Origin of the sequence: Campylobacter concisus, assembly GCF_003048675.2 — a bacterium.
Taxonomy (GTDB): Bacteria; Campylobacterota; Campylobacteria; order Campylobacterales; family Campylobacteraceae; genus Campylobacter_A; species Campylobacter_A concisus_F.
In genome coordinates this window covers 1,960,833-2,018,503 of record NZ_CP060707.1, presented here as the reverse complement: position 1 = coordinate 2,018,503, position 57,671 = coordinate 1,960,833, and the positions used below count along the sequence as shown (strand labels likewise).

Genomic DNA, 57,671 nt, shown 5'->3' with positions numbered 1-57,671 from the left:
AGCTCATTTGAAGAGGCTAAGAAGAGCAAAGAAAATCTTGAAAGAACCTGTCTATATATAAATGAGGTCTCAAGCGATGTTTTGGGGCTTAGCAAAAATGTAGATGAGGCTGCAAATAGCGAAATTTCACTTGCTAGCTCTATGAAAAGCCTAGCTGATCAAGCTAAAAATGTAAAAGATGTCTTAAATATCATCGATGACATCGCTGATCAGACAAATTTACTTGCTCTAAATGCCGCCATAGAAGCAGCGCGTGCAGGAGAGCATGGACGTGGCTTCGCAGTTGTGGCTGATGAGGTTAGACAACTAGCTGAACGCACGCAAAATAGCCTAAGCGAGATAAATGCAACTATAAATTTAATCGTTGAAGCGATCTCAAGCTCAAGCCATACCATCGGCGATAATGCTAAAAAAGCTGGTGAGCTTTGCAAAAAATCAGCCCAGATAAATGAAAAAATAGAAAATATGAATCTGCTAATGAACGAGACTGTTAGCTTAAATGAGACCTCTACGAGGGATTATATAGAGACTGGAAATAAGGTCGAAGAGCTGATAAAAGGCATCGTAAATATCGATGAAATTTCAAAACAAAACTCAAAAAGCATGGATGAAATCTCACTTGCAGCTGCTCATCTTTCAAAGATGACTGATAATCTAAACACTAGCCTTTCAAAATTTAGAACCTGATAAATTTAGCCAAATCTTTGGCTAAATTTAACTTTATCTTTTAACTTCTTTGCTTAAGTAGCAAGCCGATTTTTTACTTTAAGCTTACGATCATGATGTAAATTTATGAAATAATTTTTATTTTGTGTTATTTAAGTCGGCATTTTGGCTTAAGAGATGAGATGACGCATGCAAGAGTATGATATTTTAGACGTTTTATCAAACAAAAAGGTCCTTTGCTTAGAGGATGAAGAGGCGATATTAAAAAACATTTGCGCCTCGCTGGAGCTATTTTTCGCAGAAGTAAAAGGCGTCACAGATGGCTTTGATGCGCTTGAGCTTGCTATGAGCGGGGCGTATGACGTGTTAGTGCTTGATATCAGCGTGCCAAATATCGATGGTCTTGAGATCGCTAAAAAAGTAAGAGCTATCAATCAAAAAATTCCTATCGTGATCTTATCAAGCCACGTCGAGCAAGAGTATCTGTGGCGCGCGGTTGAGCTAAAGATCACAAGATATCTTGCAAAACCATACGATAAAAAATCTTTTGTTAAAGCGCTTGAAGATGTGGCTTTTGAGCTAGTTGGACGCACACCAACTATCAGGCTAAATGACGAGCTTGAGTATGATTTTGGTAAAAAAGCGCTTTATGTAAATGGCGAAATTTCTCATCTAAGCAAGAGCGAGAGCAAGCTTTTGGAGTACTTTTTAAACAACAAAAACCAAACTATCACTTATGAGCAAATTTTTGACTACATCTGGGACTACGAGCAGCCCACAAAAGAGGCAATAAAGACGATCGTAAAGGAGCTTAGAAGAAAGCTAGGCAAAGATGTGATCAAAAATTTATACGGCGTGGGCTATCTTTGTGAGATATAAATTTCAGCTAATTGTCGGTGCTTTTATCTTTGTCTATCTGCTAGTCTCAGCACTTGTTTTAAATTTTTACAACGATCTTGCGATGAAAGACGCCAAAAAAGAGGCGTATTATGTTTTGGAGGGCATAAATTCAGTAAGAGAGTATATCGCTGGAGTTCAGCGCCCGCTAATCGAGCAGTTAAAAGAGCAGGGCATCTTAAAAGAGGACTTTTTTGACGAGAGACTTCTATCGTCATCATATATAAGCCGTGAAATTTACAACATCCAAAAGAAAAAATACAACCTTGAATTTGACTACAAGCTAGTTGCTATCGCTCCGCTAAATAAAGCCCACGAGCCAAATGAATTTGAAGCTGGCGTCTTGCACGGCTTTAAAGAGAATAAATTTCAAGAATTTGTAAAGATAATAAAAGATGAAAATGGATCACAGCTCTTTGTGGGTCTGCCTATAAAAAACCAAAGTCCAAGCTGTCTAGCCTGTCATAGCAGTGCAAATGCCCCACAACAAATGCTAGAAAAATACGGCATGGAGGGCATAGAGATCCCAGACGTGAACGAAACGGTCGCGATGATCTCGTTTAAGATACCAATCCGCGCCATTTTTACCTACCACTTGCAAGAGGTCATCGTCATAATGAGCGCCATAACGCTTATCTTTGGGCTATTTTTGCTACTTGTTTATAAGATGCATAAGCGTGGCGAAGAGAGCAAAAAGCAGACTGAGCAGCTGATGATACATCAAAGCCGCCTAGCCTCGATGGGCGAGATGATAGGCAATATCTCGCATCAGTGGAAGCAGCCGCTTGCTCAGATAAGCTCAGCTTTGATAAATTTAGAACTCTATCAAGAGAGAAAAAAGCTTGATGAGGCGAAAATTTATGAGTTTATAGAAGAGACCAGCAAGCAGATAAATTTCATGTCAGAAACCGTTGATGACTTTAAAAATTTCTTTAGTCCAAATACCTTGAGAAAAGAGTTTAAAGTGCTTGAAGTGATAAATCAAACGATAAAAATTTTAAACGCAACGCTTAAAAAGTATCAGATCGAAGTGCAGCTTGACGTGAGAGAAAATTTTGAGATATTTGCAAATTTCAATGAGATAATCCAAATTTTAATAAACATCATAAACAACGCAAAAGACGCATTTAAGCAGAGCTACACAAAGCCAAGAGTGATAAAGATAAGCGCCTTTTTAAAAGATGATCGCAAGAATTTATGCGTGCAAAATAACGCAGGGGCGATAAAAAATTCATTTTTAAAGGTCATCTTTGAGCCACACTTTAGCACAAAAGAGAGCGGTAGCGGGCTTGGGCTATATATGAGCCGTCTTATCGCTCGCAAAAACAACGCCCTAATCTTTGCTAAAAATGTGGATGAAAACCACGTTGCATTTACAATTAGTTTCGAAAATTTATAATTTGTTAATTTTCCCCCTTTTCTGCCCTTTTTTGGTGTTAAGATTATCAGTATGAAATCATTTTGATTTTAGGATAAAAATTCAAAGGAGGAGACGTGAGAAACTTACACAAAGCCTTAGCAGGCTTACTCATGGGTGTTAGTATCTTTGCTTCACAAGCCTGTTGCGAAGAGCATAATATGCAGATGTCCGATAAAGCACGTGATGTTATCGCAAATCCTAAAGGCACACTGCAAAGTAGAGGTGTTGTCTCCTTGCAAGACTACGTCGTAGAAGAGCAAGAGATGTATAACTGGCTATTTAAAAACCACCCTATTTTTACAAAGTATGGTGGCAAAACCGTCGGCAAAATGGTCGTTCATGACCGCGGCTTAGAGTGGCTTGCCGAGGGACATGGCTTTGATATGTCAAAGCTTAGTAAAAGAGATGGCGGTAAGGGCTATAGTTCTATGATGTATAGAATTCCAGCCACCTCATCACTTCAGTTTCCTAATAAATTTGTAGGTCCAGAAAAGTGCGGTGAGTGTCACCCAGCTCAGTATGAGGTCTGGAGCAGATCTCGCCACGCAACTACTATGCGCTTCCCTGGCGAGCACCCAGAGGTCAATAACAACCTAACTGAGCCAGTATTTGACAAAGATACCGCTTCTATCCTTCCAAAAGGTATCACTCCAGATGTCATCTACGCAACCGTTGGTCACTTAAGAACTAAGATGGGCTACGTCGATGCATGGCTACTTCGTGGTACTTACTATGTTGAGGGCGGTTTGCTAAGAGATGGCACAGGTCAGATCGTAGCTGGTGGTAACCAATGGCAAAGAACATGGGCGTTAAATTTAGACGACGCAACTGTTAAAAAGATAAAAGAGCTTGTCCCAGAATTTCCTGGCACTCTTGAAGAGTATGGCGATAATGGCGGATATGTCAGAGGTCTTGCCTCATACGCCGCAAAACATAAAAAGTCGATGTTTTTCCAAGCAAACTCATCATATTGTGAGGTTTGCCACCCAGTTAAATTTGACTTTAAGTCAAAAGCAGAATTTTACGCAGCACTTGGTAATGCCAAAGAGCTTCAAAAACACACTATCTCAAAAGGCGTAAGCTGTGAGGAGTGCCACGGAGCTGGCGGTCACCTTGATGGAGCTACAAATTTCAGAACATCAAACTGCGAACGCTGTCACCAAAGATTTAACTTTAGCCCAGATCTAATGCGTGCTAACCCACTTAACAACGGCAAGCTTGACCTATCATTAAGCTCTAAATTTAAATCAATGGGACCAGGATGTGGCTCAGAAGGCTCTCAATCATACTTTACCGCTCACTACGATAAAGGCATGAGATGCGTCACTTGCCACGATCCACACGACAACACAGGTAACGTCGTAGGCGATAAGAGCGTAACTGGCATGAACTACAACCCAGATCAAGGCTATCTAAGTGCGTTCTACACTAAACCAAAGATCAAAAAAGATTGTAAAGATTGTCACGAGACTCAAGCATATATCGCATCAAAAGCAGATACTCACAAAAACAACACTTGTGCATCTTGTCACATGCCATTTATGATGAGCTGTGAGAATTTCTACGCTGTTCAGTTCCAAGACAACGCTGGCTTTGATACTCAAAGACGCTCTCACATCTGGAAGATCATGGTCGATCCAAAAGAGAAATCTCTTGTCCCAGGCGACGCTGCTAAAGGTCCAAGAGATGCTAAAGATTGGCACTTTGAGAGAGATAAAAATGGCCACAACTATGTTGATTTGATGTGGGCATGCGCTAGAACATCTTGGGCTGATAAAGATATGAAAGATAATAAAGGCTGCCATAGCCCAGTGCTATCTGAGCTAAAACCAACACTTCATTTTAAAAACCAAAAACAAGTTTATGATGAGGTTATGGGATGGCAAACTCCAGTTAAGAATGAATTCTCAGAGGTCAAAATAGGTATCGAGGGAATTTACTCACTACTAGAGACTAAAAAGCTAGATCCAAGCGATAAAGCAAGAGTTTATGAGCTTGTCCAAAACGCTCAAGAGATCATCGATATGGTCGAAAAAGATGGTTCGTGGGGTATGCACGGATTTAAATTTACTAAACAAAGACTAGATGCATCTAAAGAGTATATAAAAGAAGCTCAGAGAATTCTAAACAAAAATTTATAGCATTTAGGGGCTAGTTTTAGCCCCTTTAATCTTAAGGGTTTGAAATGAAAAATGGGTTTTTAAAATGTTCGCTACTTCTTAGCCTAAGCGTGGCTAGCCTCTTAGCAAATGTTGATACAAACGACTCTTATGCCATAGGCGCAACAAGTGGCGGATATGTTTTAAAAGGACTGCTAGATCAAAAACAACTAGGTGTTGGCTATGACGCTGATGCAGTCATAAAAGGCTTTAGCGATGCGCTAAAGAGTGAGCTAAAACTAAGTGATGATGAGATAGCAAAGCTACTAAACAAAAGGGCTGAAAGCTTAGAGAAGATAGTAAAAGAAAAAGAGGCTACCAAGCTAAAAGAGAATTTAGCCCAAGGCAAAGCCTATATGGAAAAAAATGCAAAAAACAAAAATGTAAAAACAACAAAATCAAATTTACAATATGAGATCATAAAAAGTAGCTCAAAAGGGGCTACACCAAAGCCTGAGAGCATCATCATAGTAAATTATAAAGCAAGCTTTATTGGTGGCAAGGTCTTTGATGAGACAAAAGAGGCTCCAGCTCATCTTTCGATGCTAAATTTGATCCCTGGACTTGAAGAGGGACTTATGCTTATGAAAGAGGGCGAGAAGTTTAAATTTGTCATCCCACCTGAGCTTGCATACGGCGATAGCGGCATGGAGGCGATACCTGGAGGCGAGACTATCGTTTTTGAGATAGAGCTTATTAAGGTCTTAAAGCCTGGCGAACTAGCTGAGGCGGCAAGAAAAATTCATGAAAAAGAGCAAAATGAGGGCATTAAAAAGCCTCATTAAGGCATAAATGGAGTTAAAAATGCAAAATCAAAATAGCAGAAGAGCCTTCTTTAAACGCATGGCAGTTGTGGCTGCTGGTGCTAGCGTGGCAAGTAGTGGTTTTGCTTTTAAGAGTGAAGAGAGTGCGAAAAAACCACATTTTGGCATGATATTTGACCAAAACAAATGCGTTGGCTGCACGGACTGTGAAGTGGCATGCAAAAAGGTAAATTTAGTTCCAAAAGGACAAATGAGACTTTTTGTAGAGGATAAGACTGATCCAAAAAATTTGCTTGATAAAAGATATGTAAGAGTATCTTGTCAGCAGTGTGAGGATGCACCTTGTGTGGCTGTTTGCCCAACAAAAGCCTGTCACAAGGACATAAAAACTGGCATCCAAACTACAAACATAGATGACTGCATCGCCTGTAAATACTGCATCGTAGCCTGTCCTTACGACGTGAGATATATCGATAAGTTTAGTCACTCAGCCCAAAGCTGTAACTTCTGCATAGATACAAATTTAAAGGATAAAAAAGATCCAGCCTGCGTTGAGGCGTGCAGATATGAGGCTTTGGTATTTGGCGATTTAAACGATGAGAGCTCGCACATTAGCCAGCTTTTAGCTGTCAAAGATAGCATAAGGCTAAGAGCAGAACTTGGCACAAAACCAAGCCTTAGATATATTCCTAAAGTAAAAGCGGGGGTGTAAGATGGATGGTGCATTAAATTTCACTGCGACATTTTCGCACGCAGTTGAGTGGGGCTGGCCGATCGCTGTTTATCTTCTGCTAGCTGGTATGAGTGGCGGAGCGCTAATAGCTGCCATACTTCTAAAGCGCTACAAAAGACAAGAGAGCTTTAGTCCATTTTTCAAGGCTGCTTCGCTTTTAGCATTTGTTAGCATCATGCTTGGTATGGTTTGCTTGATAGCTGACCTTGAAAAGCCACTTTTGTTTTGGAAAATTTTGATTAATTACAACTTCACATCAGTTATGTCTATCGGTGTAGCTGGACTTTGCGTATTTATACCGCTTAGCTTTTTGATGTGTCTATACGCCTTTGGCGCGGAGTTAAAGTCATTTTGTGGCTTTTTTGATGGCGTGATGAAAATTTTATCGCCACTTTATCCGCTCTTAAGTGCGCTTTGCTTGCTTTTTGCGGTTATCATTTGCGCATATACAGGCTTTTTGATCTCGGTGCTTATTAGATTTCCACTTTTAAACACCGCCGTTTTACCAGCGCTTTTCATAGCTTCAGGACTAAGTGCTGGCATAAGTGGTAGCAGCTTGATAGCGGCACTATTTTTCAAAGAAGATCCACACTCAAGCGACCTTGGCTCGCTTCATGGCGTGGAGTTTTACGTATTATGCGCTGAAATTTTACTCATTTTAATGCTTTTTGTCTCACTTTTGCTTGGTTCAAGCTATCAGCAAGGCGCGGCAGTTGCATTTTATAGTGGCGTTTGGGCAAATTTCTTTTGGCTTGGGGTTGTTTTAGTTGGCTTTGTCTTACCTCTTGTTTTAAATTTCGCACTTGGCAAGATGAAATTTAGCTTCTACCTTGGCTCATTTGCAGCAGTCGTTGGCGTTTTATTGCTTAGGGTTTTTATACTTTATGCAGGACAGACTTATAGCATTTAAGGCTTAAGGGCAGGTGATGAAAATTTTAAACATTTATCGCTTGTCTTTAATATTATTATTTATCCTTGCTTTTGGTGCAGGGGCGGCGACCTTTTTGGAAAATTTTTATGACACACAGACGGCTAGAGTGCTTGTTTATGAAGCGCTCTGGTACGAGTGCGTCATGGCAGCTTGCGTTATTTGCTTAGCCATTAGCATCGTAAAAACCAAGATGTATAAGAAATTTGGTGCATTTTTGATACATCTTGCTTTTATTCTGATCTTCATCGGTGCTGCGCTTACAAGATACTTTGGCGAAGAGGGCGTGCTACATTTAAGGGTTGGCGAGAGCGGCAACTACATGCAAAGCACAAAGCCATATTTGAGAGTGCAAATTTCAAATGAAAGCTTTGAATATCCACTAAAACTTAGCCTGCTTGGTAAAAACGACTTTGGCTTCAAAAAAGATATAAATGGAAAAGAATTTGAGATAAAGATAACTGGCTACAAAAAGGATGAGAAAAACGCTCCAGCCACGCTTAGCATAGAGGCTGGCTTTGCTAATGAAAAGAGCAAGAGCGCCAAGCTAAAAGGTGGCGCTGGATACGATCTTGAGCCAAGCATTTTAAGCTTTGATGGGCAAGAGACTAAATTTTACTTTAGCTCACGAGCGATAAATTTACCATTTACAATAAGGCTTGATAAATTTATCCTAGAGCGCTACGCAGGGCTAAATAGCCCATCATCTTACACGAGCAAAGTAAGCATCGCAGAGGGCGAGCATGAAATTTCACTAAATCACCCACTTACGCTGGACGGGTATAAAATTTTTCAATCATCATACGACGCTGACGAGCTTGGAAGCGCCTTTGAGATCAGCTTTGATCCTGGTAAAGTGCCAACTTACATCGGATATTTTCTGCTTTGCCTTGGCTTTTTGGGAAATTTATTTAGCAAAAAGAGCCGATTTTTTAGACTTTGTAACTTCATAAAAGGCACTCAGTTTGCATTTTTAGCCTTGCTTTTACTAAATGCCACGCCAAATTTCGCAAGTGATGAAGCTATAAATTTTAAAGCTCATGCAGATAAATTTGCCAAAATTTTAGTTCAAACTGATAGTAGGATCGCCCCAGCTAGCTCTTACACAAGGGCAGTAATAAGCAAAATTTCAACCAAAACGACGCTATTTGGGCTTAGTAGCGATGAGCTCATGCTCTCTTTTGCCATCTCGCCGCAAGAGTGGATGGATAAAAGGATGGTAAAGATCACAAGCGATCGTGTGGGCGAGCTTCTTGGAGTTAGTGAGAAATTTGCTAGCTTTAATGACGTTTTTAGCGAAAATGGCGAGTATAAGCTGGCTAAATTTGTAGAGGCTGCAAATGAAAAATCCGCCTCAAAAAGAGATAAATTTGATAACGATGTCATTAAATTTGACGAGAGGCTAAATGTCTTATACCTTGCGCTAAAGGGCGAAATTTTAAAATTTATCCCTGCTAAAGATGGTGAAGCGATCACGTGGCTAGGCGTAAATGAAGCCTTTAGCAAAGATGAAATTTCAAACGAGTTTAAAAGCGTTTTAGGCGCTTACATAGAAAATTTAAGCCTTTGCGTAAAAAGTGGCGAGTGCGCGGATGCTGATAAGAGTTTGGAGCAAATTTCAAGCTATCAAAGAAGCACTCTAGGCTCTCTTGCGCCAAGCGAGACAAAGGCCAGCATTGAAGTGCTTTACAATCAAATGGAGATATTTAAATTTCTTATCTATTTTTACATGATCCTAGCTCTTGCTTCGCTCGCCCTTGGCTTTTACAGGATATTTTTTGGGAGGAAATTTAGATTTGAAAGAGCGCTTAGCCTTGCGTTTTTCACTGCCTTTGCGGTGCATGCTCTAAATTTAGCCCTACGCGCTTACATCTCAGGTCACGCACCTTGGAGTGATGCTTATGAGAGTTTAGTCTATATCTCGCTTATAAGCGTGCTAGCTGGAGTGCTGTTTTTCAAGCATCAAAGCTTCGCACTAGGCGCTGCTTCGCTCTTTGCAAGTGTTAGCTTGCTCGTTGCTCATCTAAATTTTATAAACCCACAGATAACAAATTTAGTCCCAGTTTTAAAGTCATTTTGGCTTAGCGTGCATGTAAGCGTTATCACCGCAAGCTACGGCTTTTTGGGCTTTGGCTTTGTGCTAGGGCTTGTGGGACTTATATTAATGGCTCTAAAAAATGACAAAAACGAGCAAAAACTTAGCGAGCAGATAAGATACCTTGCCGCCACCGACGAGCTAAGCCTTATTATTGGACTTAGCTTGCTAACTATCGGAAATTTCTTAGGTGGCGTCTGGGCGAATGAGAGCTGGGGCAGATACTGGGGCTGGGACAGCAAAGAGAGCTGGTCATACATCACGATCATCGTCTATGCCATAGTGCTTCATCTAAGATTTATACCAAAACTAAGGGGCGTTTTTACCTTTTTAACGGCTAGCGTGCTATCATTTGCTTCGGTGCTTTTTACATATTTTGGAGTAAATTTCTACCTTAGCGGGCTTCACTCATACGCAAATGGCGAGAGCTTTGGCGTTTCTGGGCTAATATACTTGATCTTGGCGGCTCTTGCCTTGCTGATCGCCCTAGCCTACCGCGGCAGAGATATAAAAGTAGTTTAGGAGATATGATGAAGAAGAGTTTGGTTTTATTGGCTGCTAGTTTGTGCGTTTTAAATGCTGGCTACATCAAAGAGGCTTTAAGCGCAAAAGATGATCACAACAAACTAGCGCAAATTTATGAAGATGCTTGCGATAAAGAGAAAAAGGCATCAGGCTGCTACAACCTAGCTGTGCTTTACAGCAGGGGTGATGGCAACGTCAAAAAGGACGAGGCAAAGGCGGCTATGCTTTATGAAAAGGCTTGCGATCAAAATTTCTCTATGGCTTGCAGCAACCTTGGCTATGTATATGAAAAGGGCAAAGGCGTAGAAAAAGACCTAACAAAAGCGGTCAAACTATATGAAAAGGCATGCAGCGACAACGAGGGCTGCACCGAGCTTGGCTTGCTTTATGCAAACGGCACTGGCGTGGAAAAAGACCTAAAAAAGGCAAAAGAGCTCTATGAAAAGGCTTGCAAAGCAGGTGATGGCATAGGATGTAGCAACCTTGGCTACTTGTATGCTCAAGGCGAAGGCGCCGAGAAAGACTACGCAAAAGCCAAAACATACTACGAGATGGCCTGCGCAAACGAAGCTGGCATAGGATGTGATAATCTTGGCTTTTTATATGTTTATGGGCAAGGCGTTGATCAAAACCTTACAAAAGCGACAAAACTTTACGAGCAAGCGTGTATATACGCCTATGAAAAGGGCTGCAACAACTACGCTATTATGCTAGCTGAGGGCAAAGGCGTGAAAGAGGACGTGGAAAAAGCACGTGAAATTTTCACTAAAAGCTGCAAAAATGGCTTAAAAGAGGCGTGCGAGAATTTAGAAATTTTAGGAAAGAATTGATGAGTTTTAAAAACTGGGGCAATAAAGAGGCAAGCCTAGAGGCGCTATATGCGCTTGATAGTGCTTTTTTGGAGCCAGATGAAGAGTATCTACGGCTCATTTCAAAAAGAGAGGATGAAAATAGCCTAAGATACGTGGTAGATAACGGGCAGGGCGATCTACTCGATGTGATATTTACGCGTGAGGCGGTGCTTGTTAGAGGGTTTGATCATGAAAATGAGTTAAATTCGCTTAGCATGGCAGACAAAAGCGTGATAGAGCAAATTTATGGTGGCGAAGCTGCTAAATTTCGCTCTTACTTCTTGCCAGATGAGATAGAGCAAACGACCTTTTTTATCTGGTATGACGGGACGGAGCATCAAAATTTAGTCGGTGGCAATAACGGTGGACGCTGGCTGCTTGGGTATGCCTTTGATGAGTTTGATAAATTTAGCGAGTTTGTAAAGGGCTACTACGAGATAGACTTTGATGATGAGATGTTAAAAAAGCTCTATGAAAAGGGCGAGTTAGAAAAAGAGAAACTAAAGGAGATAAGATGAAATTTATAGCTTTGTTGCTTAGTGCGGTTTTTGCCTTGTGGGCTGGAAATTTGACGAGTGAGGCAAACATAAACGCCTATAAAGGGGCAAAAGAGCGCATCGAGCTACCAAAGGATGCAAGATGTGCGGTGTGTGGCATGCCTATAAAAAACAAGCAGTGGGCGACGCTTATCAAAGCTGGTGGCAAGGACTATTACTTTGACGGCGTAAAAGATATGGCGCACTTTTACTTTGCTGATGAGATGGCAAAAGAGGCCTATGTGAGTGATTATTACACGCTTGAAAAGCTTGATGCAAAAGAGGCGTTTTACGTTCATGGCTCAAACGTTTTTGGACCGATGGGCGAGGAGTTTATCCCGTTTAAAGACGAAGCAAAGGCAAATAGCTTTATGAAAGATCACGCTGGCAAAGGTGTCATAAAATTTGACGAGATAAAGACATTTATCGGTAAATAAAGTGAAATTTCTAGCATTTTTGGCGTTATTTTTTGGGCTCTCTTACACGCTTTTAGCGGCGCACTACCTTAGCTTTGACCACAAAGCAAAGCAAGATGAGCTAAGAGAAATTTCAAAGATAACAAGGGCAAATTTAGCTTCTAGCTTTAGCCTAAAAGAGCAAAAGGGCTTTGTCTATGATAAGTAGAAATTTCATAAACTACGCCGTGATCTTGCTTTTTAAAGACAAAAAGGATCATCTCTTTAGCTTTTGCCTCTTTGCGCTCATTATCTTTGTGCTAAGCTCGGTGCTTTTCATCTCTGGCTCGATCCAGCATGATCTCATAAGATTAGTAAAAGATAGATCAAGTATCGTAGTTAGTGCCTTTCGTGCTGGTAAAAACGACCTCATGCACCCTGGCTACATATACGACATCTCAAAGATCGATGGCGTGGCTGATGTTAGAGGCGTGGCGGATGGAGAGTACTACTTCGTGCAAAAGCGCGTCTGGTTTCATCTATATGAGGATGATAGCTTGAAAGAAGATGAGATGATCGTTGGCGAGGGCGTAAAAGCTGCTATGAACGAGCTTTACTACGACGAGAGCTTTAACTTCTTAACAGAAGAGCGCATGATACCAGTAAAGATAGTAAAAACCATGCCAAAACAAAGCGCTCTTATCTCAAATAACGCGATATTTTTGCACCCAAAAACGCTAAGGGCTATCTTAAATTTAAAAGATGAAGAATACACAAAGCTCTATGTCGATGTGCCAAATAGCGAAGAGATCAGCCAAGTGGCCTTAAAGATAGAGAATTTATATCCAAACTCATTTGCCATTAGCGTAGAAGACGAGGTGGCAAACATTAGGCATCTTTACTACTATAAGGGCGGAATTTTTATGAGCATTTATGTTAGCGTTATGCTCATTTTTTTCGTGCTGCTTAAAAACCAAATTTCACTTGCTTACGGCAGTAAAAAGCGTGAGATAGCCATTTTACGAAGCATCGGCTTTAGTATAAAAGAGATCATTTTTTTAAAATTTATACAAAATTTCATCGTTAGCGTTAGCGCCTTTTTGCTTGGCGTTATGTTAGCTTATATCTTTGTGTTTGTTTTAAATGCTCCCTTTTTAAAGGGGATATTTTTAGGCGATGAGCTTTTAAATTTTACAAATTTCACGCCTATTTTGGAGTTTGATAAGCTCTTTTTGATCTTTGTCTTTGGCGTCATACCATTTTTGGCATTTGTCCTTATCCCATCGTGGCGTGTGGCGTGTGGCGACATAAATGAGGGGCTAAAATGATAAATGTAAGAGGCGTTAGCCTAGTCTATAACCAAGGCAAACAAAACGAGTTTTGCGCTCTAAAAAATATAAATTTAGACGTTAATAACGGCGAGTTAGTGATACTAAAAGGCGTTAGCGGAAGTGGTAAAAGCACCCTACTCTCGCTCATCGCCCTACTTCAAAAGCCAACTAGCGGAGAAATTTTGATAGACGGCACTAACATCGCAAAGCTGCCTGACGCATTTTGCTCTGAGTTTAGACACAAAAGGCTTGGGCTTGTCTTTCAAAATTTTAACCTCATCGAGGGCTTAAGCGTCTATGAAAATTTGTTAGCTCCGTTTGCTCTAACAAATTTCAAGGCAAACGTGCGTGAAGAGATGATAAAAAAGGCTATTGAGCTTGCAAATATCTCTCACAAAAGAGATGAAAATGTATCAAATTTAAGCGGCGGCGAGCGCCAAAGATGTGCGGTAGCTAGGGCTTTGTCAATGGATGCGGATATCATTTTGGCTGATGAGCCAACGGCAAATTTAGATAGGCAAAATGCGCGTGCATTTTTAAGTTTGCTAGAGTCTTTTAAAGCGCTTAAAAAAAGCGTCATAGTCGCGACTCACGATAGCATTTTTGACGAGTTAAGCGCTACAGATAGAGTTGTCAGCTTACAAAACGGAGAGATAGTATGAGCGTATTTTTATCAAACGCCGTTATCGCCTTTTTGTTAGCGGAGTTTGTGCTGTTAGTTTTGATGGGCATTTCGCTATTTTACGTCGTTAGGATCGTGAGGTCGTGGGACTATAACGCGCTAACATCGCTTCAATACTCACTTGAAAAGCAAAACTATCTTGTAAATACGATCTTGCTCTTTAGCGTCTGCACAAAGATCGTTTTGTTTATATTTTTCGCACTTTGTCTAAACGAGCTCTCTGACATAGTGCCAGGGGCTATGTGCTCGGCTGGCGTGATCGGCTCAAATAAATTTGGCGGCATCTTGATGCTCACTAAAATTTTGCTCATCTTTGGGCTTGGTATCTGGCTGGTTATAAATAGGCTTGACTTGCAGGCACTAAATTTCCCATATATAAAGAAAAAATATGCCATTTTCATCTGCCTTTTTGTGATGATACTAATAGAGCTTGGCATAGAAATTTCGTTTTTTTATAACATCCCGCTAAAAGTGCCAGTCTTTTGCTGCTCTGTCACTTTTCAAGCTCCAAAGCTGCCATTTGGCTATACAAATTTTGGCTTAGTAAGCGCCTTTTTCGTGCTATTTTTTGTCATTTTGGCTCTAAATTTCTTAAAGCAAAGCATGGCAAGCTTTGTGGCAAATTTGCTATTTTTGGTGCTTAGCTACTACGCTATCACCTATTTTTTTGGCCTTTATGTCTATGAGCAGCCAAATCACAAGTGCCCATACTGCATGCTAAGAAGCGACTATTTTTACGTTGGCTACCTTATCTGGGGCAGTTTATTTTTGGGCGTTTTTTACGGCCTCATGCCATATCTTGTGGAGATCATCACAAAGACAAACTACTCGCACAAGCTCAAATTTTCATCGATCTGGCTAAGTATTTGCGTGCTGATCTGCTCGCTTTACGTGCTTAAATACTATTTGTTAAGAGGATTTTTATTTTGATAAAGCAAATTTTTTCTCTTTGTTTGTTAGCTCTAGTCTTAGCCGTGCTAGCCTATAATGCCGACATAAGCGATGATAAAATTTTAGTCCTAAATAACGGCAAATTTGAGCCCATAGAGCAGCTTACGCCAAATAAATTTATATGTTATGAGAGCAGAACGCTCATCGCTGATAACAACGACACAGCTCAGGCGATCATGCCAAATGGCGACATCTACTTTTTCAACGACATCACAAATTCTTTCATCTGGTATATGGCGCAAAAGAGCAAAGATAAGATCAAGTTATATGTCTATTCAAGAGATACAAACCGCTACATCCCAGCGCAAGATGCCTGGTACTCGAGGGTCGATATCACGCCGATGGGATACGGTATAGGGGCGTATGAATTTCACACTTACGGCATAAACGACAACTACTTTAAAGAGGTCTTGCTCTACGCAGCACGCGGCGAAACGCTGCTAAATCCATACATAAACATCCTACTTTCAGAAAATAAGATATAAATTTAGAGGAGTTCTAAAATTTGTTAGAGCTCGCTAGGTTGTTTTTTGGGTATTAAAAGCCTTTTTCATTTAGTTTTTTGTAAAAATCACATCCTGGTTGAAGACCTAAATCACAAGCCTTCCTAAATAACTCTTTTGCCATATGGTAATCTCGCCCTACCCCTTGTCCTTTTTCATATAAAATACCTAGATTATAACAGCTCAAATCATCTCTACTATCACAACCTTTTTCCCACAACTGAGCTGCCTTGTAGTAGTCTTGTTTTACGCCTTGACCCTTATTGTATAAAGTCCCTAAGTTGTAACAACTCATGCTAAATTTGTCCCGCAACCTTTTTGCCATAATTGAGCTGCTTTATAATAGTTTTTCTCTACACCTTGACCATTTTCGTATAAAACTCCTAAATTAGAGCAACTATCATTAAATCCATCATCACAAGCTTGTTTATATAGTTTGGCAGCTTTGATGTAGTCTTGCTCTACCCCTTGTCCTCTTTCATAAAGAACGCCTAGATTATGGCAACCAGTAGTATCTCCACTATCACAAGTGTGTTTATATAGGTCGGCTGCTTTGTGATAGTCTTGTTTTACACCTTGAGCATCCTCGTATAAAAATCCTAAGTTATGACAGGCTCGAGCAACATTATCGTCGCAAGCTTTTTGCCATTGTTTGGCGGCTTTATCAAACTCGCCTTTATTATAAGCTTCAAGCCCAAGCTTAAAAAGGTCCTCACAAAAGCCAGTAGTTAGTAAGATCACGGATAAAAGAATAATCTTTTTCATCTCTTCTTCATTTTTGTAAATTTAGTTTGCCTCTTTGTTATAGAAACAAGCCTAATGTTAGTATCTAACGTTATTAACTTTTAAAAAGTCTCTTAGGTCTTCGTATTCGCTATTTTCGAAGTAGCGCCATTTGCCAGGCTTTAGCATATCAAGGCTAACACGCCCAAAGCTAACACGTTTTAGGTCCATCACTTCAAGATCAAAGTAGCCAAAGAAGCGACGAAGCTCCCTATTTTGACCCTCATTGATGATGACCTTTAGTTTTGTATAGCCACCGCTTGAGCCAAAGACTTTGTAGGCTAGAAATGGCTTAAATTCCATTGATTTTATAGTAGTTTTTGCGTGAGCGCCTTTGGTGGCGTCCTTGGCAAAAAAGCCATTTGTCATCGCCTCTATCACCTCTTTTGTTACCTCGCCTTTTACTTTTAGGTAGTATTCGCGCTCTAAGTCGCTATTCATTAGCGCTGTGGCGATCGCTGGGGCATCAGTTAGTAAAAGTAGCCCCTCGCTTGCGTAGTCTAAACGCCCTACGCTAACAAATTTGGCAAATTTCTTATCTAACGTGTCATATATCGTCTTTCGTCCGCGGTCATCTTTTTTGCTAACTAGCTCGCCCTTTTGTTTGTGATAAACGATAACAGTAAATTCTTTTTTTAGCTTTATCAAACGGCCGTTTATGCGCACTTTGTCATCTTCATCCACGCTTGTAGCAAGGTCGCTAACCACACGTCCTGCTATGCTAACCTTGCCAGCTTTTATCAGCTCATCTGCCTCACGGCGTGAGTAGTTTGTGTTATGTGAGATAAATTTATTTAGTCTTGTTTTTTCCATTTTATAGTCCTAAATTTGCAAGGTCGTGGATGTGTAAAACGCCTACAGGCACGCCATTTTCTACGACGGCTAGAAGCTGAATTTTATACTTTTCTATGAGGGCTAACGCATCTACTGCTAACATCTCTTTGTTATCTATCTCTTTTGGATGCAGTGTTGCAAATTTCATCGCTGGTTCGTCTAAGTCAAAGTCCTCTCTCATAAGCGCACGCCTAAGGTCGCCGTCACTTAAAAGGGCGTCTAACACGCCATCTTTATCAACGATAAGAACTGTGCCAAGCTTGCCATGCGTCATCGTATCGATCGCACTTTTTAGGCTTGCATTCCAGCGAACTATCGGTAAATTTTCGCTTCTCATCACGTCTTTTACCTTTAAAAATAGCCTCTTGCCAAGGCTGCCACCTGGATGAAAATTTGCAAAGTCCTCTTTTTTAAAGCCGCGCTTTTGCATCAAACAAACAGCTAACGCATCGCCAAGAGCTAACGTTAGCGTGGTTGATGCTGTTGGGGCAGCATTTAGCGGGCAGGCCTCTTTCTCTACATTTATATCTATAAAAGCATCGCTAAATTTACCAAGTGAGCTTGTCTTGCACCTTGCCATGGCGACGATTTTCACGCCAAAGCGTTTTACATGAGGCAAAATTTTGATAAGCTCATCGCTCTCGCCACTAAAGCTAATGGCCAACAAAACATCGTCCTTTTCTATCATGCCAAGGTCGCCGTGCATAGCCTCTGTTGGGTGTAAGAAAAAGCTTGGCGTGCCAGTGCTTGCAAGCGTGGCAGCGATCTTTGCACCTACATGACCGCTCTTGCCTACGCCTGTGACTATGACTTTTCCCTTTGCGTTATATATCAAATTTACAGCATCTTCTAACTCTACGCTTTTAGCATGTCTTAAAAGCTCATTTGCTTCTATCTCTAGGACTTCAGCGGCGATTTGATTGGCTTTTTGCATAAATTTTCCTTACATTAGATAGATGATCGGCACGATAGTTGGGTACTTTTTGACCTTTCTAAATATGTGCTTTCTGATCACTTGGCGCACTTGTGACTCGAGTAGTCTGCTATCTTTCAAAAGCTCCTCTTTGACGTTGCTTAGATATTGCTCCAGCACGCCCTCCATCTCTTTTCTAAACTCAGCGTCTTGCTTGTCGCCCACAAGGCCGTAGCTGATAACGCGAGGTTTGTTGATGAGTTTTGCGCCGTGACGTGAAATTTGAGCGATTATCATGACGACGCCTGCTTCAGCTAGGTTTTGTCTGTCGATCACGACGTCGTCTGCGATTTGTTTATTTATTTGATTATCTATGAAGACTTTGCCAGTTTTTACAGTTTTTACACGTTTTAGGTATTTTTGACAAACCTCCATCTGATCACCGTCGCTCATTAGATAGATATTTCGCTCATCCACACCACAGCTAATGGCTGTCTCTTTGTGCTTTGCGATGTGGTTATACTCACCATGCACTGGCAAGAAAAATTTTGGTTTTATGAGGCGAAGCATCAGCTTTTGCTCTTCTTGTGCTGCGTGGCCGCTGACGTGGATCTCGCTAAAGTCTTGGTAAGCGACGCTCGCACCTGATTTTAGTAAGAAATTTAGCACCGTTGAGACGCTGTTTTCATTACCTGGGATCGCTTTTGAGCTGATGATTATCTGATCGCTTGGTTTTATCTTTATATATTTGTGCTCGTCTGTCGCCATGCGGTAAAGCGCGCTCATAGTCTCGCCCTGGCTGCCAGTAGTGACGATAAGTACCTCATCATCTTTAAATTTACCAACCTCGTTTGCGTCGATAAAAATTTTCTTATCAAGTTTGATGTAGCCTAGCTCCATCGCAGTGTATAAATTTCGCTCCATTGATCTGCCGATGACACAGACTTTGCGGTTGTATTTTAAGCCCCATTCGATCGCTTGATAGACGCGGTGGATATTTGAGCTAAATGTGCTCATTATGACGCGGCCTTTTGCTTTTGAAAATATCGCGTCAAAGGTCTTGCCAACGCTACTTTCACTCTTTGTAAAGCCCTCTTTGTAGCTGTTTGTGCTATCGCTTAATAGGCAAAGCACGCCACGCTCGCCATAATACGCTAGTCTGCCAAGGTCTGTTGGATAGCCATCTATCGGTGTGTGGTCGATTTTAAAGTCGCCTGTGTGGATGATCGTGCCAGCCTTTGTCGTGATCGCAAGTGCAGAAGCATCGATGATAGAGTGGGTGATGTGTATCCACTCGACCTCAAAGTCGCCTATGAGATATGGCTTTCTCTTCTCGACCGAGCGAAAGAGTGAACGCTCTTGTTTTAATCCGTGCTCTTCAAATTTATTATTTATCATGCCAAGTGGAAGCGGTGTGGCGTAGATAGGAAATTTAAACTCTTTATAAAAGTAAGGCACCGCGCCGATGTGATCCTCGTGTGCGTGAGTGATGATGACGCCTTTTATCTTATCTTTTATCTTGCGAACGTAGTCAAAGTCTGGTATGAGGATATCCACGCCGTGCATGCTCTCGCTTGGAAAGCTCATACCGATGTCGACGATGATGGCGCTGGTTTCTGTTTCAAATATCGTCATATTGCCGCCGATCTCGCCAAGACCGCCAAGTGGAGTTATGCGAATTTTATGCTCGCTTGAATTTAGATATTTTAGTGGCTCAAGTCTTAGCTCGTGAGTGGCTTTGTTTGCCTCCATCGCGCTTGCGATGTCTTGCTGCCATTGCTCGTTGCCATTTAGCTTTGCGGGTAAATTTTTCTTTGGTTTTTTAGCCTTTTTTGGCTTCTCTTTTTGCTCTTTTGCCTCGCTTTTGACTTCAGTTTTTGGCTCTTGCTTTGGCTTTTCTTTTTGCTGTTTTTGCTCTTTTGGCTTATTGTTTTCGCCATTTTTGTTTTGATTTTTATTGTTTCTTGGCTTTTTTGGGCGAGGATTTTGACTCTTTGGCTCGGCATGCGCTTCATTTTCAGCTTGCTCTGCTGCAAAGAAGTTATCTATCACTCTTTTGCTTGCTAGTGAGGTTTGCTCAGTAGTTTCGCCCTCTTGTTTTGGCTTATTTTTTGGTCTAAATCTTCGTCTTTTGTTGTTTTTGCTTTGGTTAGTTACAACTTTCTCTTCGTTTTTGTCGTTCATTATCTTCCTTTAATCTTTCAAATACTTTTAGATAAGAATCGACATCTAGCTCGTGTGGACGTAAATTTTGAGCTAAGCCTAGGTTTTCAAAAATTTCTTCTAACGCCTTTTTGTCAAAATTTGTGGATAAATTTTTCAAAAGCGTCTTTCTTGGCGAAGCAAACGCAGCTCTTAAAAATGCTTTAAAAGCCTCGTATTGTTTTGCATCTTTGAAAATCCCGTCTTTGCCAAAAATCTTTTTTGTTTTTTGTAGTTTGATGACCGAAGATGTGACCTTTGGAGGAGGATTAAAAAGCTTTGCATCCACGTCAAACAAAAGCTCACACCTGCCTTGAAGTGAAGCGAGGATCGATAAAGCACTAAATTCTTTATCCTTGCTCTTTGCACTAAATTTAAGAGCAACCTCTTTTTGTATCATCACAATAAGCCCAAGGCATTTTTCGTCATCTATCGCATTTAGTATCATCTTCGTAGCAACGTAATAGGGCAAATTTGCGACCAAAAAGTAGTTCTGGCTACTTAGTCCGCCCTCTTGCTGCCACTGCTCTAAAGCATCTTTACAAAAAAGTTTTAATTGTCCATTTTGGATATCATTTGCAAATTTGACCTTTAAAATTTGAAACAGCTCACAATCTATCTCAAAAGAGGTCGTCTTGTAAATTTGCAAAAGTCTAAATGTCAAATCACCTAAGCCAGGCCCAATCTCAACGACGTTTTCTACGTCCTTGGGTATCGCTTGGATGATCTTATCTAGTGTCGCTTTGTCTTGTAAAAAATTCTGTCCAAAGTGCTTTTTTGCCTTTATCATAGCCGCGATATTAGCCAAAAATTACTTATACAATGATTACAAGTTTAGTTTAATCATATATAAAATGGACTATAATCACTAAATAACAACAAAATAAGGCGCAAATTTGAGTAGGGCAAATACCTTAAAATACTTTTTATTATCACAATATTTAGAGCCAAAAACCTTAGACGAACCAAAAAAGACAAATAGCAAATTTAAAAAATCAATGGACCTTGAGATCGCAAATTTCGATGAGAAATTTATGCAAATTTTAAGAGCGTTTGATAGGTCGCTTTTAAAAAATGGTGTGGAAATTTCGATTTATGGTGGCATTTTTGAGACTGACTTGCTTGCCCTTGCGATATCAAAGCTAGCAAATGTGAAATTTGAAAAAGAGCAAATTTTAGATGAGTTGCGCTCTGAGCAAACTAGCTTTGAAAAGGCATTTTGTTATAAGCTTAAGCTCTCTGGCGATCTAGCGTTTTGCAAAAATGAGCAAAGTTTTGCTTTAAAAGATGCAAATTTAGATGATGAGCTAAGCCCATTTTTCACGCCAAACTCAACAAATGAGCTCTTTATCCCAACGGCTCCATGGGCGATGATGCGCCTAAACCACCTAAAAGAGATCAGCCAAAGCGACTTTAACAAAGAGTGCGAGCACATCAAGGATAAAATTTCTATCCACAAAGAGAAAATGAGGCTTAGCAACTATGTAAAAGCGGTGCACGAGGAGATAAAAAGCTCGCTAAAGACACCGTTTTGTAAAGATGTAATCAGGCTTGAAGTAAGGATCGCTGATCCAAATTTTAAAGAGAACGACGCCCTTTTAAATAGCTTTTTTATAGATGATATAAATTTGCTTATCAAATTTTACGAGTCAGGCAGGACGCATGAGCTAACGGATCAGTTTTTAGACGAGGGCGGTGAGAATAAATTTGAGCGCCTTGACGTTAGAGACGAGCTAAATCAAAGGGCAGTTAGGGACTTTTTTAAGGCTGAGCGCTACCCAAGATCGGCCTTTGCAAGTGACTTTGCCTTAAATTTCTCACAGCAAATGGCGCTAAACAACATCATAGAGAAATTTAAAGATGGAAATGGTGGAATTTACAGCGTAAATGGCGCTCCAGGCACTGGAAAAACAACGCTTTTAAAGGACGTGATGGCTGAAGTGGTGACGCTTAGGGCGATGAAGCTCGCGCAAATGAGCAGGCACGATATTTTTAAGCCAGTCTATGACAGCGACGAAAAGGCACTTTATTTTAGGCTAAATGACGAGCTGCAGGGCTACGAGATGGTCGTTAGCTCTTGCAATAACGGCGCGGTTGAAATTTTGAGTAAGGAGCTAAGCCAGTTAAAAAGCATAGGGGATTATAAGGACGAGATTGATTATTTTAAATTTATAGCCACAAGGCTACTCTCGGCTGATGAAAAGAGCAAATATGGAGAGAAGTCCTTTATCTCAAAGCCAGCTTGGGGGCTATTTTGCGTGGCGCTTGGCTCAAAGCAAAACAAGTCAAATTTTGTTTTTAATGCAATTAATGGCGTAAAGATCGAGGCTACTCACAGCCAGTATGACAAGATCGCAAGCGAATACGGCGAGTTTTTGGAGCAAGATGGCTTTTTGATGGGGTTTGGTAAGTACCTTGCAGTTGGCGAAGGGGTTGATGATTTTGACGAGGCAAAGGAGAAATTTAACCTTGCGCTTCACGAGGTAAATTTACTTTTTAGTGAGATCAGGATCAAAGAAGAGGAGCTAAAGAGCCTAAAAAGTGAGCTAGCTGATGTCGATAGGAGGCTTGAGAGCTATAACTCAGCTAAGCAGATAGAGGAGCTTTTATCTCCGCTTGAGAGTGAATTTGTTAGCGTTAGTGACGAGCTTGAATATAAAAAGGCTGAATTTAGCGAGCTAACAAGAGTTGTTAGTCAAAATGAAGCGTTGCAGGAGTATCTAAGCACACCAGAAAAGCCACCATTTTTTCTTTTTCAGCAGATTTTTAAGACAGAGGCCTTTGAAAAGTATAACGACGAGGCGCTAAAGGTTGGTGAGATAAACCGCCAGATAGCCGAGCAGAATTTAAAAGCTAGCAAGCAAAATGGCGAGAGCAAAGAGAAAAACGAGGCAAGGCTAAATGAGCTAAAAAGCGAGATAGCAGAGCTTGAGAGTAGGGCAGCAGAGCTTGGCACTAAGATAAATCTCTACAAAAGGCTACAAAGTGACTTTGCTAGACGCCAAAAGATACTTGGCAGGAGCGAGGAGCTAGATATCTTTCTAAACGGCAGCTTTAGCGAGAGCAACGAAGAGATGCAAAAGAGTATGCCATTTATGATGGAATTTGGCATAGACCAGAAATTTCACAAGACAAAGCTTTTTAAGGCTAGGATAGAGCTTTTTAAAGAGGCGCTAAATTTGCACAAAGCTGCCATTTTTGCCTGCAAAAAGGCTGTTAGGACAAATTTACGTGCCCTTAGCGTTATCTTTAACGATGAAAAGATGGCTGAGAAAAACGGCTTAGAGGCAAAGCATAGACGTGAGATCATTAAAGGGCTCTTCTTGCTAACGCCTGTTGTTAGCTCGACTTTTGCTTCGTTTAATAACACCTTTAAAGACTTTTTAAATGGCGATATAGGCATGCTTTTGATAGACGAAGCAGGGCAGGCAAATTTAACTAACGCGTTAGGTGTCTTACTCCGCTCAAAGATGGCTGTGGTGGTTGGCGACCCGCTTCAGCTTGAGCCTGTCGTAACGCTACCAGTTAGTTTAAATAATGCGATCCTTAGCTACTGCGAGGCAAAAGAGGAATTTAACCTGCTTAAGTCCTCTGTGCAACTAAGGGCAGACAAGGCGCAGAATATCGGCACATATATAAAAGGTAGCGGCGAGAGTATCTGGGTCGGCTCGCCACTGATCGTGCATAGAAGGTGCGCTAACCCTATGTTTGATATCTCAAACGAGACCACATACGACGATATGATGATACTTGGCAGAAGCGCGGCTAGTAAATTTGCAAACACTAACGTGCAAACAAAGTGGATAGACGTTAGAAGTGAAGAGTGGATAGGCAACTACAACAAAGTCGAGGGCGAGGTGGTTAAAGAGCTCTTAGCAGGCGAGCTAGCTGATGAGAAAAATAACATTAGGATAATAACGCCATTTAAGGATGTTTGTAGAAATTTAAAAGGTGCTGGCACTATCCATACTATGCAGGGCAAAGAGGCTGATGTTATCGTCTTTGTGTTAGGTGGCGCGACAAAGGGCGCTAGAGCGTGGGCTGCTAGTAAGCCAAACCTGCTAAACGTGGCGCTAACAAGGGCAAAAGAGGTTATTTATATAGTTGGAAACCGAGAAAATTGGGCGAGTTTGCCCTACTTTGAGGTGGCAGCTAGAAAGATAGACAAAGGATAAATTTGAATCATTTTGCAAAACGCATAATCCCATGCCTCGACGTAAAAGACGGCAGGGTCGTAAAAGGTGTAAATTTCGTAGGACTTGTCGATGCTGGAGACCCAGTCGAGATAGCTAAAAGATACAATGACGAAGGCGCTGACGAGCTTTGCTTTTTGGATATCACAGCTTCTCACCTTGGCCGTGATACGATAGTTGATGTGGTAAAAAAGGTCGCAAGCAAGCTTTTTATACCGCTAACCGTTGGCGGTGGCATACGCACGATCGACGACATCTCTCGCCTTTTAAATGCAGGCTGCGACAAGGTGAGTCTAAACTCATCGGCGATAAAAGATCCAAATTTGATCGACGAAGCGGCTAAGAAATTTGGCTCGCAGTGCGTCGTCGTAGCGATCGACGCCAAAAAGATCGAAAATGGTTATAGTGTTTTTATAAATGGCGGCAGGATCGATACGAAAAAAGATGCCTTTGCTTGGGCAAAAGAGGTCGAGTCGCGCGGAGCAGGGGAAATTTTGCTAACGTCTATGGATAATGACGGCGTCAAACAGGGCTTTAGCTTGGAGCTAACAAAGATCTTTAGTGCGCTTTCTATACCGACTATCGCAAGTGGGGGTGCAGGGAAAATGGAGCATTTTAAAGATGCTTTTGAGGCCGGGGCTGATGCGTGCCTTGCTGCTTCGATATTTCACTTTGGCGAGATCGAGATAAAAAAGCTAAAAGAGTATCTTAAGACAAACGGCGTTGAGGTTAGACTTTGATGTTAGTTATCTCAGCTGGTAAAAATGAAATTTTTGACTTTGCCTTGCCGATGGGGGTGGGGCTAGTCGATATGGCGATAAATTTGACAAAGTTTTTGCAAAAAAGATCATGTGTGGGAGCAGATGAAAAGAGTATAAATTTAAAGAATATTGACCCACATTATCTTGCAAAGATCGAGGCTAAATTTGCAAACTCATCAAACCCAGAGCTGCAAAATTTATGCCAAAATTTATCAAAAAATCCTGAGCCAAATTTATATCAGATGCCAGAAAAGATAGTTTTTGTTGGTTCAGCTGGTCTATATAAAGATGGTGAAATTTTGCAAATTTATGAAAGCTCGGTTGGGGCAAATATTGAAATTTCTAGTATAAAAAATAGATCTTATTCGCCTATCGAGTGTGAAATTTCTTCTATCGTTTCACGTGGAACTATCAAAACAAATTCATCAAATTTCATAACGACAGACAAAAATTTGGCTCATAAGATGTTTGAAAAGGGTTATTTTTTAGAAAATATGGAGTTTTTTTCTATTCTAAAAGTGGCTCAAATTTTTAAAATTCCAGCTTATGGAATTTTCGTAGCGACAAATTTTTGCGATGAAAATGCGCATGCTGATTTTATAAAAAATCACGCAAAAGCCAAAGAGCTACTAACAAAATATGTAAAGGAAAATATGTGAAAAATTTGCTTGATCTTAGCATTGAAGAGTTAAAAGAGCTGGTCTCTCCCTCTTTTAGAGCGACGCAAATTTATGAGTGGGTTTACAAAAAAAATGCTACGGAATTTAGCCAAATGCTAAATTTGCCAAAAGATATGCGCCATGATTTGGCCGAGAAATTTTACCTCGATCCTCTAAAATGTGTGAAATTTGAGCAGAGTAGCGATGGCTCGATCAAGTATCTTTTCGAGTTAAAAGACGGGCTAAAGATAGAGAGCGTTTTGCTGCCGATGAAAGAGGAGATCAGCGACGAAGATGGCAAGATCAGTCGCCATGCTCGTTACACTGTTTGTGTTAGTTCGCAGGTTGGCTGTAAAATGGGCTGTGCTTTTTGCCTAACAGCAAAGGGCGGACTTGTTAGAAATTTGACTGCTGGCGAGATCGTAGGGCAAATTTTATGGATAAAAAGAGAGAATAACATACCATACGAGAGGCGCATAAATGTCGTTTATATGGGTATGGGTGAGCCGCTTGATAACCTTGCTAACGTTAGTAAAGCGATCAAAATTTTAGCACTTAATGAGGGTCTAGCTATATCACCACGCCGTCAAACCGTTTCAACTAGCGGCCTTGGTAGTCAGATAAAAAAGCTTGGCGAGATGGACCTTGGGGTCTTACTGGCTATATCGCTACATGCTGTTACTAATGAGCTTAGAAGTCGTCTGATGCCGATAAATAAGGCTTATAATATCGAGGCAGTTATGGATGCTGTTAGAGGATTTCCTATCGATATGCGAAAGCGTGTGATGTTTGAATACCTTGTTATAAAAGACCTAAACGATAGTGTTAGCGATGCGAAAAAGCTGGTTAAACTGCTTCACGGTATCAAGGCTAAGGTAAATTTGATCTACTTTAACCCGCATGAAGGTAGTGAATTTGGACGACCTGAGCTTTCTAGCATGCTAAAATTTCAAGAATACCTAAGAGATCATGGCATCACTTGTACGATCAGACAGAGTAAAGGGCTTGATATAAGTGCGGCTTGCGGACAACTAAAACAACGAAATGAAAATCCTAAATTTAAAGCTAACGTTAGCGATAATAGTGCAACTAAAGTACATGAAAACTTTGCTAACGATGAAACTAACGTGAGTAAAAAATGACAGCTCTTGATATCGCTGAGATAGTTTTTATAGTAATAGTTGCTGGTGTTGGACTTGGGTTGATTATAAAAGTTTTGAAAGAGGAAAATAAAGCCTCAAAATAATATCTAAGAAATTTGGCATGAAATTTTGTGGGTGAAAAACAAAAATACAAAGTTGATTACTAAAATTTAATTCTATCTTTTAACAGAAACTCTATTTCAAATTTAAAAGCAAAATTATGAAAAATTTTATAAATTATTTTTACTAGAAAGACTTTTTAAAATTTAAATGTTTTATTATTTGCTTCTTTTGCAAATTTATAAAACTCATTTTCGGCGTCAAATTTGCTTTTTATGGTGTAAAAAATTTCATCAAATTTAAATGAAATTTCGTCTGAGTGAAGTAAAAGCCTTTTTGCTCCAGTTAAATTTATCCGTTCACGCTCGCTCATCTCTTTGTCTAAAATTTTCTCGATCTGCGGACGAGACAAACCATAAAGTGGTTCGCCAAGGATCTTGTGTTTCACATGAAACAAATGCAACCGAATTTGATGCTGCCTGCCAGTGAGCGGGATAGCTCGAATTAAAGTCGTATCGATATCGTCAAAATATCTGATCGGCAAAATTTTAGTCACTGCGCTCTTGCCATTTTCACAAATTTGCATTCGCATTTTCACATCGTCGTAGTTGTTCGCTAGATCCATCTTAGCATCGATCGTAAATTCTCGCTCGATCTTGCCTTGCACCATCGCGACGTAGCTTTTAAAAACCTCTCTGTTTTCAAAGATTTTCTTTAGCTTTATCGTAGAATTTCTATCTTTTCCCACGACTATCACGCCACTTGTTTCGCAGTCCAGCCTATGTGCCACGCTCGCATCTCGCCCAAAAAGTGTGTAAATTTCATCATTTAGCGAGTAGTCGCAGTGTCTGCCATTTGGGTGGCTTAGCACGCCGCTTGGCTTGTCAAATACCGCAAAGCTCTCGCACTCAAAGATCGGCTTTAGTCCCTTTGGTTTGGCCTCATAGTCGATCAAAAAGACATCGCCACACAAAACGGCATTTTTCTCGCTCACGACACTGCTGCCACAGATCAGCCTGCCTTTATCGATGAGACGCTGGGTTTGGCTCATGTTAAAGCCATTTTGCAGTAAAATTTCATAAGCTTTTTGGTGATCTGCAGTAATGATAAATTTATTTACGTAGGGCAAAAATGATCCTTTTGAAAAACGAGTGAGCTATCTTAAGCCCAAATTTATAAGCGTATAACCGACATTTCAGCCCGGATTTTATATAATCAAAACTTAAATTTAGAGAAATTGCACGACGTGATTTCTGGCTCAAAAAGCCAAATTTATACTTTCAGGACAAAAGCAAACTAACACAAAAGGTTCAACAATGGTCGAAAGATACTCACGCAAAGAGATGGCTGAAAAGTGGAGCATACAAGCAAAATACGACGCTTGGCTCAAGGTAGAAAAAGCTGCCGTTAAAGCTTGGAATAAGCTTGGCTTCATAAGCGACAGTGACTGCGAGAAAATTTGCAAAAATGCTAAATTTGAAGTGGCTCGCATCGACGAGATAGAAAAGACGACAAAGCACGACGTTATCGCCTTTTTAACAAGCGTCAGCGAGAGCCTTGGCGAGGAGAGCAGGTTCGTACACTACGGCATGACCTCAAGCGACTGTATCGACACAGCCGTCGCACTTCAGATGAAAGAGAGCCTAGAACTCATCATCAGCGACGTTGAGGAGTTTATGCAGGCGGTCAAAAACAGAGCGAACGAGCACAAGCACACGCTCATGGTCGGCAGAAGCCACGGCATCCACGGCGAGCCGATAACTTTTGGCCTTGTGCTTGCCATCTGGTACGACGAGATCGCAAGGGCGCTAAAGCTCATCAAAGACGCAAAAGATACGATCAGCTATGGCAAACTCTCAGGCGCTATGGGAAATTTAGCCCACGCTCCGATGGAATTTGAAGAGCTAACATGCGAGGAGCTAGGCCTAAAAGCTGCCCCAGCGTCAAATCAAGTGATCCAGCGCGACCGCTACGCCCATGTGGTGAGTGCCATGGCTATCTTGGCTTCTACTTGCGAGAAGATCGCAGTTGCCATTAGGCACTACCAAAGAACTGAGGTTTATGAGGCGGAGGAGTACTTTAGCCCAGGACAAAAGGGCTCAAGCGCTATGCCACATAAACGCAATCCAGTGCTTAGCGAAAATATCACCGGCCTTTGCAGGGTGCTACGCTCATACGTCACGCCTTCTCTTGAAAACGTCGCACTTTGGCACGAGCGCGACATCAGCCACAGCTCGGTTGAGAGATTTATCCTGCCAGATATGTTTATCACGGCTGATTTTATGCTGGTTCGCATCAAAAATTTGATAGCAAATTTAGTCGTATATCCAGAAAATATGATGAAAAATTTAAATTTAACAGGCGGTCTAGTCTTTTCACAGCGCGTGCTTTTACAGCTGCCACAGCGTGGAATTTCTAGAGAGGACGCCTATAAGATCGTTCAGCGCAATGCTATGAAGGTCTGGGCGGACTTGCAAGAGGGCAAAAAAGCGATAGACGAGCAAGGTCACAGCTTATTTTTACAAAATTTACTAGCCGACGAGGACCTAACTAAGAGCCTTAGCAAAGATGAGATCAAAGAGTGCTTTGACTACAACTACTACACCAAAAATGTAGATAGAATTTTCGCCAGAGTTTTTGGCAAATAAATTTAAACGCAAGGGGTAAATTTAGCCCCTTGCAACTACCCTAATCACAAACAGCTTTAGCGTATCCATCGCAGCCGTCACGAGTAAATTTAACAACTTTGCCCCAGTCACAAATCAACCGCTACCCTTTTAAATTTATTTATCAAATTTAGCAGCAACGGCGGCCGTTTAACTGGGTCATCACACTTGGCATTTTTGCACTGTTTGTTTTCATATATGAGAGCTTTGGCTAAAGCACTTGATAAGCTCTATTTTTATCATTTTTTATTTATTTAGCAAAGAGAGTTTTTATATCTTTTTGGATAAAATCTCAAATTAAAATTTAAAACGGAGAGATATTTTTGAAAGTTATAAAACGTAACGGCAGAACAGAAGAGCTTGATATCAGCAAGATCAAAAAATATACAAACGAAGCGGTTCTAGGGCTTAGCAATGTAAGTCTTAGTGAGCTTGAGGTAGATGCGAAAATTCAGTTTAGAGATATGATAACGACTGAGGAAATTCAGCAAACTCTTATAAAAACAGCAGTTGATAAGATCGACATTGACCGCCCAAACTGGACATTTGTCGCTGCAAGACTATTTTTATTCGACCTTTATCACAAAGTGACTGGCTTTAACGGCTACAACCACCTAAAAGACTACCTTGCAAAGGGCGAAAAGGTAGGCCGCATCATCCCTGGACTAAAAGAGAAGTACGACTTAGAGGATTTAAACGCATACATCAAGCCTGAGCGCGACCTTCAGTTTGCATATCTTGGTATCAAAACGCTTTATGATCGCTACCTCATCAAAGACAAGAGCGGTATGCCTATCGAGCTGCCACAGCATATGTTTATGGCGATAGCGATGTTTCTTGCGCAAAACGAGCTAGACAGCCAAGGCTGGGCTAAGAAATTTTACGATCTTATCTCTAAATTTGAAGTGATGCTAGCTACCCCAACGCTCTCAAACGCAAGGACTACACGCCACCAGCTAAGCAGCTGTTACGTAGGCAGTACGCCTGATAATATCGAGGGCATTTTTGATAGCTACAAAGAGATGGCGCTACTTTCAAAATTTGGCGGCGGTATAGGCTGGGACTGGAGCAAGGTGCGTGCGATGGGCGGCAGTATCGACGGACACAAAAACGCAGCTGGCGGTATCATCCCATTTTTAAAAGTGACAAACGACATCGCAGTAGCGGTCGATCAGCTAGGTACTAGAAAGGGCGCGATCGCTGTTTATATCGAGCCTTGGCACATGGACGTGAGCGATTTTCTCGATCTTCGTAAAAACTCAGGTGAAGAGAGACGCCGCGCGCACGAGCTTTTCCCTGCGCTTTGGATAAACGACCTATTTATGAAGCGTGTCAAAGAAAATGGCCGCTGGAGCCTCTTTGACCCAGCTCAAGTAAGCGACCTTTGCGACCTTTACGGCGAGGAGTTTGAGAAGAGATATTTAGAGTATGAAAACGATGAAAATATCCAGAAAAACACCATCCTTGCAAAAGAGCTTTGGAAGAAAATTTTAACTAGCTATTTTGAAACGGGCATGCCATTTTTATGCTTTAAAGACAATGCCAACAAAGCAAATCCAAACGACCACGAGGGCATCATCAGAAGCTCAAATTTATGCACCGAAATTTTCCAAAACACAGCGCCAAACTACTATAAGATCAAGATCACTTATGAAGATGGCGGCGAGGAGCTATTTGACGAAGAAGAAGACATCACGGTCGATAGTGGCATAACTAAAAAAGCCAAAAAGCTTAGCGCGCTTGATAGCCTAAAAGGCAAGCAAATTTTCATCGTAGAAAAAGAGAGCATCGAGGGCAAAACGGCAGTTTGCAACCTTGCAAGTATAAATTTAAGCAAGATAAACAGCAAAGAGGACATCGAGCGTGTCGTGCCGATAGCTATCAGGATGCTTGATAACGTGATAGATCTAAATTTCTATCCACACAAAAAGGTAAAACACACAAACCTAGCCTCTCGCTCGATCGGCCTTGGCGTCATGGGCGAAGCGCAAATGCTAGCTGAGAAAAATGTAAAATGGGGCAGTTATGAGCATTTGGCGCTCATTGATAGCATAATGGAAAACATAAGCTACAACGCCATCTATGCTAGCTCAAATTTAGCCGTAGAAAAGGGCGTCTATCCAAAATTTGAAGGCTCAAAATGGAGCAAAGGCATCATGCCGATAGACACCGCAAACGAGAACGCAAAAGCCCTTTTAAACGATAAAGGCGGGCTATTTGACGAAAATGTCTGCGACTGGGACAAGCTAAGAGAAAAGGTCAAGCGCGATGGCATGAGAAATGGCTACCTAATGGCGATCGCTCCAACTAGCTCGATCTCGATCCTTGTTGGCACTACTCAGACCATCGAGCCAGTCTATAAACGCAAGTGGTTTGAGCACAACCTAAGTGGCATGATCCCAAATGTCGTGCCAAATTTAAGCCCTGATACGTGGCAGTTTTACACGCCAGCTTACGAGCTTGATCAAAGGATTCTCATAAAAGCAGGCGCGATCCGCCAAAAATGGATCGATCAAGGTCAAAGCTTAAATATCTTCATGAGCTTAGACAAAGCAAGCGGCGGATACCTAAGTGAAATTTACACGCTTGCATGGGAGCTCGGACTAAAATCAACCTACTATCTACGCTCTGAAAGTCCAGACAGCGAAAAGCTAAACGACGTAGCAGACCGCTCGATCGAGTGTGAGGGATGTCAGTAGTTAAATTTAAGAGAGAAATTTCTCTCTTAAATTTTTAAATTGTCTATTAAATTTATAAATTTACGGAAGTGTCACAAAACTTAATTTTATACCAAGCTCATCTGCTAGCTTGCTTAGCTTCTCGCTCTTTTCTATTCCTGCTGATATACAAAACTGCATACCATTTACGTTACGCTCTTTTAGTCTCGTAAAGATATTTGTCATGAGCGATTCTGTTTTCATCCCACTTTCGCCGTAGATGACAAAGGCATCCACACCTTCTTGTATTTTATCCGTTAGATTGTTGTAAAAACCTCCGTCGTTGTTTGAAACACTAGTTGTTGCGCTAGCTATTGCGTCAGCAAGAAAGCCACGACTTGGTACTAGCATAATGACTGTACTATCTGATTTTAGGGCGCATTTTGCAAAGCTTTTCATCATGCCATCTTCGGGTGATTTTACACCGTTGGATGATGCACAGCCAGCCAAAAGTAGACCTAGGGCGAGCATTGTGATTTTTTTCATTGAAACTCCTTTTTTTGAAAATCGACTAATATTAACATAAATTAAATAAAGATCTATATGGAAGAAAAATTTAAATCTATTATTTTAAAAAGTAAAACTAAAATAATTATTTAAGTAAAATAATTAAATTTTATTTTAAAATACTTAAAATACGTAAAAATATACTTAAGAAAACTCTCTAAAATTTTATATTTTTTGATAAATATTATTAAACAAAATAAAATAGTTATCTATCTTTTAAGCTTTCTTGTCCTATACTTTTAAACTCCATATCAAAAAAAACAATCAGAAAAGAGCAAGTGATGCGTGAAATTTTAAAACGAGATGGCACAAGGCAAGAATTTGTAGCATACAAGATAGTAGATGCGATAAAAAAGGCATTTGCAAGCGAAAATAAAGCTTATGACGAGCAAGTTTTTACAAACGTAGTCCAAGATATCTTTCAAAAATCAAGCGCGATAACAGTCGAAGACATCCAAGATGCGATCGAAAAAGAGCTATTTGACGGCGGACATTTTGAAGTTTTAAAGAGCTTCATGCTCTACCGCCACACGCACAAGCTCCAACGCGAACAAATTTTAGGCCTAAACGAAGATACGACCTATATAAACTCAACCCAGACGATAAATGAATATATAAACGGCACCGACTGGAGAATTTCTGCAAATTCAAACACGAGCTACTCAAACGCAGGCCTTATCAACAACACCGCTGGCAAAGTCATAGCAAACTACTGGCTAGACGCTGTTTATAACAAAGAGGAGGGGCTAGCTCACAGAAACGGCGACTACCACATCCACGATCTAGACTGCCTTACAGGATACTGCGCTGGCTGGAGCCTGCGAGCCTTGCTAAATGAGGGCTTTAACGGCGTTCGTGGCAGGGTCGAGAGCAGAGCGCCAAAGCACTTTAGAGAAGCACTCTATCAGATGGCAAATTTCTTAGGCATTTTGCAAAGCGAGTGGGCGGGCGCTCAGGCGTTTTCTAGCTTTGACACCTACCTTGCGCCTTATGTTTTTAAAGACGATCTAAGCGACGCCGAGATCAAAAAGGCGATAACTAGCTTTATTTTCAACTTAAACGTCCCTGCACGCTGGGGACAAAGCCCATTTACAAACGTAACCATAGACATCACTTGCCCAAGCGACCTAAGGGATCAGATACCAACGAGCGATGATATACACCTTTTTACAAATGTAAAAGATGAGAAAATTTTGAAAAAAGCAAACGAGCGTGGCAGAAAAAATTTGATCGATATGACCTACAAGGACTTCGAGCCTGAGATGGCGCGCATAGACAAAGCATTTTACGAGGTCTTAACAGCTGGCGACAAGTGCTCGCAGCCTTTTACATTTCCTATACCAACGGTAAATATCACAGAGGATTTTAACTGGAATAGCGAAGTAGCCGACGTGCTCTTTGAAAACACCGCAAAAATGGGCTCAAGCTACTTTCAAAATTTCATCGGCTCACAATACACTTACGACGAAAATGGCAACAAGATAGAAAACGAAAACGCCTACAAACCAGGCCACGTGCGCTCTATGTGCTGCCGCTTGCAGCTTGATCTAAGAGAGCTTTTAAAGCGCGGTGGAGGTCTTTTTGGAAGTGCTGAGATGACTGGCTCGATCGGAGTTGTGACTATAAATTTAGCCCGCCTAGGCTATAACTTCAAAGGCGATAAGGTCGCGCTTTACAACAGACTAAGCTACCTTTTAGAGCTAGCTAAATCAACCCTAGAGAAGAAGCGTAAATTTATACAAGAGATGTATGACAGAGGGCTTTATCCTTACACAGCTAGGTATCTAAAGCACTTTAACAACCACTTTAGCACGATCGGCATAAATGGCATGAATGAGCTACTTAGAAATTTCACTGGCGACAAAGAGAACATCTCAACTAAATTTGGACGTGAATTTGCCCTTGAGATGGTTGGCTTTTTACGTGATAAGATAAGGACATTTCAAGAAGAGAGCGGAAATTTATACAACCTTGAGGCCACACCAGCTGAGGGCACTACCTACCGCTTTGCCAAAGAGGATAAGAAGCGCTATCCAGACATTATCCAAGCAGGCGAGGGGGATAATATCTACTACACAAACTCAACCCAGCTACCTGCAAATTTCACAGACGACGCTTACGAAGCGCTTGATCTGCAAGATGAGCTACAAAGCGCCTATACTGGCGGCACCGTCTTTCACCTATATATGAAAGAGCGCATCAGCTCGGCTAAAGCTTGCAAAGAGCTTGTAAAGAGTATAATCTCAAACTACAAACTCCCATACATCACGATAACGCCGGTATTTAGCGTCTGCGCAAAGCATGGCTACATAGCTGGCGAGCATGAGTTTTGCCCACTTTGTGATGCAGAGCTTATAGAAAATGAAAAGAAAAAATCCAAATAAGGAGAGAAGATGACAGAAAAAGAAATCTTAGAAAAAGTGCAAGACAAACGCACAAGATGCGTGGTCTATACTCGTGTTATGGGCTATCACAGACCAGTTGAGAGCTTTAATCTCGGTAAAAAAGGCGAGCACAAAGAGCGTGTTAAATTTGACGAATACGCAAGTTGCTGCAAAAGATAAATTTCTTGCCTAAAAACAATAATAAATTTAAAAAAATCAATTAAAATGCAAACCAAAGGCACGCCCCTGTGCCTTTTAGTTTAAAAAAGGGTCAAAACTTGCAAAAAGTCTTTAGTATAACGCCATTTACGACGCTTGACTATCCTGATAAAGTGGCAGCTGTCATTTGGTTTGCAGGGTGTAATATGCGCTGTGGATACTGCTACAACATCGAGGTCGTAAAGTCAAATGGCACTATAAGTTTTAGCGAAGTTTGCGACTTTTTAGACCGCAGGGTCGGCAAGCTAAATGGCATCGTCTTTAGCGGTGGCGAATGCACAGCACACCCTCTTTTTTTAAGGCTAGCACGTGAGGTAAAGGCGCGTGGCTTTAGCTTAAAAGTAGATACTAACGGCTCGTATCGTGACGTCTTGAAAGAGGCGATAGATGAGGGGCTGATTGATTACATCGCGCTTGATTTTAAAGCTCCAAAAGAGAAATTTATAGGCATCACTGGCTCAAATTTATATGAGAAATTTGCCGCCACGCTTAGATACCTGCTTGAGATAAATTTTAAATTTGAAGTTAGAACGACCGTGCATGCGGACTTGCTAAGCGAAAAGGATATCTCTGAGATGTCCGAGCTGCTTTACGAGCTTGGGTATAGAGGGGATTATTTCTTACAAAAATTCTTTAACACTGGCGAAAATTTTGGAGGTTTAGGCGATCCAAAAAACAGCTTCGATCCAGATAAGATCACATCAAAACTACCTATCAGACTAAGAAATTTCTAAATTTAGCAAAGACTAAAAATAGCTAAAAATAAGAAAATTTAACTAAAATTTACACCAAATCACAAAAGCAAACAAGGAGAAAACTATGCAAAATTTCAGCTTTTTAAACCCAACTAAAATAGAATTTGGCAAAGACAAAGAGCAAAACATCGGCAAATATATGAAAGAATTTGGCGCAAAAAAGACACTCATCATCTATGGTAGCGATAGGATCATACAAAACGGACTTTTTGACATCGCCACAAAGAGCCTAAGCGCAAATGGCATCGAGTTTTGCAAGATAGGCGGCGTGAAGTCAAACCCAGTGCTAAGCAAGGTAAATGAGGCTATAAATTTAGCTAAAAAGCAAGGCGTCGATAGCGTGCTAGCCATAGGCGGTGGTTCGGTGCTTGACACGGCCAAAGCTGTGGCTGCTGGAGCGAAGTATAACGGCGATGTTTGGGACTTTTTTACTGGCAAATGCCCAAAAGAAGCGCTTATGATCTTTGACATCATAACACTAGCTGCAACTGGCTCAGAGATGAACGGCGGCGCAGTCGTCACAAACGAAGCCACAAAAGAGAAATTTGCCATGCACGGCGCTTGTCTTTACCCAAAAGTGTCGGTGATAAACCCACTTCTTCAAGCAAGCGTTAGCAAGGAGTACTTGGTCTATTCAGCCTCAGACATCATCGCTCACAGCATCGAGGGCTACTTTACGGCGAGCATCCAGCCTGAGATTATAAATTTATACATCGAAGCAAACATCAAAACGGTTATGAAAACGACTGAAATTTTACTAAAAGAGCCTGAAAACTACGACGCTAGAGGCGAGTTTGCCTGGGCTGCTACGATGGCGCTAAATGGCTTAACATACGTTGGCACTGCTGGCTACTCATATCCAAATCACATGATCGAGCACGCCATAGGTGCGGTGGTTGATTGCGCGCATGGAGCTGGGCTAAGTGTGGTTATGCCAGCTTGGATGAAGTGGTATAAGAGTAGAAATTTAAAGGCGTTTAAGCGCTTTAGTAAAGAAATTTTTGGCGTTGATGACGCAGACGTAGCCATAGAGAAGCTAAAAGAGTGGTTTAGCAAGATCGGCACACCAACAAGCCTCATAGAAATCGGCGTTGATGAGTCAAATTTAGACGAGATCATGGCGCTAGTTTATGACTACGCCAAGGGCAGGGGCTTGGAGCAAATTTATACAAAAGAGGCCATAAGCGAAATTTTTGCCTTAGCGAGATAGAATTTATCCAAAATTTACAAAGGATAAACATGAAAAAAGTCGCCCTTATAGCAGGAGCCAGCGGCGCTGTGGGAAGTGAAATTTTAAAGGATTTATGTGGGAGTGAGCACTATAACAAAGTGGTCGCCCTTGTTAGGCATGAGCTAGAATTTACCCATGAAAAGCTTGAAGTAAAGATAGTAAATTTTGATGATTTTAAAGATGAGGTGCCATTTATCGCTGATGATGTATTTTGCGCGCTTGGCACGACGATGAAAGCGGCAAAGCACAAAGAGCAGTTTTACAAAGTCGATGTGACCTATCCGATAAATTTTGCCAAATTTGGCTTGGAGTGCGGCGCAAAACGCTTTGTCTTGCTCTCAGCAGCAGGCGCAAACAGAAAGTCAGGCTCATTTTACCTAAAGGCAAAAGGTCAAGCAGAAGCAAAGATAAAAGAGCTTGGATATAGCTCATTTCACATCGCTAGACTGCCACTTATCGAGGCTGAGAGAAAGGAATTTAGACTTGGCGAGTACATGGCGATAAAGGCGTTTAAATTTATCCCAAAAGGTTTTTTCGACGAGTATCGTCCGATGAAGGCAGCTGATATCGCTAAAGTGATCGTGCAAGTAGCGCAAGATGACCACAGCGAGGGTGTCAAAATTTATAGTCCTATGGAGTATGCGAAGTGAAAAGATACATCGCCATCACTGGGGCAAGCTCAGGCATAGGAGCGGCCACGGCAAAGGCATTTGCAAGGCGCGGGGAGAATTTGATCCTTATCGCAAGACGGGGCGAGCTTTTAGAAAATTTAAAAAGCGAGATAGCTAAATTTGCAAATGTCAATGTGGTTATAGAGCTTTGTGACCTTTCAAAGCAAGAAAATGTCCTTTCTCTTTGGCAAAAATTAGAAAAATTTGAGCTAAAAGCGCTTATAAACAACGCTGGCTTTGGCGACTATAACAAGGTCGGCGAGCAAAATTTAGAAAAAATCACTCAGATGATAAATTTAAACATCATCTCACTTGTCACGCTCTCAACGCTATTTATGAAAAAATATAAAGACAAAGATACGCAGCTTATAAATATCTCTTCAATAGGCGGCTACAAGATAGTGCCAAACGCCGTCACATACTGCGCTAGCAAATTTTTCGTAAGTGCCTTTAGCGAGGGGCTTTACCACGAGCTAGCACAGGACAAGCAGGCGAAAATGCAGGCAAAAGTGCTGGCCCCAGCTGCCACAAAGACGGAATTTGGCATGGTGGCAACTAGCAAAGAGAGCTATGACTACGACAAGGCGTTTAAAAAGTACCACACGAGTGAGCAGATGGCAGAGTTTTTGCTTCGCCTTTATGATAGCCACTGCTGCGTTGGCTCGGTCGATAGAGATAGCTTTGAGTTTAGTCTAAGTAAGCCAAAATTTGACTATGCCCTCAAGTATGATGCAAAAAATATAGATAAATAAAGCCAAATCAAGGAAGCAAAATGGCACTACAAAAAGTTGATCTAAACAAGGCCTACCGCCTCATCAACCACGGCCCAACGCTCATCATCTGCGCAAGCCACGAGGGCGTCGAGGACGCGATGAGCGCCTCTTGGGTCTGCCCGCTAGACTACGACAAGATAACAGCAGTCGTAGCCTCTGGCTCATTTACGCGCACGCTTTTTGAAAAGAGCGGTAAATTTGGCCTTTGCGTGCCATTTTTCAAAGATACCGCCCTTATCGCAAGACTTGGCACGACCAGCATGCACAGCGACAAAGAGAAGCTTGCTGGCGTGGAGATGTTTTACGAAAATGGCGTGCCTTTGCTAAAAGAGTGCGCAGCCTACATGGTTTGCGAGATCATCAAAGACGCCAAAAACGAGAGTGAGTTTGACCTCTTTAAGGCCAAAGTCTTGGCAGCCTACGCCGATACGCGCGTTTTTGAGGGTGGTCACTGGAAATTTGAAAATTTAGATGATGGTCTAAGGACGCCTCACTACATAGCTGGCGGGCAGTTTTATGCTGACGGAGCGGCGAAATTTGAGGAAAAGGCAGCCATTATTGGTTAAAGGACGAAGTATGAAAAGCGCAAAATACTTAGTTTTGGCGGTTTGCTTGGCTGGTGCGTGCTTTGGAAATGAACTTAAATTTGATGAGAGTAAATTTGAGCTAAAAAGCGTGCAAGTTGGTGATAGGACGCTTAAATTTAGAGCTTACGAGGGCATAGTCTATGTGGCAAAGCCAGCTAGCGACTATGAGGTCTTAAATTTCTACGTGCCAGAGGGTAAATTTAGCGACCAAAAAGGGGCTATCTTTATGCCAAACGCTATCGGTGGCTACATGAGCGCTAAACCGCAAAAGCCAGAAATTAAAAACGAAAAGCCAAATGCCACTCTCGAAGCGCTTCTTAGAGGCTACGTCGTGGCAAGCGTTGGCGCTAGGGGTAGGACGCTAAAAGATGGCGAGCGCTTCATCGGCAAAGCCCCAGCTTCGATAGTTGATCTAAAAGCGGCCGTTAGATATCTAAAATTTAACGATAAATTTATGCCAGGCGACGCAAATAAGATCATCTCAAATGGCACGAGCGCAGGTGGTGCGATGTCGGCACTGCTTGGCGCTAGCGCAAACGCAAAAGAGTATGAGCCATATCTTGACGAGCTAGGCGCTGCAAAGGCGGACGATCAAATTTATGCAGTCTCAGCCTATTGTCCTGTTACAAATTTAGAGCACGAGGACGAGGCGTATGAGTGGATGTTTGGGGATTTGGATAAATTTGAAAGGATAGACTTTGCAAGCCTTGACGCGGCTAGCTTTAACGACAGGAGCAAAAAGCCAAAGATGATAGTAGGCGAGCTAAATGCCACACAAAAAGAGCTCTCACGTGAGTTAAAAGTCAAATTCCCAGCCTATCTAAACTCGCTAAATTTAAAAGACGCCAAAGGCCACGCACTAAGCCTTGATGAAAATGGCGAGGGCAGCTTCAAAGAGTATATAAACGCCCTCATCTCAAAGGCATTTACCGCTACAAAAAACAGCGACAAAAGCACGCTCACACCTAAATTTATAACTCTTGACACGCAGGGCTGCGAGCTTGGATATACGTTTAAGCTTGAGGACTTCATCGCCTCGCTAAAGCGCGCCAAAGCACCAGTTGCCTTTGACGGCCTAGCTCTTGAAAATGCTGAAAACGACCTTTTTGGCGACAGCAAAACGCCTGCAAAGCACTTTACTAAATTTGCCAAAGAGCGAAGTGGCGGCGAGATGGCGGAGGCTAGCGTCATAAAGATGATGAATGCGATGAACTACACCGCAAACAAAAATGGAGCGAAATTTTACCGCATAAGGCAGGGCACAAACGACACCGACCTAGCGCTTGCCGTGCCTGCTATGCTCGCACTCTCGCTTAAAAATGCTGGCAAAGAGGTTGATTTTGAAGCGGTCTGGGGGCAAGGACACGGCGGTGACTACGATCTAGACGAGCTTTTTGCTTGGATGAAAAGAGTTTTAGAAAAATAAATTTAAAGGAGAAAGTATGAGAAATTTAAAAATTTTCAAGGAGAGTAAAAATGAAAAATAAAGCATTAATTGCAGCATTTGCTGTAGGATTTGTTGGTTGCATAAATTTAAATGCCTATGATGGATCTGATGTTTTTAATAAACATTTAAGAGGAGAAGCTAAAGAAGAAGTGGTTGATTGTGATGATCCAAAAAATTTACCGCTTGATATAGGTGGAAGATTAATTGGTGGAAAAGAAGAGTGCTTTGTCAATCGCGGAACAGCTGCTAGAGCTAAACGCGAACTAGATATGACTATCGGTAGAAACCCAGTAACTGGCAAGGTCACATCAAAGGCTGAGCTACTAGGTGGCGACAAAGCTACAAATGACCTTGAAAAAGCGCAAAAGAGCTATGGCGACAAGAAATTTAAGCTAGAAGAGGCAGAAAAAGCCTATGATGATAACCCAAGCACGAAAAATTCTAACCGCTTAGAAAAAGCACGTAAAGCCTTTAAAAAAGCGCAGATCGATCTAAAAGGCGCAGAAGAGATAAAAGCTAAGGCTGATATGAAAAAGGCGAAGTGATAAGGGGAATTTGATGTTTAAAAAGCTATTTTTACTAGCAGTTTTGGCGGCGTTTGCCTTTGGGGCGGAGGCGAAAGTGAGCTTATATGAGCTGCTTGTGACACCAAATAACAAGACTTTGTTAAAGCAGCTTGGCAGGGAAAATATCCTAAGCTCAAAGAGCGAGCCAGGCACGCAGGCGATCTTTTTTGCGAGCGCAAAGAGCAAGCCAGAGCTATTTTACGTGCTTGAGTTTTACAAGGACGAGGCAGCTTATAAAAAGCATATAGGCTCGGCGCATTTTAAGAAATTTGCAAGCGCAAGCGCTGAAATTTTAGCTAGCAAAAAGGCTATAAACGTGAAAAAAAAGGCTGCGTTTTCAAAAAATTTAACGCCAGAGCGCCTAAAAGATGCCTACTTTCACATCACAAACTTAAGCCTTAAGGCAAAAAGCGATGCGAAATTTGAAAAGATCATCAAAAAATATATGCAAAAAAGCGTAGATGATGGTGCTTACGCGCAGTTTGCTTTTAGTCAAAAGGATGCGCCTAACAAGTGGGTGCTGGTTGAAATTTACAAAGACGAAGCTAGCTTTGAGAGCTACCGCCACAGCGAAAACTACAAGGCTTACGCCAAAGAGCGAGCTAGGCTAATAGATGAATTTGACGGCTTTGGCCTAAAAAACGAGATCTCATTTAGCAAGGTAAAATTTTAGGAGATTTATGAAAAAGATCTGCTTTTGCCATTTATAAGGCGGGCGTATTTGTTTGCAAGTAAATTTAAAGGAAAAAGATGTCTATCGTTACTATTAGTTTAAAAACAGATCTCATACCAAAAGAGAGGGCTGAGGAGCTTTTTGCCGAGCATAGAGGGTGGTTTATAAAGTATGTTGAGTATGTGGTTAGAGAATTTAAGGCTATTATGGGCAAGATTTCATGATACCAGCGAAATTTTATAGATATGTTTTTGCGTTTATAATGTCAGCATTTATGGCGTTTTTTATGTCATTTGTGCTGACGTATCTTAACCTTGGCTTTGTTGATGGTTTTGTGAAAATTTGGCTAATTGCTTATGTAAAAGCCTTTGTAGTGGCGTATCCTGTGCTTTTGCTAGTTTCGCCGTCTGTTGCAAAGATCACGCAAAATTTATGTAAAAAAGAGGGGTAAATTTGAAGTGTGGCTAGAGAGCCTAGCCACATGGAGTTTTATTTTAAAAGACCTTGTTTTTTCATTTGATCCATTACTTGAGCAAACATCTCTTTAGCTTGTTTGCAAGTAGCGTCTTGTTGCTCTTTTGGTAAAGAAGCTAGTTGATCCATTGATTGTTTCTTTTGATCCTCATACATTTTTACTTGTTGCTCTTGACCAGCTTGTTTGTAAGCTTCGACCATCTTATCGATGTCTGAGAAGTAAGACTTGCAAGTATCTGTAAGATCTGCAGCGTTTAGGCTTAGTGCAAAGCCAAGAGTGGCTAAAACTAGAAGTGATTTTTTCATTTTTTCTCCTTGTGAAAAAGTATGCGAAAGTATAACATTTTTGATAGTGGTTGTGTGCTTAAAAAATTATAAATTTAGCCAAGACAAGCGCCTTGGCTATTTTGGCTATTTTTAGCCTAAGAATTCGCGCTTAAAATACTCTTTTGGAGCTTTGCAAAGTGGGCAAGCGCCTGGAGCTTTTTTGCCTCTGTGAACGTGTCCGCACACCTCGCAAACCCAGATATCTTCTTCGTCGCTCTCAAAAAAGCCCTCTTCATCAAGCATCTTTTTAAGCTCTAAATACTCCCTCTCATGCTCAACTTCAACCTTGCCGATCGCGTTAAATAACCTTTCAACATCTTTTAACTCTTCTTCTTTTGCGATCTTTGCAAAGTCTGGATACATCGTCGTATGCTCGTAGTTTTCGCCAGCTGCAGCGTCAAGTAAATTTTTATCCATCTTATCGATCGGATCGTTCATCATCTCGTGATATTTCTTAAATTCAGCCCTTGCGTGCCATTTCTCGTTTTCAGCTGCCTCGTAAAAGTGTCTAGCTATCGCGTGGTAGCCAGCTTCTTTGGCTAGGTCGCCGTAAAGCTCGTATTTGTTTCTAGCTTGTGACTCGCCAGCAAATGCCTTCATCAAATTTACCGCTGTTAAATTTTCAGTCACGCATTTCATCTCTTCGCCGCAACAGGTTAATGTGCCGCCGCCAACTTTTTGAACCTCGATCTCGTTGCCGCATTTCTCGCATTTGTATGTTTCGTATTGTCTCATTTTGACTCCTATTTTGATAAAATTTGAGCCGATTATAACCTAATAAATGAAATATGTAAATAATAATTTTTATTGATAACGTATATTATTTTTATAAATTTGAAGTTATAATAAGATAAAAATTTAAAGGTGTAAGATGACTACAACGATTGATTTTAAAAATGCTGACTATGGATTTATCGAGCTTATAAAAGAGATGGCTAGGCAGGCAAATGTAGAATTTGAGCAAAGAGATAAAGTCTCAAGGCTTGATAGAGCTATCAAAGAGATCGAAAATGGCGAAGTAGAGAGATTTAAAACATTTGAAGAATTTGAAAAGAGCCTTGATGCTTGAGATAGAGTATTCAAAGAGTTTTAAAAAATCTTTTAAAAAGCTAAATGAAAACGAAAAAAAATTAACTAAAGATATCATCTGGTAGTTAGCAAATAACGAGGAATTAGCATCAAAGTATAAAGATCACGCTCTTATTGGAAGCTATAAAGGCTTTAGAGAGTGTCATGTTAAGCCAGACTTGCTCTTGATATATAAAAAACAAAACGAAATTTTACTTCTTACATGCGTTGAAATAGGAAGTCATAGCGAACTTTTTCAGTAAATTTAATAAAAAACAAAATCCATCATCATAAATTTAAAATAGACAAATTTCAGCCAAAATTTATTCTAGCGTTAAAAGTGCGGTTGAGCTTGGTTGTAGAATAACTCAAAATAAATCATCCAAAGGAGAATATTATGAGTTTTCTATCTAAATTTAGTAAGGCTATCTTTGCCGTTGCGGTAGCTGGAGCGATTAGTGCAAGTGCATTTAGCGAGGGCGAGGACTATGTCAAGCTCGAAAAGCCACTAAGTGTCGGACAAAATACACTAGTTAAGGTTTTTAGCTACGCTTGCCCATTTTGCTACAAGTACGACAAGAGCGTCACTCCAAAGGTAGTTGAGAAAATTCCTGGCCTAAAATACGAGCCATTTCACCTAAAGACAAAGGGCGATTACGGTGAGGTTGCGAGCAAGGTCTTTGCCGTGCTTATCACTATGGACGAGGCAAAGGGAGTGAGCTTATTTGATGAAAATTCGCTATTTAAAAAGGCTAAATTTGCCTACTACAAAGCTTATCATGACAAAAAAGAGCGCTGGGGCGATGGCAAAGACGCTGAGGGCTTTTTGAAAACTGGACTTGATGCAGCTGGCGTTAGCAAAGCAGACTACGAAAAAGAGCTAGCTAATCCAAAAGTGACTGAGCTACTTAAAAAGTGGGATGAGAGCTATGAGGTGGCTAAAATTCAAGGCGTGCCAGCATTTGTCGTAAATGGCAAATATCTCATCATGACAAAATCAATCAGCTCACTTGACGGCATGGCAGCACTCATCGAAGAGCTTCTTAAAAAATAAGGCGCCACATGAGCTTTTTTAAAAAAATGGCTAAATTTCAAGACTCACGCATCTCTTGGGCGATCCTGGTCTTTGTGAGCATCGCGCTTGTTATCATTGCGCACTCGCTCTTTCAAAACTACGCCTATATGCCCCCTTGCGAGCAGTGCGTCTATATACGTTTTGCCTTTTTATGCATGGCGCTTGGCGGAGTGATAGCTATCATAAACCCTAAAAATTTACTCTTTGCTCTAGTTGGCTATCTCTTTGCCTTTTGGGGAGCGGTGCAGGGCATAATGTATAGCGTAAAACTAGCTAAAATCCACGACGCGGTGCATGGTGATGATCCTTTTGGCGTGCAGGGCTGCTCTACTGAGCCACACTATCCATTTGGTTTGCCGCTTGAGAAGTGGGCGCCTGACTGGTTTATGCCTACAGGCGACTGCGGCTACGACAGCCCTATGGTGCCTGACGGCGCGGTGCTAAGCGATCTGCAAAAGAGCATAGTAGATCTCTACGCAGACGGCTGGTATCTTGTGCCGTCTTCTAAATTTATGTCGATGGCAGATTGCACGCTACTTGGCTTTAGCATTTGTTTTGTCGTGCTTGCACTTATGCTTGTTTCAAAGCTCTTATCTTTTATGAAATAAATTTTAGTTAGCCCTATTTTTGGGCTAACTTAGGATATACTGCGCGCATGGGTATTAATTTAAAATCACAAAATATTAAAATTTATGCGATCATCTTGCTAGCAAGCCTCTTTGTCGTGCTTCTTGGGCTAAACAGCTACAATAATGCAAAAGAAAAGATCATCGAGCTATCTGATAAAAACAACATCGCAGTTAGTAAAAACATCGTTAGCAACTTTCAAATTTGGCTTGATGAGCGCTTAAATTCGCTCATCCGTGCGTCAAAATTTATCCAAAACTCTGGCATCATAGATGACGATGCTAAGGTGGCAAATTTCATAAAGCTATTTAAAGAAAATGCAAAAGAATTTGATCTCATGCAGCTTCTAAGAGAGGATGGCGAGATCTTTGTAGATGGGCAAAAGATCTCAGAAGAGGTGATGTCAAAGCGTGAGCGAGCGGGGCTTATCTGGTATGTCGAGACAAAAAATACAAATGCCCCAAGCGTAAATTTCATGCAAAATCACAAAATTTTAAATGACTCTACTTTAAATTTATGCGTGCCAGTTGAAAAAGACGCGAAATTTGAGGCGGCACTTTGCGGTGTCGTGCGCATAGGCACTATCTTTGATAGTATCAAAAACTTTAGCCTTGCGCCAAATTCTTACTCATTTTTAGTAACTCACAGCGGCGAGATCCTCACATCGATGGCTGATGCGACGCTTAAAAGAGAGATAGAGGAGAAATTTAAGGAGCTATTTTTAAAAGATGAGGACATCACTAGCCTAAAGATAGGGCAAAATTTGATCCAAGTAGCCGAGATACCGACGATGAACTGGTTTATCGGAGCTGGCACAAACAACGAAGAAGAAATTTTAGCCATGACAAGAGAGGCGCTAAAAAACGCTCTAAATTTACTCTTTGCCTTCGTCGCACTTGCATTTTTGGCAAACAGCCTGCACAACTTCATGTATAACAAGATAAAAAAGGTGCAAGATGAGTATGAGACCTTGCTAGCGCACAGAGCCAAGATGAGTGAGGCTGGGGAGCTCATAAGCGGCATAAGTCATCAGTTCATCCAACCAGTAAATTCGCTAAAACTGATGCTAAGCTCGGCGATAATGCTAAAAAAAGAGGGCAAGCTAAGTGATGAGGAGCTTTTAAGTTTATTAAAAAAAGGGCAAAGCTCGATCGAGCTTCTTTCAAAAACAATCGAAATTTTTAGAAATTTTTACAAAAGCGCTGAAAATGTTAGCGAATTTGACATCCAAACAAGCATTAGAAATTTAATAACACTTATGCACACAGAGCTTAGCCGTGCAAATGTGAGCGTGAAATTTAGCGGTTTTGAAGAGATGAAGGTCTGTCAGATAGAAAACATCATCCAGCAAATTTTGCTAATCCTAATCCACAACGCAAAGGACTCACTAGTTGAAAGCTACAAAGATGAGCCGCTAAAACGCGTGATAGAGCTTAAATTTAGAAGCTTTGAAGATAAGTGCTACATCGGCGTTTATGATAGTGGTGGCGGCGTGAGCTACGAGATGAGTAAGAAAATTTTTACCTGGCTAAACACGACTAAAAAGCAAGGAAATGGCATAGGACTTTACTTTGCTAAAAAGCTCGCACGTGAGAAGCTAAATGGCGACATCACGCTTGTGCACAACCTAAAGCCAACGATTTTTGAGCTAAGCTTTGATAAGAATTTAAAGGGTTAAAAGATGCAAGAGGCACTAGAAATTTTAAAAAAAGTATCTATCTTAGTAGCTGAAGATGACGAGATGGCAAGGGAGCTCATCATCACTGGGCTTAAGCCATACTGTGGTCAGGTCGTAGGCGCAAAAGATGGGCAAGATGGGCTGGAGAAATTTAAAAAGCAGGGCTTTGACATCGTGATGAGCGACATTCACATGCCAGTATTAAATGGCTTTGAGATGATGAATGAGATAAAAAAGCTAAAACCTCATCAGAAATTTATCGTCTTTACCTCGTATGATAGCGATGAAAATTTGATCAAGAGCTATGAGCAGGGGGCGATCTTGTTTTTGAAAAAGCCTATCGATATAAAGGATCTTAGATCGATGTTGATAAGCCTAAGCTTTGAGCGAGATGAGAAGCTAGTGCGCCTAAGTGATGAGGTGAGTATAAATTTAAAAAGAGAGAAAATTTATAAAAATGGCAGCGAGCTATACCTTAGCTTCTTGCAAAATAAGATATTTTGGCTATTTGCTTACAACCTAAACAAGCTCGTGACCTACGAGATGATAGAGGAATTTGTCTATGAGAGCACCGAGGTGAGCAAGGCTGCTATACAAAATGTCGTTTTGCGCCTAAAACGCGAGCTTGGCGTTAAATTTAAAAACATCAGCGAGAGTGGGTATATCTTAGTAGCTGAGTGTGAAAAAGCATAAATTCAAAATAGCAAAATTAATATTTTTATCTAATAATATCTTAAAGGTAGTGATAAATTTATGTCACTACAAGCTAAAATTTATAGAAAAAGAGATGAAAATTTGCAAAATTTGATAGATAAACTTAAGAAAATTTATGTCACAAGTGGGTATAAATTTATGATAGTTATAAATAAAAAACATTTTGATATAAAAAGTCTAAATTTAGTTGCAATAAGGCTAGATAAAGGCTTTTTTGATTAAGAATTTATACGTTTAAAATGAAAAAAATTTTGTGACATTTTTGGGTTATTTTATCAACTACTATATCATTTTGATGAACAAAAACTTAAAATTTTAAAATTTATATAGATAAATATAAAAATTTTCACACATTTATAAAAAATTTACACATTATTAACCCCTAAACTTAGGCTTTTCTTAAGTGTATTGTACCAAAGTACAATATAACTAAATTTTTTTCTTAGCTAAAATCTTGATATAGATCAATAAAATCCAAAGGGAGGCACTAAGATGCAAAAGTTAGGCGTTATCAAAAATATCCTAGGCGGTGAAGTCGTAGCTGTTGATAAAAGTGGCAACGAAAGAGTCTTGAAGGTGGGCGATAGCATTTTTGAAGGCGAAACGATAAAAGCTAATGGCTCTACAAAAGCAGTGATCGCAGCAAACGACGGCAAAGAGGTCAGCTTGCAAAATGGCGAAAGTCTGAGCCTAGACAAAGAGGCAAATGCACTTAGTGACAACCCAGAGATAGCCTCTATCCAAAAAGCCTTGCTAAACGGCGCAAACATCACAGACCTTGAAGAGACTGCAGCTGGTGGCAACCAAGGCGGTGGTAATGCTACTGGAGATGGCGTGAGTTTGGGAGCTGCAAGCTTTGCTGAGGGTGGCCACTACTCAAATATCAATGAAAACTATAGAAATTTAACCGATGCAAATAGAGCTTTTCAAACCCCAGAAAACTCAATAGGCGGCTATAATGATGCAGGCACAGATGCAGATACGACAACTCCTATCTCACCAGCTACACCTGTCACTCCAAGCACACCAAGCACTCCAGTAACGCCACCAACTCCGAGTACGCCAAGCACTCCTGGCGTCACTGTAACTCCAGGCACTCCTTCACCTGCTAATCCTCCAGTCATCACGCCTCGTCCTGGCGCAGTAGAGATCACTACTAGCATCGATCCTGCTACTAGCGAGGTAAGAGAGAGTGGCGCAGGAGCAAACGGCGAGGGCGGACACTATCTTGTTTATAAACTAGGTCTATCAGGCACTCCGGTAAGTCCAAGTGGCGAGACCACAGATCTAGGTTTAAATTTCCTCGGTGGCACTAGAGGAGAGGATTATTCAAACGTGGTTGAGTACTCAACTGACAATGGTGCGACATTTCATCCACTATCAGGCTACACGATAACTGGCGTAAATATAGAAGATATCTCAAAAGTGCAAGTAAGGATAAAGGTGCTTGACGATAACGGCCAAGACACCACAAAAGGTCCTTTGCATCACAACCAAAACGAGGGTGAGAACACTGGCCCTCAAGGCATGACTATCGACAATGTACAAAAAACTGATATGGTTGATAATTTTGCTGTATTTAAAGAGGGTGTAAAACTAAGTGTCACGCCAAGCAGTAGTTATCTGCTACCAACAACTAATGCAAATATGGCCGAAGGCAAAATAATAGATAATGACGACAACATCGAGCTAAATAAAGATATCAAAGGCAATATCGCAAACCATACAAATTTAAATACAAATGATGGTGATGATACGGTTAGCATAAAAGCAAATTTAGAAAATTTACACTTAGATACTGGCTCTGGTAACGACGTAGTAAATTTTGATAAAGAGGTTACTATTAGTGGCACAGCAAATAGCGGCTCAAACGCTAATAGTACAAGTATAGATCTTTATAGTGGCGATGATGTGGTAAATATCAATGCTGATCTAACCATGAACAAAGCTTCAATTAATCTTGGTGCAACAACAAATGATCCAAGCTACAACGCACATGATGCCTCAGGTACTAATGAGCTAAATATAAATGCAAATATTACCGGTGTAGGCTCTGACTGGAGAAATAAAAATACTGTTTCTATGGGTGATGGCGACGACACTGTAAATTTTAAAGATGGCGTAAAAGTTGAAAAAGTGTTTATAAATATGAACGCTGGAGAAAATACCGCCAAGGGAAGCCATGTGACCTTAGAAGATGTTCGCTTAGATACTGCAACTAGTTACACAAAAGCTGGCGAAACTAGTAATGTAGAATTTTCAGACTCTACATTTAGAAATGTAGAGATAAATTTTGGCGTAAATACCGCCGCAGACGTCAATCTTGGCGTGCAAAATGTAAAACTTACTAATATCATAGGAGATCACGTCACAGCTAATGCACAAGATTATCTTGAAGTAAAAGGCGGATCATATACTGGGGGCGCTAACTACTTTTCATCTAAAGATATCGTTATAGATGATATTACAGTAGATCAAGCTAGTATCGGTTCATTTAGCGGTGTCTCATCAGTTGCAAACATATCAAATTTAACAGCTACAAATAGGGTTGGCCTAAGATATGGAGACGGCGACGATACGATAAATTTAAATGGTGGTAACAACCTAAGCAAGGCTGACTCTTCAAGCTATGCCGATATAGATACCGGAAATGGCAACGATACTATAAATTTCACTGGTGAAAACAAATCCGGTGGCTTAAGTATAAATACAGATGATGGCAACGATACTATAACATTTGGTGCAGGCACTACACTTGGTGGTACTTATACGAGTAGCGATAATAACCTAGTTAGCCACTATGTTGGCGTAAGAATGGGCGCAGGAGACGATACGCTAAATATCGACAAGGGTGCTGTTCTTAAAAATGCTGGCATAGAAATGGGTGATGGTAATGACGTTGCAAATTTAAATGGCGGTCTAGAAAAAGCAGGGGGCGGTATGTATAGCCCTGGCGTAAGTGCTATTAACCTAGGTAGTGGCGATGACATCATACATATCGGCAAAGATGCGGTGGTTAATGATGATGCTATGACTTTTCTGGGTGGTGGTCATTTAGAGCATGACGGCATCATCATCCAAGGCGGTGAAGGTAACGATACGCTAGATATTGCTGGAAATATCGACTTTAGCAAGGTGGCCGGCTTTGAAAAAGTTAGCCTTGGCGGAAGCGCAAACAATGTAACGCTAAATTTAACTATAGATGATGTGCTAAATATCACTCGTGGAAATCTTAATAACACTCTTAGGATAGATGGCGAGGCGGGTGATCAAGTAGATATGTCAGCCTTTAGCAAAGGTGGGGTAAATTCTGAAGGGTATACAGAGTACTCAGCTACGTCTAATGGCACGACATTTACCATCGAGATAAAAGACGAAATAGTCTTACACTCTTAAATTTCATGCCCTAGTCTCCCAAAACTAGGGCAAATTCTTACAAAATTTCAAAATTTAGTACCATAGTACAATTTACAAAGCTCTTTTAAGATATTAAAATACGTTCAAAATTTTTTAGATAAGGAAGTAAAATGGCAACAAGGATAGGCGTTATAAAAAGCATCTCACAAGGAGCAAATGTAATCGCAACTGCAAAGGATGGCACACAAAGAGTGTTAAAAGTAGGCGATGAAATTTTTCTTGGTGAGACTATACAGACAACTGATTTTGACTCAAAAGTAGTCATAACTGCAAACGATGGTAAAGACATCGCGATCATCGGAAAAGATACCCTAAATTTAGACAAGAGCGTAGCTCACAACGATAGCTTTGGTGACGATAGCGTAGCTGATGTAAGCGCTATCCAAAAAGCACTTCTTGATGGTGCAAACATCACTGATCTTGAAGAGACTGCAGCTGGTGGTAACCAAGGTGGCAACGCTGGTGGAGACGGCGTAAGCTTAGGTGCTGCAAGCTTTGAAGAGGGCGGTCACTACTCAAACATCACTGATGATTATAGAAATTTACCTGACTCAAACAGAGCCTTTCAAACTCCAGAGAACTCAATCGGCGGCTACAATGACGGCAATGACGCAGGCGATGCAACTCCTGTGGCACCAGTAATACCTCCAATCAGCGTTGATATCAAAACTTTAACTGATGATCTTGGCACTATAACTGGTGATTATAGCTTAGACGCACCAAGCGTACCTCGCACAAATGATGCTACTCCAACCATAAGTGGCACAGTTGAGCCTACTGCTGTAAGAGCGGTTGTTAGCGTTCTTGACAAGAACGGACACGAAGTCTTTACAAAAACTCTAAATCCAAGCGACTATGCTGATGGTAAATTTAAATTTACAACTAACGAGTTAAGCGTAAATGGTAGCCATGATGGCGATTATGAAGTAAAAATAGTAGCAACTGGAAGAGACGGCAATACTGCAACCGATACTGGTAGCTTTGTGCTTGATACAGTTGCAAAAATAACTATAAACGTTGAAACTGAGATGAGCCTTGTAAAAGAGTCTGAGATGAGTAGCGGACTAAAAGGAAATTTCTGGTTTAACCATATCTATGAAGAAGGCGTAAGAGGTACTGAGCTAAGACCTTATGCCTTTAATAATACAACATACGCTCATAACGGTATGAAGCAAAATGATTTTGTCGAATACTATATGAATAACACCAAACCTTGGGCAAGCTTTAAAGCAAAAGAGCTAAATTTCCAACAAGGCAAAGGCGGCGATAGAGATAATGTTGATAGCGATGCTGGAACAGTCTCAGGCCTTGACGGCGCTCATAACAGCACATTTGTGCGCGGAGCAAGAGATCTTGACGGAAATTTAATAACTCCAAATAATGAGTGGGTAGCTCCAAATTTCAAAGCGCTTGAGTACTTTATCGACAACGCAAAAGGTAGCGATATTCATATCGTAAGAGATGCTCCTAATGGCAAAAACACAACAGCTGGTGCGATGATAAATTTAAAAGGCACTATGTATCTTGAGCCAGGGGATTATAAATTTGACGCAAAAGGCACTGATGATAGCGTAAGATTTAAGGTTGATGGCGTTACTATGGTTGATTATGACACTATCCACTCGGGAAATAGAGCCACAGTTACAACTTTACACGTTGATAAAGCAGGTTACTATGACTTTGATATGAGCTATGCAAACTATATCTTTTGGGGTAAGCTAAAACTAACAGTTTCAAAAGATGGCGGACCTGAGAGCATACTTGGCTCAGAGGCAAGTGGCATAAAACTAAATTCAACCGACTTTGACAGCTACGTAGATACAGTAACAAGAAATGTCTATAAAGTAACTCAAAAGATCACAGGAACTGTGGATAATGTAGAAGACGGACAGATCGTAACTGTCACATCAAGCACAGGCGAGAGCCATACAGCTAAAGTGGTAGATGGCAAATATGAAGTTGAGTTTAAAACAAGCGATCCAAAAGCAACATACACAGCTAAGGTTAGCGACCTTGTAGGCAACGAGGCGCAGGCAGAATCAACTAAGCTAAATGTCGCTAACACAGATCTGATAGACGCGACCGATGATGACGCAAGCAATGTAAGTGCAAATACAAATACAGGTATAAACGATGCAACTAAATATTATAAATATACAACTGATGACATCGCTCAAACTGATAAATTTTCATCTAATGCACCACTACCAGTACTAAGCGATAAGACTCCGACATTTACGGGCAGCATAGATAGCAGTGCAACTAAAGCGATCATTACTGTTCTTGATAAAAATGGACATAAGGTCTTTACAAAAGAGCTTAGCCAAAGCGAATTTTCAAATGGTAAATTTGAAGTCACATCTGATAACTTAGAGGATGGTAACTATAACATCAAAGCAACTGCAATATTCGCAAATGGCGACAAGAGCACGATAGTTAGCGAATTTGTAGTTGATAAAACACCAGTTACTATAGAAAACATCAAGATCATCGAAAATGATGGCGAGGGACTACACCATACGCTTAAATTTAATCTCAAAAACTATGAAGAGGGTGATAAGATTGAGAGTATAAAAATGGTAAGAGCTGACGGAACTACCGAGGTTATCTCTGTTGGTACTACTAAGCCAACTAATGGCGTGCTAAGCTTTGAGTACGATCACAAGATAAAACTAGGCGATAAGATAGAAGTTGAGATGACTGATAAAGCTGGTACAAAATATACTCATGTAAATGAAATTTTAGTTCCAACAATGACGCAGTTTGAAAACGGCAACGACACAACTACAAATGCAAATAACCGCTCAGCTGAGAAGTTGTGGGGTACTATGGAGATGAGCGAAGATGGCCTTAGAGCTGATGGCTCAAGGATCGTTTCAAACGACGCTATCCCATACCTAAGAGCTGTGATCCCAGAAGATGCAACAGCTGGTAATGCTAGCAATAATCAAACTGTAAGCGAGTTTTTAAATAGCGGCAGAGGCATAACATGGGGCACTGGCGATGTTAGATTTGTAGCAACCAACGTCGATAAAGGTGTTTCAAAAGATCTATTATCTCAATCGATAGAAAAACCAATAGGCAATGTAACGCCTGATCACTACAACAGACTTACAGGCTACAACAACAGACTTGATGCCGCTGGCAAAATGGCTGATGGTGTTTATGATGTATCTATAAAAGGCAAATACCAAGGTGGAGATGAGCTACTTTACAACTCTATCAGATTTACGATCGATGCAACAGCTGCAACGATAAATGACTCAAAATTACACTACGACGCAGCTGCAAATAAAACCACATGGAGTGGAAATTTAAGTGAAAATGGAGTTGGCGCAAGCTACACACTAAAAGAGCACTTTGAAGAGGCAGTAAAAGGCATAGCTCTAAAAGATAGCATCACGCTAAGAGGTGCTGATGGACACATCATAACTGCAAATTCTGTAACGCTTGATGATAATGGAAATTTCGAAGCAGTGTTTAACGGCGATGTAAAAGCAAGTGATGTCTATTTGCAAGTTTCTGATATCGCTAAAAATACAAGAGTAGTTGCAGAAAACAACAACGATAACGTTATCACAACAAGTGAAGGCAATGACATCATCAATGTTGGAAATGGCGATAACATCATACACGCAGGACGTGGTGAAAATGAAATTCGCACAGGCAATGGTAACAACGTAATCATCACTGGTGACAACAATGACGTCATAACCACAGGAAGTGGTAACGACTACATCGATGCTGGCAGAAGTGGCTATACTGGCATGAACAAAGGCGATCTAGTAAATGCTGGCGCTGGTAATGACAAAGTTGTATTTACCTTTGATAATCCAAGGGCAGCTCTATCTCAAAGCTTGGATGGCGGCACTGGCACAGATACGCTTATCATGCGTCCAGTGGCAAAGGATGGCACTATCGACTTTGATAAGATAGACAACAAATCTTTAACTAATGCGATCAAGAGTTTTGAAGAGATCCAACTTGGCATGGATGAGCATGGCAACGACAACCAAGATGTTAAGCTACTAAATTTAAAAGCGGATAATGTATTTAGCATCACTGATGATGTAAATACTATCTTAAAAATAAGTGGCGACAACAAAGATAGCGTTTCATTAAAAGGATTTACTGAAGCCACAGATCAAAGTGGTGTCCAAGCTGGATATACAAGATATGAGGGTCAAACAAGCACAGCTACTCCAACAACTATCTATATAGATGTCGATAACGATATAAACAAACAACTTGTATAAAATTTGGGCTTTTTAGCCCAAATTCTTCTTTTAAATTTCTATTTTTACTCCCAAAAAACGCTCTTAAAATCATCTTTGTACCAAAGTACAATATACAAATTTAATAAAAAACACTAGAATAAATCAAAAATAAAAGTAAGGAATAAAGATGGCAGCTATAGCCGGCAAGGTAAAAAGCGTCACATCTGATGTTATAGCGATAGATAAAAACGACCGTGTAAGAGTTCTAAACGTAGATGATGAGGTTTATATCGGAGAGAGTATAAAGGGAGAGAGCCAAAGTGCGAGCGTGACTATCACTGCAACAGATGGCAGCGATATATCGCTAAATGGATATGACACGATATGGCTTGATAGTAGCGTGGTGAGTGCTGATACAAGTGCTGAAAATAGCATCGATACTGACGCACTTTTTAGAGCGCTTCTTGGAGAAAACTACGCTGAGATACTTGATCAGATGAATGAAAAAGTAGAAGATATGTTTGCAAAAACGCAGCCAAATGAGGCTGAAAATAGTTCAAATAGCCTTGAGAGCAGTGAAAATTTAGCAGACAAGCATAGCGCAAATGATGAGATTTTATCTGACTCAAACGAGCTAAAAGTAGATAACTCTTACGAGCATGCAAATTTTGACGCAACTACGATATATATCGAGATCGATAACGATCTAAATAAACTTTCATAAAATTTGAGCCTCTTGGTTCAAATTTCTTATCCTAAAAATTAACTAATATCCCCTATAATAAGCCAAAATTTACAAAAGGAAAACGATGAAGAAAATTTTAATCATCGCAGGCTCATGCAATAGCGGTACAGCGGGGCTTCAGGCTGATATAAAGACATGCGCTAGGCTAAACTGCTATAGCGCAACGGCGGTCACTTCGCTAGTTGCTGAGACCACGGACGCGATAAAAAGCGTAGTTTGTCTTGAATCTAGCTTTGTTAAAGACCAGCTTAGTACGCTTGCGGAGGAATTTAGCTTTGATGCCATAAAGATCGGCATGCTCTTTAGCGAGGAGATAATGGACGTGGTGCATGAGTTTTTACTCACACAAAAGGCAAAAGTCGTGCTTGATCCAGTCTGCGTTTCAAAGAGCGGCCACAAGCTCATAAAAGATAGCGCAGTAGAAAAGCTAAAAGAACTAATGAAGCTTGCCGCCGTCGCCACGCCAAATTTGGACGAGGCAAATGTCCTTTTTGGTGGAAATTTTAAAGATCTGCCTTGCGATATCATCGTAAAAAAGCGAGTGAGCGAGGGCAATAGCATAGATACGCTTTATAGAAAAGATGCCTCACTGCAAAATTTCAAAACCCCACTTGCTAGCCCGCTTGTGATGAGTGGGACTGGTTGCACTTTCTCAACGGCGCTTGCTTGTTACCTTGCAAAGGGTAAGAGCTTAGAGGAGGCTATAGGGCTTTCAAAAGAGTATATCTGCTCCATTATAAAAGAGAGTATCGACACAAAGCTAGGCAAAAACCGCCTACTTTGGCACGGAGCGAAGTAAAATTATTCTCACAAGATCATGGTAGAATATGATGTTGTGAGGTTTTTAATGTTATAAGATTGCTATTTTAACTTTCTTATTATATAAGTAAAGTCATTTTCATTATTTATTAAATAATCTATACCGCTAGTTAAAATTATCTCAACTTTTTGATCTATCAAAATATATCTATCGTGAAAGCCATTTTGATACGGTGATATATTATTGGCTGAGTAGTCTTTTACAGTATAACTATTATGGATTTGTTTTATCGTAGTTTTTTGATCTTGATTTAATCCAAAGCATTCTAATGTTAGTCTTTTTTGAGGAATACACTGTTTTATAAAATTTTTAAAACTATTAAAATTACTA

At 40.8% G+C, this 57,671-nt stretch carries 52 protein-coding genes and 3 pseudogenes (1 of these 55 only partly in view); 44 read left to right on the top strand and 11 right to left on the bottom strand.

The genetic code is table 11. The features are described 5' to 3' along the window. Nucleotides 1–180: 180 nt before the first annotated feature. The 16 genes and pseudogenes from CVT00_RS10550 to CVT00_RS09975 form a co-directional block, all read left to right on the top strand. A pseudogene (locus CVT00_RS10550) lies at nucleotides 181–370 on the top strand (methyl-accepting chemotaxis protein); the annotation flags it as partial. A gap of 485 nt (nucleotides 371–855) precedes the next feature. Beyond that, a complete protein-coding gene (locus CVT00_RS10045) occupies nucleotides 856–1,545 on the top strand; it encodes a response regulator transcription factor (protein ID WP_107915144.1) in 690 nt (229 codons plus the stop codon). Further along, complete coding sequence (locus CVT00_RS10040; protein ID WP_107915146.1) at nucleotides 1,535–2,962, top strand: c-type heme family protein; 1,428 nt, start codon at nucleotides 1,535–1,537, stop codon at nucleotides 2,960–2,962. Before CVT00_RS10045 ends, CVT00_RS10040 begins: the two co-directional genes overlap by 11 nt. Nucleotides 2,963–3,057: 95 nt before the next feature. Continuing rightward, nucleotides 3,058–5,124 carry a cytochrome c gene (locus CVT00_RS10035; protein ID WP_009295151.1) on the top strand — a complete coding sequence of 689 codons (2,067 nt, stop codon included), beginning with the start codon at nucleotides 3,058–3,060 and terminating at the stop codon, nucleotides 5,122–5,124. Nucleotides 5,125–5,168: 44 nt separating this feature from the next. Beyond that, entirely contained in the window at nucleotides 5,169–5,927 is a 759-nt protein-coding gene (locus tag CVT00_RS10030; protein ID WP_107915148.1) for an FKBP-type peptidyl-prolyl cis-trans isomerase, read from the top strand. 19 nt (nucleotides 5,928–5,946) lie between these two features. Next, nucleotides 5,947–6,618: a 4Fe-4S dicluster domain-containing protein gene (locus tag CVT00_RS10025; protein ID WP_181000459.1), complete on the top strand. Its 672-nt coding sequence runs from the start codon at nucleotides 5,947–5,949 to the stop codon at nucleotides 6,616–6,618. 1 nt (nucleotide 6,619) lies between these two features. After that, the gene (gene nrfD / locus CVT00_RS10020) at nucleotides 6,620–7,549 is read left to right on the top strand and encodes an NrfD/PsrC family molybdoenzyme membrane anchor subunit (protein WP_103557828.1); all 930 of its coding nucleotides are present in this window, start codon (nucleotides 6,620–6,622) and stop codon (nucleotides 7,547–7,549) included. Between the two features lie 16 nt (nucleotides 7,550–7,565). Beyond that, nucleotides 7,566–10,184 carry a cytochrome c biogenesis protein gene (gene ccsA, locus CVT00_RS10015; RefSeq protein ID WP_107915150.1) on the top strand — a complete coding sequence of 873 codons (2,619 nt, stop codon included), beginning with the start codon at nucleotides 7,566–7,568 and terminating at the stop codon, nucleotides 10,182–10,184. 5 nt (nucleotides 10,185–10,189) lie between these two features. Further along, nucleotides 10,190–11,017 carry an SEL1-like repeat protein gene (locus CVT00_RS10010; protein WP_107915152.1) on the top strand — a complete coding sequence of 276 codons (828 nt, stop codon included), beginning with the start codon at nucleotides 10,190–10,192 and terminating at the stop codon, nucleotides 11,015–11,017. Further along, nucleotides 11,017–11,556: a hypothetical protein gene (locus CVT00_RS10005; RefSeq protein ID WP_107915154.1), complete on the top strand. Its 540-nt coding sequence runs from the start codon at nucleotides 11,017–11,019 to the stop codon at nucleotides 11,554–11,556. The genes CVT00_RS10010 and CVT00_RS10005 overlap by 1 nt, the downstream gene beginning before the upstream one ends. After that, nucleotides 11,553–12,011, top strand: coding sequence for a nitrous oxide reductase accessory protein NosL (locus CVT00_RS10000; RefSeq protein WP_107915156.1), 459 nt, complete (start codon nucleotides 11,553–11,555; stop codon nucleotides 12,009–12,011). The genes CVT00_RS10005 and CVT00_RS10000 overlap by 4 nt, the downstream gene beginning before the upstream one ends. Nucleotide 12,012: 1 nt before the next feature. Further along, nucleotides 12,013–12,198, top strand: coding sequence for a hypothetical protein (locus CVT00_RS09995; protein ID WP_021084005.1), 186 nt, complete (start codon nucleotides 12,013–12,015; stop codon nucleotides 12,196–12,198). Further along, nucleotides 12,188–13,297: an ABC transporter permease gene (locus CVT00_RS09990; protein WP_107915158.1), complete on the top strand. Its 1,110-nt coding sequence runs from the start codon at nucleotides 12,188–12,190 to the stop codon at nucleotides 13,295–13,297. Before CVT00_RS09995 ends, CVT00_RS09990 begins: the two co-directional genes overlap by 11 nt. Beyond that, nucleotides 13,294–13,962 (top strand): ABC transporter ATP-binding protein, encoded by a 669-nt coding sequence (locus CVT00_RS09985; protein ID WP_107915160.1) that lies wholly within the window; start codon nucleotides 13,294–13,296, stop codon nucleotides 13,960–13,962. The genes CVT00_RS09990 and CVT00_RS09985 overlap by 4 nt, the downstream gene beginning before the upstream one ends. Then, the gene (locus CVT00_RS09980) at nucleotides 13,959–14,912 is read left to right on the top strand and encodes a hypothetical protein (RefSeq protein ID WP_107915162.1); all 954 of its coding nucleotides are present in this window, start codon (nucleotides 13,959–13,961) and stop codon (nucleotides 14,910–14,912) included. Before CVT00_RS09985 ends, CVT00_RS09980 begins: the two co-directional genes overlap by 4 nt. Beyond that, nucleotides 14,909–15,418, top strand: a complete 510-nt coding sequence (locus CVT00_RS09975; protein ID WP_107915164.1) for a hypothetical protein — start codon at nucleotides 14,909–14,911, stop codon at nucleotides 15,416–15,418. Before CVT00_RS09980 ends, CVT00_RS09975 begins: the two co-directional genes overlap by 4 nt. Before the next feature lie 52 nt (nucleotides 15,419–15,470). Here the strand turns inward: CVT00_RS09975 and CVT00_RS10335 are convergent, their stop codons facing one another. Genes CVT00_RS10335 through rsmA form a run of 6 tightly spaced genes read right to left on the bottom strand, consistent with a single transcriptional unit; the run spans nucleotide 15,471 to nucleotide 20,958 of the window. Next, complete coding sequence (locus tag CVT00_RS10335; RefSeq protein ID WP_230853757.1) at nucleotides 15,471–15,761, bottom strand: tetratricopeptide repeat protein; 291 nt, start codon at nucleotides 15,759–15,761, stop codon at nucleotides 15,471–15,473. Beyond that, nucleotides 15,728–16,201, bottom strand: a complete 474-nt coding sequence (locus CVT00_RS10330) for a tetratricopeptide repeat protein (protein WP_230853756.1) — start codon at nucleotides 16,199–16,201, stop codon at nucleotides 15,728–15,730. Before CVT00_RS10330 ends, CVT00_RS10335 begins: the two co-directional genes overlap by 34 nt. 57 nt (nucleotides 16,202–16,258) lie before the next feature. Then, the gene (locus CVT00_RS09965; protein ID WP_009295179.1) at nucleotides 16,259–17,032 is read right to left on the bottom strand and encodes a pseudouridine synthase; all 774 of its coding nucleotides are present in this window, start codon (nucleotides 17,030–17,032) and stop codon (nucleotides 16,259–16,261) included. Between the two features lies 1 nt (nucleotide 17,033). Continuing rightward, the gene (locus CVT00_RS09960) at nucleotides 17,034–17,987 is read right to left on the bottom strand and encodes a KpsF/GutQ family sugar-phosphate isomerase (RefSeq protein WP_107915166.1); all 954 of its coding nucleotides are present in this window, start codon (nucleotides 17,985–17,987) and stop codon (nucleotides 17,034–17,036) included. Between the two features lie 9 nt (nucleotides 17,988–17,996). Next, nucleotides 17,997–20,150: a ribonuclease J gene (locus tag CVT00_RS09955; RefSeq protein WP_230853755.1), complete on the bottom strand. Its 2,154-nt coding sequence runs from the start codon at nucleotides 20,148–20,150 to the stop codon at nucleotides 17,997–17,999. Further along, complete coding sequence (rsmA, locus tag CVT00_RS09950; protein ID WP_107915242.1) at nucleotides 20,116–20,958, bottom strand: 16S rRNA (adenine(1518)-N(6)/adenine(1519)-N(6))-dimethyltransferase RsmA; 843 nt, start codon at nucleotides 20,956–20,958, stop codon at nucleotides 20,116–20,118. Before rsmA ends, CVT00_RS09955 begins: the two co-directional genes overlap by 35 nt. A 106-nt stretch (nucleotides 20,959–21,064) precedes the next feature. Here rsmA and CVT00_RS09945 point away from each other — a divergent pair, with 106 nt between their 5' ends. The 4 genes from CVT00_RS09945 to rlmN are packed head-to-tail and all read left to right on the top strand — an operon-like array spanning nucleotide 21,065 to nucleotide 26,923. Further along, nucleotides 21,065–24,343 (top strand): DEAD/DEAH box helicase, encoded by a 3,279-nt coding sequence (locus CVT00_RS09945; RefSeq protein ID WP_107915168.1) that lies wholly within the window; start codon nucleotides 21,065–21,067, stop codon nucleotides 24,341–24,343. Nucleotides 24,344–24,345: 2 nt separating this feature from the next. Further along, complete coding sequence (gene hisF, locus CVT00_RS09940) at nucleotides 24,346–25,101, top strand: imidazole glycerol phosphate synthase subunit HisF (protein WP_103636736.1); 756 nt, start codon at nucleotides 24,346–24,348, stop codon at nucleotides 25,099–25,101. After that, nucleotides 25,101–25,781 (top strand): purine-nucleoside phosphorylase, encoded by a 681-nt coding sequence (locus CVT00_RS09935; protein ID WP_107915170.1) that lies wholly within the window; start codon nucleotides 25,101–25,103, stop codon nucleotides 25,779–25,781. The genes hisF and CVT00_RS09935 overlap by 1 nt, the downstream gene beginning before the upstream one ends. Further along, nucleotides 25,778–26,923, top strand: coding sequence for a 23S rRNA (adenine(2503)-C(2))-methyltransferase RlmN (rlmN, locus tag CVT00_RS09930; protein WP_107915172.1), 1,146 nt, complete (start codon nucleotides 25,778–25,780; stop codon nucleotides 26,921–26,923). The genes CVT00_RS09935 and rlmN overlap by 4 nt, the downstream gene beginning before the upstream one ends. A 259-nt stretch (nucleotides 26,924–27,182) precedes the next feature. Here rlmN and CVT00_RS09925 read toward each other — a convergent pair whose 3' ends face one another. Further along, nucleotides 27,183–28,112, bottom strand: coding sequence for a pseudouridine synthase family protein (locus CVT00_RS09925; RefSeq protein WP_107915174.1), 930 nt, complete (start codon nucleotides 28,110–28,112; stop codon nucleotides 27,183–27,185). Nucleotides 28,113–28,299: 187 nt separating this feature from the next. Here CVT00_RS09925 and purB point away from each other — a divergent pair, with 187 nt between their 5' ends. Next, the gene (gene purB, locus CVT00_RS09920) at nucleotides 28,300–29,631 is read left to right on the top strand and encodes an adenylosuccinate lyase (protein WP_107915176.1); all 1,332 of its coding nucleotides are present in this window, start codon (nucleotides 28,300–28,302) and stop codon (nucleotides 29,629–29,631) included. A gap of 341 nt (nucleotides 29,632–29,972) precedes the next feature. Continuing rightward, on the top strand, nucleotides 29,973–32,348 hold the full coding sequence (locus CVT00_RS09915) for a ribonucleoside-diphosphate reductase subunit alpha (RefSeq protein ID WP_103557809.1): 2,376 nt from the start codon (nucleotides 29,973–29,975) through the stop codon (nucleotides 32,346–32,348). A 60-nt stretch (nucleotides 32,349–32,408) separates the two neighbouring features. On the opposite strand, the gene CVT00_RS09910 is transcribed toward CVT00_RS09915, so the two are convergent. Then, entirely contained in the window at nucleotides 32,409–32,852 is a 444-nt protein-coding gene (locus tag CVT00_RS09910; protein ID WP_103557808.1) for a hypothetical protein, read from the bottom strand. Nucleotides 32,853–33,154: 302 nt separating this feature from the next. Here CVT00_RS09910 and CVT00_RS09905 point away from each other — a divergent pair. The 11 genes and pseudogenes from CVT00_RS09905 (at nucleotide 33,155) to CVT00_RS09850 (ending at nucleotide 42,630) form a co-directional block, all read left to right on the top strand. After that, nucleotides 33,155–35,437 (top strand): annotated as a pseudogene (locus CVT00_RS09905) (ribonucleoside triphosphate reductase). Between the two features lie 68 nt (nucleotides 35,438–35,505). Then, nucleotides 35,506–36,210: an anaerobic ribonucleoside-triphosphate reductase activating protein gene (locus CVT00_RS09895; protein ID WP_103558018.1), complete on the top strand. Its 705-nt coding sequence runs from the start codon at nucleotides 35,506–35,508 to the stop codon at nucleotides 36,208–36,210. 85 nt (nucleotides 36,211–36,295) lie between these two features. Beyond that, nucleotides 36,296–37,441 (top strand): iron-containing alcohol dehydrogenase, encoded by a 1,146-nt coding sequence (locus CVT00_RS09890; protein WP_107915180.1) that lies wholly within the window; start codon nucleotides 36,296–36,298, stop codon nucleotides 37,439–37,441. Between the two features lie 29 nt (nucleotides 37,442–37,470). Next, complete coding sequence (locus CVT00_RS09885) at nucleotides 37,471–38,112, top strand: NAD(P)H-binding protein (RefSeq protein WP_107915181.1); 642 nt, start codon at nucleotides 37,471–37,473, stop codon at nucleotides 38,110–38,112. Beyond that, nucleotides 38,109–38,885, top strand: coding sequence for an SDR family NAD(P)-dependent oxidoreductase (locus CVT00_RS09880; protein ID WP_107915183.1), 777 nt, complete (start codon nucleotides 38,109–38,111; stop codon nucleotides 38,883–38,885). Before CVT00_RS09885 ends, CVT00_RS09880 begins: the two co-directional genes overlap by 4 nt. Before the next feature lie 20 nt (nucleotides 38,886–38,905). Beyond that, nucleotides 38,906–39,472: a flavin reductase family protein gene (locus CVT00_RS09875; RefSeq protein ID WP_107915185.1), complete on the top strand. Its 567-nt coding sequence runs from the start codon at nucleotides 38,906–38,908 to the stop codon at nucleotides 39,470–39,472. 10 nt (nucleotides 39,473–39,482) lie between these two features. Next, nucleotides 39,483–40,919 carry a subtype B tannase gene (locus CVT00_RS09870; protein WP_196376857.1) on the top strand — a complete coding sequence of 479 codons (1,437 nt, stop codon included), beginning with the start codon at nucleotides 39,483–39,485 and terminating at the stop codon, nucleotides 40,917–40,919. Between the two features lie 50 nt (nucleotides 40,920–40,969). Continuing rightward, a complete protein-coding gene (locus CVT00_RS09865) occupies nucleotides 40,970–41,485 on the top strand; it encodes a hypothetical protein (protein WP_107915187.1) in 516 nt (171 codons plus the stop codon). A 13-nt stretch (nucleotides 41,486–41,498) separates the two neighbouring features. Further along, nucleotides 41,499–42,179 (top strand): putative quinol monooxygenase, encoded by a 681-nt coding sequence (locus tag CVT00_RS09860; protein ID WP_107915189.1) that lies wholly within the window; start codon nucleotides 41,499–41,501, stop codon nucleotides 42,177–42,179. Between the two features lie 77 nt (nucleotides 42,180–42,256). Continuing rightward, entirely contained in the window at nucleotides 42,257–42,403 is a 147-nt protein-coding gene (locus tag CVT00_RS09855) for a hypothetical protein (RefSeq protein ID WP_159071274.1), read from the top strand. Beyond that, the gene (locus CVT00_RS09850; RefSeq protein WP_002940611.1) at nucleotides 42,400–42,630 is read left to right on the top strand and encodes a DUF2798 domain-containing protein; all 231 of its coding nucleotides are present in this window, start codon (nucleotides 42,400–42,402) and stop codon (nucleotides 42,628–42,630) included. Before CVT00_RS09855 ends, CVT00_RS09850 begins: the two co-directional genes overlap by 4 nt. Nucleotides 42,631–42,668: 38 nt before the next feature. Here CVT00_RS09850 and CVT00_RS09845 read toward each other — a convergent pair whose 3' ends face one another. Both CVT00_RS09845 and CVT00_RS09840 read right to left on the bottom strand, forming a co-directional pair. Then, nucleotides 42,669–42,959 (bottom strand): DUF5339 domain-containing protein, encoded by a 291-nt coding sequence (locus CVT00_RS09845; protein ID WP_002940734.1) that lies wholly within the window; start codon nucleotides 42,957–42,959, stop codon nucleotides 42,669–42,671. Between the two features lie 111 nt (nucleotides 42,960–43,070). Further along, nucleotides 43,071–43,715 (bottom strand): ferritin family protein, encoded by a 645-nt coding sequence (locus CVT00_RS09840; protein WP_107915191.1) that lies wholly within the window; start codon nucleotides 43,713–43,715, stop codon nucleotides 43,071–43,073. Between the two features lie 136 nt (nucleotides 43,716–43,851). Here CVT00_RS09840 and CVT00_RS09835 point away from each other — a divergent pair, with 136 nt between their 5' ends. The 11 genes and pseudogenes from CVT00_RS09835 to CVT00_RS09785 all read left to right on the top strand — a co-directional run bounded on the left by CVT00_RS09835 (nucleotide 43,852) and on the right by CVT00_RS09785 (nucleotide 57,320). Continuing rightward, a complete protein-coding gene (locus CVT00_RS09835; RefSeq protein WP_196376856.1) occupies nucleotides 43,852–44,049 on the top strand; it encodes a hypothetical protein in 198 nt (65 codons plus the stop codon). After that, nucleotides 44,039–44,311: pseudogene (locus tag CVT00_RS09830) on the top strand (type II toxin-antitoxin system YafQ family toxin). Before CVT00_RS09835 ends, CVT00_RS09830 begins: the two are co-directional and overlap by 11 nt. A 134-nt stretch (nucleotides 44,312–44,445) precedes the next feature. After that, nucleotides 44,446–45,102, top strand: a complete 657-nt coding sequence (locus CVT00_RS09825) for a thiol:disulfide interchange protein DsbA/DsbL (protein ID WP_107915193.1) — start codon at nucleotides 44,446–44,448, stop codon at nucleotides 45,100–45,102. An 8-nt stretch (nucleotides 45,103–45,110) separates the two neighbouring features. Then, entirely contained in the window at nucleotides 45,111–45,731 is a 621-nt protein-coding gene (gene dsbI / locus CVT00_RS09820; RefSeq protein ID WP_107915195.1) for a protein-disulfide oxidoreductase DsbI, read from the top strand. 47 nt (nucleotides 45,732–45,778) lie between these two features. Continuing rightward, on the top strand, nucleotides 45,779–47,428 hold the full coding sequence (locus CVT00_RS09815; RefSeq protein WP_107915197.1) for a sensor histidine kinase: 1,650 nt from the start codon (nucleotides 45,779–45,781) through the stop codon (nucleotides 47,426–47,428). Nucleotides 47,429–47,431: 3 nt separating this feature from the next. Next, entirely contained in the window at nucleotides 47,432–48,121 is a 690-nt protein-coding gene (locus tag CVT00_RS09810; RefSeq protein WP_107915199.1) for a response regulator transcription factor, read from the top strand. Nucleotides 48,122–48,181: 60 nt separating this feature from the next. Further along, nucleotides 48,182–48,364 carry a hypothetical protein gene (locus tag CVT00_RS09805; protein WP_107915202.1) on the top strand — a complete coding sequence of 61 codons (183 nt, stop codon included), beginning with the start codon at nucleotides 48,182–48,184 and terminating at the stop codon, nucleotides 48,362–48,364. A gap of 270 nt (nucleotides 48,365–48,634) precedes the next feature. Then, the gene (locus tag CVT00_RS09800; RefSeq protein ID WP_107915204.1) at nucleotides 48,635–51,538 is read left to right on the top strand and encodes a retention module-containing protein; all 2,904 of its coding nucleotides are present in this window, start codon (nucleotides 48,635–48,637) and stop codon (nucleotides 51,536–51,538) included. 131 nt (nucleotides 51,539–51,669) lie between these two features. Continuing rightward, nucleotides 51,670–55,815 carry an Ig-like domain-containing protein gene (locus CVT00_RS09795; RefSeq protein ID WP_107915206.1) on the top strand — a complete coding sequence of 1,382 codons (4,146 nt, stop codon included), beginning with the start codon at nucleotides 51,670–51,672 and terminating at the stop codon, nucleotides 55,813–55,815. A gap of 148 nt (nucleotides 55,816–55,963) precedes the next feature. Then, entirely contained in the window at nucleotides 55,964–56,500 is a 537-nt protein-coding gene (locus CVT00_RS09790; RefSeq protein WP_107915208.1) for a hypothetical protein, read from the top strand. Nucleotides 56,501–56,585: 85 nt separating this feature from the next. Then, nucleotides 56,586–57,320 (top strand): hydroxymethylpyrimidine/phosphomethylpyrimidine kinase, encoded by a 735-nt coding sequence (locus tag CVT00_RS09785; RefSeq protein WP_103557751.1) that lies wholly within the window; start codon nucleotides 56,586–56,588, stop codon nucleotides 57,318–57,320. Nucleotides 57,321–57,382: 62 nt separating this feature from the next. Here CVT00_RS09785 and CVT00_RS09780 read toward each other — a convergent pair whose 3' ends face one another. Then, nucleotides 57,383–57,671, bottom strand: the final stretch of a protein-coding gene (locus CVT00_RS09780; protein WP_103557752.1) for a hypothetical protein. It continues 407 nt past the right edge of the window; only the last 289 of its 696 coding nucleotides appear in the window; its start codon lies beyond the right edge, outside the window — the gene reads right to left on this strand; it ends in the stop codon at nucleotides 57,383–57,385.

What these genes read in the sequence shown, in the direction of transcription:
- CVT00_RS10045 (WP_107915144.1), top strand. Translation starts at nt 856, where the DNA reads ATGCAAGAGTATGATATTTTAGACGTTTTATCAAACAAAAAGGTCCTT.
- CVT00_RS10030 (WP_107915148.1), top strand. Translation starts at nt 5,169, where the DNA reads ATGAAAAATGGGTTTTTAAAATGTTCGCTACTTCTTAGCCTAAGCGTG.
- CVT00_RS10025 (WP_181000459.1), top strand. Translation starts at nt 5,947, where the DNA reads ATGCAAAATCAAAATAGCAGAAGAGCCTTCTTTAAACGCATGGCAGTT.
- nrfD (WP_103557828.1), top strand. Translation starts at nt 6,620, where the DNA reads ATGGATGGTGCATTAAATTTCACTGCGACATTTTCGCACGCAGTTGAG.
- ccsA (WP_107915150.1), top strand. Translation starts at nt 7,566, where the DNA reads ATGAAAATTTTAAACATTTATCGCTTGTCTTTAATATTATTATTTATC.
- CVT00_RS10010 (WP_107915152.1), top strand. Translation starts at nt 10,190, where the DNA reads ATGATGAAGAAGAGTTTGGTTTTATTGGCTGCTAGTTTGTGCGTTTTA.
- CVT00_RS10005 (WP_107915154.1), top strand. Translation starts at nt 11,017, where the DNA reads ATGAGTTTTAAAAACTGGGGCAATAAAGAGGCAAGCCTAGAGGCGCTA.
- CVT00_RS10000 (WP_107915156.1), top strand. Translation starts at nt 11,553, where the DNA reads ATGAAATTTATAGCTTTGTTGCTTAGTGCGGTTTTTGCCTTGTGGGCT.
- CVT00_RS09990 (WP_107915158.1), top strand. Translation starts at nt 12,188, where the DNA reads ATGATAAGTAGAAATTTCATAAACTACGCCGTGATCTTGCTTTTTAAA.
- CVT00_RS09985 (WP_107915160.1), top strand. Translation starts at nt 13,294, where the DNA reads ATGATAAATGTAAGAGGCGTTAGCCTAGTCTATAACCAAGGCAAACAA.
- CVT00_RS09980 (WP_107915162.1), top strand. Translation starts at nt 13,959, where the DNA reads ATGAGCGTATTTTTATCAAACGCCGTTATCGCCTTTTTGTTAGCGGAG.
- CVT00_RS10335 (WP_230853757.1), bottom strand. Translation starts at nt 15,761, where the DNA reads ATGGCAAAAAGGTTGCGGGACAAATTTAGCATGAGTTGTTACAACTTA.
- CVT00_RS10330 (WP_230853756.1), bottom strand. Translation starts at nt 16,201, where the DNA reads ATGAAAAAGATTATTCTTTTATCCGTGATCTTACTAACTACTGGCTTT.
- CVT00_RS09965 (WP_009295179.1), bottom strand. Translation starts at nt 17,032, where the DNA reads ATGGAAAAAACAAGACTAAATAAATTTATCTCACATAACACAAACTAC.
- CVT00_RS09960 (WP_107915166.1), bottom strand. Translation starts at nt 17,987, where the DNA reads ATGCAAAAAGCCAATCAAATCGCCGCTGAAGTCCTAGAGATAGAAGCA.
- CVT00_RS09955 (WP_230853755.1), bottom strand. Translation starts at nt 20,150, where the DNA reads ATGAACGACAAAAACGAAGAGAAAGTTGTAACTAACCAAAGCAAAAAC.
- rsmA (WP_107915242.1), bottom strand. Translation starts at nt 20,958, where the DNA reads ATGATAAAGGCAAAAAAGCACTTTGGACAGAATTTTTTACAAGACAAA.
- CVT00_RS09935 (WP_107915170.1), top strand. Translation starts at nt 25,101, where the DNA reads ATGTTAGTTATCTCAGCTGGTAAAAATGAAATTTTTGACTTTGCCTTG.
- purB (WP_107915176.1), top strand. Translation starts at nt 28,300, where the DNA reads ATGGTCGAAAGATACTCACGCAAAGAGATGGCTGAAAAGTGGAGCATA.
- CVT00_RS09910 (WP_103557808.1), bottom strand. Translation starts at nt 32,852, where the DNA reads ATGAAAAAAATCACAATGCTCGCCCTAGGTCTACTTTTGGCTGGCTGT.
- CVT00_RS09890 (WP_107915180.1), top strand. Translation starts at nt 36,296, where the DNA reads ATGCAAAATTTCAGCTTTTTAAACCCAACTAAAATAGAATTTGGCAAA.
- CVT00_RS09885 (WP_107915181.1), top strand. Translation starts at nt 37,471, where the DNA reads ATGAAAAAAGTCGCCCTTATAGCAGGAGCCAGCGGCGCTGTGGGAAGT.
- CVT00_RS09875 (WP_107915185.1), top strand. Translation starts at nt 38,906, where the DNA reads ATGGCACTACAAAAAGTTGATCTAAACAAGGCCTACCGCCTCATCAAC.
- CVT00_RS09870 (WP_196376857.1), top strand. Translation starts at nt 39,483, where the DNA reads ATGAAAAGCGCAAAATACTTAGTTTTGGCGGTTTGCTTGGCTGGTGCG.
- CVT00_RS09865 (WP_107915187.1), top strand. Translation starts at nt 40,970, where the DNA reads ATGAAAAATAAAGCATTAATTGCAGCATTTGCTGTAGGATTTGTTGGT.
- CVT00_RS09860 (WP_107915189.1), top strand. Translation starts at nt 41,499, where the DNA reads ATGTTTAAAAAGCTATTTTTACTAGCAGTTTTGGCGGCGTTTGCCTTT.
- CVT00_RS09855 (WP_159071274.1), top strand. Translation starts at nt 42,257, where the DNA reads ATGTCTATCGTTACTATTAGTTTAAAAACAGATCTCATACCAAAAGAG.
- CVT00_RS09850 (WP_002940611.1), top strand. Translation starts at nt 42,400, where the DNA reads ATGATACCAGCGAAATTTTATAGATATGTTTTTGCGTTTATAATGTCA.
- CVT00_RS09845 (WP_002940734.1), bottom strand. Translation starts at nt 42,959, where the DNA reads ATGAAAAAATCACTTCTAGTTTTAGCCACTCTTGGCTTTGCACTAAGC.
- CVT00_RS09840 (WP_107915191.1), bottom strand. Translation starts at nt 43,715, where the DNA reads ATGAGACAATACGAAACATACAAATGCGAGAAATGCGGCAACGAGATC.
- CVT00_RS09835 (WP_196376856.1), top strand. Translation starts at nt 43,852, where the DNA reads ATGACTACAACGATTGATTTTAAAAATGCTGACTATGGATTTATCGAG.
- CVT00_RS09825 (WP_107915193.1), top strand. Translation starts at nt 44,446, where the DNA reads ATGAGTTTTCTATCTAAATTTAGTAAGGCTATCTTTGCCGTTGCGGTA.
- dsbI (WP_107915195.1), top strand. Translation starts at nt 45,111, where the DNA reads ATGAGCTTTTTTAAAAAAATGGCTAAATTTCAAGACTCACGCATCTCT.
- CVT00_RS09815 (WP_107915197.1), top strand. Translation starts at nt 45,779, where the DNA reads ATGGGTATTAATTTAAAATCACAAAATATTAAAATTTATGCGATCATC.
- CVT00_RS09810 (WP_107915199.1), top strand. Translation starts at nt 47,432, where the DNA reads ATGCAAGAGGCACTAGAAATTTTAAAAAAAGTATCTATCTTAGTAGCT.
- CVT00_RS09805 (WP_107915202.1), top strand. Translation starts at nt 48,182, where the DNA reads ATGTCACTACAAGCTAAAATTTATAGAAAAAGAGATGAAAATTTGCAA.
- CVT00_RS09800 (WP_107915204.1), top strand. Translation starts at nt 48,635, where the DNA reads ATGCAAAAGTTAGGCGTTATCAAAAATATCCTAGGCGGTGAAGTCGTA.
- CVT00_RS09795 (WP_107915206.1), top strand. Translation starts at nt 51,670, where the DNA reads ATGGCAACAAGGATAGGCGTTATAAAAAGCATCTCACAAGGAGCAAAT.
- CVT00_RS09790 (WP_107915208.1), top strand. Translation starts at nt 55,964, where the DNA reads ATGGCAGCTATAGCCGGCAAGGTAAAAAGCGTCACATCTGATGTTATA.
- CVT00_RS09785 (WP_103557751.1), top strand. Translation starts at nt 56,586, where the DNA reads ATGAAGAAAATTTTAATCATCGCAGGCTCATGCAATAGCGGTACAGCG.